Below are 56410 nucleotides of genomic sequence, written 5' to 3'. Positions count from 1 at the left end.
GTCACGGCCAGTGCGACCACCCTCCCGTCCGACGTCATCTCCAAGAACTCCGGCACCCCCGCCGAGCAGGCCATCCAGTTCTGGACGCCGGACCGCATCAAGGCCGCCACCGACTACGACGACGGCGTCGACCTGTCCTCCAAGGGGGTCAAGGGCAGCAACGACACCCCCGACGGACCGGCCGGGTCCGTCCCGCCGATCGGCGCGGAGAAGACGAAGTCCAAGAAGAGCAAGCACGTCAACCTGCCCAACACCGTCGGCCGCGTCTTCTTCACGCTGCCGAGGGCCGACTGGCGCGATCCGGAGAACTGGCGGTACTGCTCGGCCAGTTCGGTGCAGAGCAAGTACCGCAACCTCGTGGCGACCTCCGCCCACTGCGTGTACGACACCAAGAAGAACACCTTCTACGACAACTGGATCTTCATCCCGTCGTATTGGGACGGCGACAAGGTCTGGAACGGCAAGGCCCCCTACGGCATTTACGCCGCCAAGACCTTCAACGCGCACGACGACTTCGTGGTGAAGGAGGACTACGACTTCGACTACGCGTTCGTCAACGTCTTCAACGGCATCAAGGTCGACTGGGCGAAGCAGGACCGCCGCTGGAAGTGGACCGTCAAGAACGTCGGCCGGCTCGGCGACAACGTCGGCGGCCAGGGCTTCACCTGGAACCAGAAGACGAAGCTGAACGTGTTCTCCTTCGGCTACCCGGCCGGCGACCACCCCGACGGCGACACCCCGTACACCGGTCGCACGATGAAGTTCTGCTACGGCAAGACCAAGCCGATGCCCGAGGCCCGCAAGTACAACCTGCAGGAGCACATCGGCTTCAAGTGCTCCTTCACCGACGGCGCGAGCGGTGGGCCCTTCCTGCACAACTACAAGAGCTCATCGCGCACCGGCTACCTCGTCGGCGTCAACAGCGTCGCGTGGGACACCGACGGCAACGACCGTTACGACCACATCTCCTCGCCCTACTTCAACACCGACACCTACAAGGTCTACAAGGCGGCGGCCAACCGCTGGACCGGCAACATGCGGTGATCAAGTTGGCACCCCAGGCCCCGGTTCCGAGAGGATCCGGGGCCACTCCTTGGGGGCGGAATGGAGGGCGGCGACGTGTCCTTCGCCACTGGAGCCGGGCGAATGCGGCCGACGAGTGTGTGCAATTCCGCCCATCCGAAGATCAACCGAACCCGGCCTGGACCTGCGGGAACGACCACATCTAATGATCATTTACGCGTATCGGAAGCGTTCGGCTGACGACATCCTTATAGTTCACGATGCACGCTTGATCTGGTAACGAATCTCTATCCAAGCTGCAATACCGTCTGTACATCTGGAAAAATCCACCCTTACGACCCCAAGAAAGGCATTTCATGATCCCCCGAGCCAGGCACTCCGTGGCCGCTGCCCTCAGCAGCGCGCTACTGATGCTGCCTGTCCTCACGGGGGCCTTCACCGGGGTCGCCCACGCCGCTCCCGCCGCCCGCACCACGACCGCGCCCGCCAGCAAGGTGCTGGACGTCCCGCTGGCCAAGACCGCCGCGGACGTCAAGCGGGTCGCCGAATACTGGCAGCCCGACCGCCTCAAGAAGGCGGACCTCTACACCCCCGCCACACCCGGCTCCTCGACGACCTCCTCGGCCACCGCCGCTGCCGCCGCCCCCGCCGCGTCCGTCGCCGCGATCAAGAAGTCGACCGCCGCGGCTGCCGTGCCGGCCCGGCTGCCGCGCAAGTCCACCGCCGCCAAGACCATGGGCAAGGTCTTCTTCCGGTTCGGGGACAAGGAGTACTGGTGCTCCGCCAGCTCGGTCGCGGCCAGAAACCGCAGCGTCGTGGCCACGGCCGGGCACTGCGCGTACGACTCCTACCAGGCCAGGGCCGCCGACTACTGGATCTTCGTGCCCAACCCCGGCCCCAACGGCGAGACGCCTGACGGCATCTACGTGGGCGCCTCGGTCAGCGTGCACGAGGACTGGTCGGGCAAGGCGGACTACGACTACGACTACGCGTTCGTGACCGTGCACCGCGGCTTCACCTGGGTCCCCAAGGACGGCGCCTACACCATGCGGGACGTCGGCCGGCTCCAGGACAACGTGGGCGGCCAGGGGCTCGAACTGAACAAGAAGCCGGGCACTTACACGGCGACCGCGTTCGGCTACCCCGCGGGGGCGCAGCCTGACGGGTCGCAGCCGTACAACGGCACCAAGAGGTACCAGTGCCAGGGCGGCACCCGCTACACCGTCGCCCCGAGCCGCGACCTGCAGAAGGGTGTCGAGCTGCAGCCCTGCGACTTCAGCGCGGGCGCCAGCGGCGGCCCGTGGATGGTCAACTGGGACGAGTCCCGCAGGCTCGGCAACCTGAACGGCGTCAACAGCCTGACCTGGAACCGGGACGCCAAGGGCCGCTATGACTCGGTGTCGGCGCCGTACTTCGACACCACCACCGGAGAGGTCTACCGCCGCGCCGCGGCGATCCCGACGCTCGTAAAAGTGATGTAAGTCACAGCGTCCGCCCGGCCACTGGGCGCGATCAGCCGGTTTCGCATCTCGGCAAGGTCACGGTCACGCTTTGGAACGTTGACACGATCCTCCGGCGACTCACACAGCCACAGTCAAACCTGTAGGTTCCGGGCTGTCCGTTTGCTGAGTTTGGGATGCGACAGGCACCCGCATATCAGCACGACCTGTCTTCTCCAAGGGCGGCGCCGACCCCGACGGCCGCCCGGCACCACCACGCCGACCGGCGAGACGGAAACCTCCGCGGTCTGCAACGCGGCCACGTGGGCCCGCTCGGCGAGCTGCACAAGTAAGCCCTACCAGGGGAAAGCGAGGGCCTCGGAACATCGGGGCCCTCGCCTTGGTATTTATGGGCCGCCCCCGGATGGTGGGGCCACGACCGACCCTCGCCCTCAGGACCGACGTGCGCGTCTCCGACCGCGTCGGCAGGGCGCCCTTGGCGGGGGCGGCAGAAGGCAGGGGCCTTGTCAGCCGGGCTGACAGGCGTAGCGGGCTTCCAAGGCCCGCGCGGCCTCGCCGTGCGGCCTGGGAGGGCCTGAAGAGCCTCAAGAGCCGTGGCGATTCTGGGGATCCGCTCTGACGACCGCGGCCCGACATGGCCGGCCTCCCGAGCGTCTGAAGCGAGCCCGAAGACCCTTCCCCGCGCCGCCGCGAAGCCCGCAAAACCGGGCGTTTCTGAACGTCCGAGGCACGAATCTCAAGATCACCTGTGAGAAATGAGCATCTTAGACGGGGCTGGCGTAAATCTGGTTCCTGTGATCTGAGTCACGATCAAGCGACCACAGAGCGTGACACTACCCTAACGGCACTTCAGTCCCACGAGTAACAACCCGTCCATACCCTGCAAAAACGTGATCCTCCGATCACAACGCGCGAATGTCTCTGACAGGTCACAGAAAGGTCACAGCGGTAAGGGCGTCTACCGGATATCCCAAAGCGGGTTTCACCTGCAGAGATCACCACGCTATGTTCCTTGCTATCCCTTTACTGACGCATGGGACGCAACATGCGTCCCACGACAGAGCAAGGAGCAGTTCCCTTGAAGCGCATCCTCATCCCCGCCGGTGGCGCCCTCCTGGCCACCGGTCTTCTGGCCGCCGGCCTCGCCGGTACGGCCTCCGCCGACAGCGACATCGCCAAGAAGGACCTGGCGACGAGCGCGGCGAACGCCAACGCCATTGCCGCGTTCTGGGCGGAGAACAACGGTGCGGCCCTGAAGGCTGCCACCCAGTCCGACATCTGGACGAAGGCTGACGTCTCCAAGCTCGAGACCAAGGGCGGCTACAGCTCGGACACCAAGCCGGGCTCGACTGCTCCGATCGGCGAGGAGAAGAAGACCACCTCCAAGACCCAGAACGTCAACCTGCCGAAGACCATCGGCAAGGTGTTCTTCGTCAACGGCAAGGGCGAGAAGAAGTGGTGCTCCGCCACTTCGATCCAGTCGCAGTACCGCAACCTGGTCGCCACGGCCGGTCACTGCGTGTACGACACTGGCGCCAACGCTGACGTCATGGACAAGTGGGTCTTCGTCCCCGGTTACTACCAGGGCAAGGCTCCTTGGGGCGTCTACGTCGGCAAGCAGGCCTTCACCCACTACGACTTCAACGTCTACGAGGACTACGACCGCGACTACGCGTTCGTGACCGTCTACAACGGCGTCAAGGTCGACGGTGGCGAGGGCAGCAAGAACGTCTCCAAGGCTGAGTGGGACAAGTACACCGGTCTCAAGGACGCCAAGGACGTTGAGATCAGCGCGGACGAGTTCCGCAAGGGCGTTCTCGACCCCACCTCCTCCGAGGCTTTCTGGATCCAGGAAGGCACCGCGGACGAGGCGACCGGCCCCGACTTCCCGGGCGCCCAGCTCGGCAAGGTCGAGGTCCGCAAGGGTCGGTACGACCGCGCCGGCGTCGGCAAGGGCAACGGGTTCAAGTTCGGTGAGCCCGTCGTCGAGAACGTGACCGCCGCCGCCGCCGCTAAGTACAAGGCCGATGCGGCCAAGGACCGCGACGAGTACCCGGCGACGGTCGCCAAGGACAGCCGCGGCAACTGGACCATCACGCACTACTTCGTGCAGCAGTGGTACAAGGCCGGTTCCTCCACGAAGTACTTCAAGACCGTCTTCTACATCATCGACCACAAGACCCTGGACGCTGGTCGTCTGGGTGACGCGGTCGGCGGTCAGGGCTTCGCGTGGAACCAGCCGACCGGCAAGGCCGTGCGCGTGTTCGGTTACCCGGCCGCTCCTCACCCCGACGGCAACAAGAACTACACCGGCATCACTCCGAAGTGGTGCTACGGCACCACCACGAAGAAGCTGGTCGGTTCGGCTGCCAAGAAGATCGAGGAGCACGTGGCCCTCAAGTGCGCCTTCACCGAGGGTGCCGACGGTGGCCCGTGGCTGTACAACTACCTGAACAGCAAGCGCCTCGGTTACGTGAACGGTGTCACCAGCACCTTCAACGACCAGGACAAGAACGGCCGCGTTGACTACATCTCGTCGCCGTACTTCGACGGCGAGACGAACACCGTCTACAAGGCCGCCGCTGCCGCCTGGTCCGGCAAGGTTGTCTAAGTAGCGGATAGCGACCGGTCCTAGACCGTTCGTATAACCGTTACGAGCGTGGGGCCCGGCATCCTGCCGGGCCCTTCTGCTTTTCCGACCGAATCTGAAGGCGTTTTGACGTATGGGAGCCCGATACGGTGCCACCAAAGTGATGTGATCTGCGTCACACCGGCTTCTCTGAGCCGGACCAGGAGGACGCCGCCGTCCCGCGAGTCACACTGATCACTCGTTTATGTTGATCAGGGCAAACGGTGACGAGGCCGACCTTCCGTAACTCCTAGGGATCAGCTGTTCAAACATCACAGAACGATCACGCCCCGGCTTGTCGCATCTTTTCATTCCAAAGCGGCTACCGGACTTCAAGATCGAGACTGTATGTTCCTGCCATCCCTTTACTGACGCATGGGACGCAAGAGGCGTTCCACGACAGCGCAAGGAGTTACCGTGAAGCGCATCCTCCTCCCCGCCGGTGGCGCCATTCTGGCCACCGGTCTCCTGGCCGCCGGCCTGGCCGGCACCGCTCAGGCTGACGACACGATCCACAACGCCGAGCTGGCGAAGACCGAAGCTCAGGCGCAGGAGGTCGTGGAGTTCTGGACCAAGTCCAACAACGCCGCCCTCAAGGGCGCCGTGGCTTTCAGCCCCGACGCGCTCGAGGTCGACAAGGTCGTCACCAGCGGCGGTTATTCCTCCGACACCAAGCCGGGCTCGCTTGCCCCCATTGGCGAGGAGAAGAAGTCCACCGCGAAGACGCAGAACGTCAACCTGCCGAAGACCATCGGTAAGGTGTTCTTCGAGGGCCGCGACGGCAAGCTGTACTGGTGCTCCGGTACCTCGATCCAGTCGAAGTACCGCAACCTGGTTGCCACCGCCGGTCACTGCGTCTACGACATCGCGGCCAACAAGGAAGTCGTGTCCCGCTGGGTCTTCGTGCCCGGCTACTACCAGGGCAAGACCCCTTGGGGCCTGTACGTCGGCAAGCAGGCCTTCACCCACTACGACTTCGCCGTGTACGAGGACTACGACCGCGACTACGCGTTCGTGACCGTCTACGACGCCCTCGGTGGCACGCTGAAGGAAGAGAAGAAGGTCACTTTCCCCGAGTGGCGCAAGGCTGACCGCAACTCGAGGTCGGTCAAGGAAGTTGAGGTCTCCCGCAAGGAGTGGTACGAGGGAAGCCGCAACCCCGAGACCGCCGACTACTACAAGAAGCTCAAGCCGGTCGACGCTGAGCCGGTCGGGCCGAACTACCCCGGCGCCGTGGTCGTCAAGGACGAAGTCACTGCGACGGAGTACCGCGCGGCCAAGACCGGTAAGGGCAACGGCCGCAAGTACGGTGCGCCCGAGGTCGAGCAGGTCACCGCGGAGTACGGCAACACCTACCGCGAGAAGCAGAGGGTCAAGAGCACGCCCACCCCTCAGCCTTCGACGCTGCCGGCCGACGACAAGAGGCTGGAGAAGAAGTCTGACACGCCCGCGCCGCTGCCCTCGCCGGTGGACGTGTTCGTGCCGAACGCCGACGCTCCTGGCGACGTTCGCGTGGACAGCCGTGGCAACTGGACCATCACGCACTACTACGTGCAGCAGTGGCAGAAGCCGGGTTCGGCGAAGAAGTACGTTCGTTACGACTTCTACGTCACCGTCAGCGGCCTCAAGAGCGCTGGCCGTCTCGGCGACAACGTCGGTGGCCAGGGCTTCGCGTGGAACCAGCCCACCAAGAAGAAGGTCCGCACCTTCGGTTACCCGCAGGGTGCGCACCCCGACGGCAACAAGCCCTACACGGGCGTGACGCCGAAGTGGTGCTACGGCGCGACCTCCGACAAGACGTACCAGGTTGCTGAGAAGAAGGTCGAAGAGCAGGTCTCCCTGAAGTGCGCCGTCACCGGCGGCTACGACGGTGGCCCGTGGCTCTACAACTACCTGAACAGCAAGCGTCTCGGCTACGTCAACGGTGTCACCAGCCTCATCCTGGACACCAACAAGAACAAGCGCTACGACACGATCACCTCCGCCTACTTCGACGGCGAGACCAAGGCCGTTTACGACGCCGCTCAGACGTGGTCCGGCAAGCTCGTCAAGTAAGTACGACAGAGAGACCGTGAACAGCGACTCGTTCGGCGTTCACTAGCGGTAACCCAGGAGGCCCGGCATCCAGCCGGGCCTTTTGGCTGTTTCTGGTGAAAAATCTGTGAATACCCTTACCCGAGTGACACATGGGTCGATAGGGTTTTTACACCGTTTTTGACAACTGTGGAGCTCCCCTTGAAGCGCCTGCTCTTCCCCCTTGCCGCCGCCGGCCTGACCGCCGCCGTACTCGCCGCCCCCGCCACCGCCGCCCCGAGCTGGGCGAAAGACGACCTGGCGCCGAAGCCGGCCGACGCGTACGGTGTCGCGAACTTCTGGCTGGACGCCAACGGGGCCGCCCTCCGTAAGGCCACCCAGTACACGCTGGACACCAAGCAGGTGCCGAAGCTGGTCGGCAGCGCGAGCAAGGGCGCCCCTGACGGCAAGCCCGGCATGACCGGCCCCACCACCGCCACCAAGGCGGCCCCCAGCACGAACGTCAACATCCCCAAGACCATCGGCAAGGTCTTCTTCCTGGACAAGGAGGGCAAGACCCGCTGGTGCTCGGCGACGTCCATCCAGTCCAGGAACCGCAACCTGGTCGCGACCGCGGGCCACTGCGTCTTCGCGAACAACGGCAAGGAGAACGTCTACGACAAGTGGGTGTTCATCCCCGGCTACTACCAGGGCAAGGCGCCGTGGGGCGTGTACGCGGGCGCTTACGCGTTCGCCCCCTACGACCTCGACACCTACGACGACTACGACGGCGACTACGCCTTCGTCGCGGTGCACAACGGCTTCTCGCTGGGCAGCAAGGAGGTCTCGCTCAAGGAGTGGACCGCCTGGCAGGGCGAGAAGTGGCTCAAGCCCCGCGAGATCACCGCCGCCGAGTTCCGCAAGTGCGTGCTCAACCTGGGCGAATGCTGGTCCGTGGGACCGAAGGACGCCGAGCTCGCCGGCCCCGACCACCCGGAGGCCGTCCTGGAGAGGAACGAGGTCTCCAAGCAGACCTACGCGGCCGCCAAGGTCGGCAAGGGTCAGGGCTTCAAGTTCGGCCCGCCCGTGGAGGAGCCGGTTACCGCGACCGAGTGGCGGGCGTACAACGGCCTGGGCGAGAAGGGCACCGGCCCGGACAAGCTGGGCAACTACACGATCACCCACTACTACACGCAGAAGTGGGTCAAGCCCGGCTCCGCGCGTAAGTACTACGAGGGTGGCTTCATCGTCGGCGCGGCCAAGGACACGGGCCGGCTCGGCGACACCGTCGGCGGTCAGGGCGTGGCCTGGAACCAGCCGCTCGGCCAGCAGGTGACGGTCTTCGGCTACCCGAGCGCCCCCCACCCCGACGGCGACAAGCCGTTCACGGGCACCACGCCCAAGTGGTGCGCGGGCAAGACCAACACCAAGAGCTACCAGGTCAACACCTTCAAGGTGGAGACCCACCAGGTGCTCAAGTGCTCGATGACCGAGGGCGCCGACGGTGGCCCGTGGCTCATCAAGTACAACAACGGCAAGCGCTCCGGTTACGTCAACGGCGTGACCAGCGTGGGCGGCGACAACAACGGTGACGGTCGCATCGACTTCATCAGCTCGGCCATCTTCGACGGCGAGACCGCCGACGTCTACAACAAGGCCAACTACGCGTCGACCAAGTCGATCGTCGGCCCGAACGGCGAGATGCTGAAGTAACCCCTAAGACTGGACGTTCCCGGCCCGGACCACGCTGTCCGGACCGGGAACGGTCACGTCCCGGAAACGATCACACGGCGGTGAGTTCCCGCGTGCGCTCGCGCAGCGCCATCACCGGCCGCTCGTTCTTGTACGGCTCCAGCCGTCGCCGCAGATCGGCCGCGTAGGACCGCGACCGCGCCGACTGCAGCTCACTGGCCAGCGCCAGCGCGCCCGCCGCCGCCGAGCACGCCTCCTCCAGTTCCCCGCACTGCAGCAGCCCGGCGGCCAGCAGCGACAGGTTGAACATCCGCCCGCGCACGTACCGCGAGTCCATGTCGAGCGAGCGCCGCGCCTGGCGTACGACGCGCTCGCCCTCCCCGAGATCGCGGAAGCAGTGGGCGAATTTCGCGGACAGGTAAGCCTCGTCGAAGTAGCTGAGCCACTTGGGCTCCTCGGCGGGCTTGCGGGCATCGAAGGAGCACTCGGCCTGGTGCAGCGACTGGCCGCAGCTGCGCGCGTCGCCGAGTCCGGCGTGCGCGTGGGCCTCCAGGACGTGCGCGGAGGCCAGCAGCGTCTCCACCCCGGCTTTGCGTGCCGCCATCTGGGCGGCCCTGGCCAGGTCGAGCGCGTGGGCCGGCTGGCCCATGTAGATGGCCTGGTGCGCCATGCCGGCCAGGATCTCGCCGCCCAGCGTGTGATCGTCGGCGCCCCTGGCCAGGCGCAGGGCCTGGATCAGGTAACGCTGGGCGAGGCCGTGCTGCTCCATGTCGTAGGCCATCCAGCCCGCCAGGCGGGTCAGCTCCGCGGCGGCCGCGGCCAGCTGCCTGCCGGTTGACTCGCCGTACGAGCCGTCCTTGAGCAGGGGTGAGACGGCGGTGTCGAGGTACTTGACCACGGACGAGCGGACGCGTCCGCTGCCGAAACGGTTGTCGAGCTCACCGAAGGATCGGGTGACCTCGTGAATGGCGGCGATGTCGGCGCGGCCCACCCGCCGCGCTCCCGTGCCGCTCGGGCGTCCCTCAGAGGGGGACGTCAGCCAGCGTACGGCTCCTACGGAGCCTGCTCCTATCGCGAACGTCGAGTCGATCAGGAACCTCCGTCTCTCCACGTCGGCTCGCCACAGCGCGGTCACGGTCGCGACCCCCTCCTGCCACGTGTGCGTGAACTCCTGTCCGAGATCGAGGGGTGTGGTGATGGCCGGCATGCCCAGGTCTTCCGAGGTGATCGGCCGGCCCAGCCGGAGCGCGAAGATCTCGGTGAGCAGGCACGGCACAGGATCGCGCGGCCGTTGGCCGCCGATCCAGCGCAGCACTGAGCTGTGGTCGTACTTCAGGCCCGGTGTGCCACGTGCAGCTCCCAGATCGTTGAGGCGCCTGGCCAATCCCTTGTGGGAAAACCCCGCCTCTGCGATGAGCTGCTGCAGCAGTCGATTCGGCTCGCGTTCCATCGCTCTCCTCGTCACAGGAGTCGGCGCCCACATCATTACAGAGAGCTACTGTTATAGCACCTTGCGTAAAGGATTTATGGCAGTTCCCAAAGGTCACCCCTACTCCATCCCACACTTCTCGCCGCGCCTGCTCATGGTCAGGCAGGCGGCAGCAACTCCTGGACGGGGCCTCCACCTACCCACGGAATACCCAAGTAACCAGAAAGCGCCTGCGAGCTGGGCCGGAATGCAAAAAGGGTGGACGAGGGCCGAAAGACCCCCGCCCACCCCTCCTGGACGTGCTCAGACGCGTGCGACGCCGTCCGCGCGCGCCTGCGCGGCCACGGCGGCCGTCACGGCCGGCGCGACACGATCGTCGAACGGGCTCGGGATGATGTACGTCGCCGACAGGTCGTCACCCACCACCCCGGCCAGCGCGTCGGCCGCGGCCACCTTCATGTTCTCGGTGATCGTGGTGGCCCGCACGTCGAGCGCGCCGCGGAACACCCCGGGGAAGGCCAGCACGTTGTTGATCTGGTTGGGGAAGTCGGAGCGCCCGGTGGCCACGACCTTGACGTGCTTGGCCGCCACGTCGGGGTGCACCTCGGGCGTCGGGTTGGACAGGGCGAAGACGATGGCGTCGGGGGCCATGGACGCGATCGCCCGCTCGGACACCGTCGAGCCGGACAGCCCCAGGAACACGTCCGCGCCCTCCAGGGCCTCCTCGGTGGAGCCGGTGAGCCCGGCGCGGTTGGTGTCGCGGGCCAGCGCCTCCTTGACGGGGTTGAGGCCCTCCCTGCCCGCGTACAACATGCCCTTGGAGTCGGAGACCGCGATGTCGCCGATCCCCGCCTCCAGCAGGATGCGGGTGACGGCCACGCCGGAGGCGCCGGCGCCCGCCACCACGGCCCGCAGGTCGCCGAGCGAGCGGCCGGTCAGGCGGGCCGCGTTCTGCAGGGCGGCCAGCGCCACGATGGCGGTGCCGTGCTGGTCGTCGTGGAAGACGGGGATGTCGAGCAGGCCGCGCAGCCGGTCCTCGACCTCGAAGCAGCGGGGGGCGCTGATGTCCTCCAGGTTGATGCCGCCGAAGGACGGCGCGAGGCGCACGACGGTCTCGACGAGCGCGTCCACGTCGGTGCAGTCGAGGCAGATCGGTACGGCGTTGACGCCCGCGAACTCCTTGAACAGCAGCGCCTTGCCCTCCATGACGGGCATGGCGGCCGCGGGGCCGATGTCGCCCAGGCCGAGCACGGCGGTGCCGTCGGAGACGACGGCGACGACGTTGGAGACCCAGGTGTAGTCGTCGGCCAGCGCGGGCTGGTCGGCGATGGCGGTGCAGACCCGGGCGACGCCGGGCGTGTAGGCCAGCGACAGGTCGGCGGCGTCGCGGACGGGAACGGTGGAACGGATCTCGATCTTGCCTCCGCGGTGCAGTGCGAAGGCCGGATCCAGGTCCGGTGTTTCGATGGATTCAGACGCGGGCGTGGCAGCCACAGCGACCCCTGTAGTCATCGGGAGCGGAAGAAACCTTCGGCGGACGAGCGCGAGCGGGCTGGCTTCGGTAGCTGCCAGTGCCCCCTCGCCGGTCATCACGTGAGGGGGTTCGGGGGTCACCCGTCTCCCCATAGTGCCACATGGTGAGATGGTGTTCGGTGTCGCGGCCGACGCCGTTCTGTTGACGCATCGTTAAATCTCTGATGACAGGTCTCCACAAAAGCCCATCTAAACTGCACAAAACGCAAGTTTCATGGCATTTCACTACGAGGAGGCCGCACATGGCCCTCAGACCCCAGGGCCGCCGAGGCTACGCGGCCGGCGCCATCGCCTTGGCCGCTGCCCTCACGCTGACCGCGTGCGGCAGTGAAAGCGGCACGGACTCCGGCACGACCTCCGCCACCGCCGCCGGCGGCGCACAACTGGTGCAGCCGGGCAAGCTCACGGTCTGCACGAACATTCCCTACGAGCCGTTCCAGTTCAAGGACGAGACCGGCAAGATCGTGGGCTTCGACGTCGACATCGTCGACCTGGCCGCGAAGAAGCTGGGCGTGACCCAGAACATCGTGGACATCGACTTCGCCGTGATCAAGAGCGGCGCCGCCATGGCGGCCAAGAAGTGCGACGTCGCCGCGGCCGGCATGACGATCACCGACGAGCGCAAGAAGAACATCGACTTCTCCGAGCCCTACTTCGACGCCACGCAGGCCCTGCTGGCCAAGAAGGGCACCGGCGCCAAGTCGCTGGCGGACGTCAAGTCCAAGGGGCTCAAGCTGGGCGGCCAGGCCAGCACGACCGGCCTCGAATACGTCAAGAAGAACGGCTTCCCCGACGTCACCGAGTACGCCGACTCCGCCAAGGAGCTGCTGGCCCTGCAGGCCGGCCAGGCAGACGTGATCGTCCAGGACCTGCCCGTCGTGCTCACGTGGCTGAAGAAGCCCGAGGTCGCCGAGAAGTTCGAGCTGATCACCAGCCTCGACACCGGCGAGCAGTACGGCATCGGCCTGAAGAAGGGCGCCGACCCGGTCCTGCTGAAGACGATCAACGAGGAGATCGCCAAGGCCAAGCAGGACGGCACCTACGAGAAGATCTACGTGAAGTGGTTCGGCAAGAAGCCCGGCGAGCTGGGCTGATCCATGGCCGACCAGCCGAAGACGGCTGAGCCTGGGCGCGCCAGGCTCAGCCCTCGGAAGAAGCAGCAGGTCAGCCGGGGCGTCCAGTACGTCGTACTGGCAGCCGCGCTCGTCGCCGTCGTGCTGTACGCCGACTGGCCCAGCCTGGCACAGAACTTCGCCAAAGCCGACGTGGCGGCCGAGGCGCTGCCCGACCTGTTCACCATCGCGCTGCGCAACACGATCATTTACGCGGTCGGGGGATTCGTTCTCGCCTTCGTGGCGGGCCTGCTGCTGGCGCTCATGCGGCTCTCGCAGGTCCGGCCCTACCGGTGGATCGCGATCGTCTACATCGAGATCTTCCGCGGGCTGCCCGCGCTGCTGATCTTCCTGCTGATCACGTTCCTGCCGCTGGCGCTCCCGGGCTTCCAGGTGCCGGGCGGCACGTACGGACAGGGCATCCTCGGCCTCGGCCTGGTCGGCGCGGCCTACCAGGCGGAGATCTTCCGCGCGGGCCTGCAGGCCGTGCCCAAGGGGCAGACGGAAGCCGCCAGGTCGCTGGGCATGTCCGCCACCCGCGCCCAGGTCACGGTGGTGATCCCGCAGGCCATCAGGATGGTCATCCCGCCCACCACCAACCAGTTCGTGGCCCTGCTCAAGGACTCCTCGCTGGTGCTGTTCCTCGGCGTGTCCGGTGAATACGTCGAACTGGCCAAGTTCGGCAACGACCTGGCCTCCCAGCACGCCAACGCCACGCCCATCATGGTCGCCGGCCTGACGTACCTGATCGTCACGATCCCTCTGGGTTACCTCGCGTCCCGGCTGGAAGGACGCAAGGGGAGGACCCCATGACCACCCACGCCATCGAACTGCGCGACCTGCACAAGCACTTCGGCAAGAACGAGGTGCTCAAGGGCATCGACATGACCGTGGACCCTGGCCAGGTGGTCTGCGTCATCGGGCCTTCGGGGTCGGGCAAGTCCACGCTGCTGCGCTGCGTGAACCTGCTGGAGACACCCACGAAGGGCAAGGTGTTCGTGGAGGGCGTCGAGGTCACCGACCTCGACGTGGACATCGACGCGGTACGCCGCCGCATCGGCATGGTCTTCCAGCAGTTCAACCTGTTCCCGCACATGACCGCGCTACAGAACGTCATGATCGCCCAGCAGCGCGTGCTCAAGAGGAGCAAAGGTGAGGCCGAGGTCATCGCCAGGGACAACCTGGAGAAGGTCGGCGTCGGCGACAAATGCGACTCGTTGCCCGGTCAGCTCTCCGGCGGCCAGCAGCAGCGGGTCGCGATCGCCAGGGCGCTGGCCATGAGCCCGAGCCTGATGCTCTTCGACGAACCCACCTCGGCGCTCGACCCCGAGCTGGTCGGCGACGTGCTCACCGTCATGCGCAAGCTGGCCGAGGAGGGGATGACCATGCTCGTGGTCACCCATGAGATGGGCTTCGCGCGCGAGGTGGCCGACCGGGTCGTGTTCATGGACGGCGGCGTGGTCGTCGAGGACGGCGCGCCCGCGCAGGTGATCGGCGCACCCCAGCAGGAACGCACCCGCTCGTTCCTGCGCCGCGTCCTGCACCCCGAGGAGTAGCAGCGGCGAAGGGCGGGCGGCTCTGCGCGGGCAACTCCCGCACAGAGCCGCCCGCACAGAGCACAGAGCCGCCCGCACAGAGCACAGGACCACCCGCACAGAGCAGAGGACCACCCGCACAACAGGACCGCCCGGCGGGGCGGATCCGCTCATGGGGCGCCGCCTTCTGGTGTAATACACTGGGATGGATCTGACCTCTTACGCCGAGTGGGCGGTCCGGCTGGTCAACGACCCGGACCCGCCACCCGAGCTCGTACCGCTGCGCGACGAGCTGGCCGCAGTCTTCGACGCGGCGGCCGACGAGCAGGCCATGGCCCTGCGGCTCAACGCCCTGCTGGCGCGCTATCCCGTACACCCCCAGCTCTCCGACCACGACGGTCACGGCTGGCACCTGCACCTGGCCGAGGATCCGGCCGCGACCGCCGTCATGGGCCTGGCCGCGGTCGTCGCCGAGCTGGGCGCGGACCGGCTGGGTCGGTGCCGCGACCCGCGCTGCGGCTTGGCCTTCCTGGACACCTCCTCCAACCGCTCGCGCCGCTACTGCTCGGCCCGCTGCGCCAGCCGCGCCAACGTGGCCGCCTTCCGCGCGCGCCGCAGGAACGGCACCTGATCCAGGGGAACTCCTCAGGAACGGCGTTTGAAGGCCCCTGAGAGCCCTCAGCGCGGGCGTCGCCTTCCCAGGGGCCTCAGAGGCCAGTAACGCAGCACCACGCGCCCCACGATGTCCTGGACCGGCCCGAAGTCCCAGCTGTCCCGCCGCCCGCCGGCCCGCTGGTTGTCGCTCTCCAGCCACCACCCGTCCGCCCCGTGCCACTGCGCCCGTTTCACTATGAGCTGATCGGGATCATCGGGAAGCTTGGCCACCACGAGGTCGCCCGGATGCACCGTGGCCCCCCGGCGTACCAGCAGCCAGTCACCGGGAACCAGCGACGGCCGCATCGAATCCCCTTCGACACGCACTCTCATAGGCGTTGACCCCCAACTCCGCAGTCCTTGCGACACGAGTAAGGTCGGTTGTGGACCAAGCTGATTCAGCATCCAGGAAGGACTTTCTGATGCTCGCACGACTGCTACGACCCAAGCATGTCGCTTCCGCACACTGCGACCTGCCCTGTGGCGTCTACGACCCCGCTCAGGCTCGTATCGAGGCCGAGTCGGTCAAGGCGATCATGGAGAAGTACGCGGCGAACGAGGACCCGGTCTTCCGCGCCCGCGCGATCACCATCAAGGAAGAGCGCGCCGAGCTCGTCAAGCACCACCTCTGGGTGCTGTGGACCGACTACTTCAAGCCGCCGCACCTTGAGCAGTACCCTCAGCTGCACCAGCTGTTCTGGGACGCCACGAAGCTCGCGGGCGCCGCGGGCGGCAAGGGCACCGTGGACGTCGCCAAGGCCGAGGATCTGCTGGGCAAGATCGACGAAATCTCCAAGATCTTCTGGGAGACCAAGGCCGCCTAAAACGGCACATAAGGCTCTGCGCGGTGGCAGACCGCGCAGAGCCTTTTCCGTTGATGGCGAGTCTGAATCGTCCAAGCACCTCTCAGGGGCGGTAAGTTGCAGTCAGCGTCGGAATCGCGAGGAGGAACGTGACCGAGGAAACCGAGACGCGCGCGGAGGGCGTGGCCGGCATCCGTGACGTGGTGAGCATCAGGCTCCCCGCGGCGAGTGCCTACCTGTCTGTGCTGCGTACGGCTACCGCCGGCCTTGCGGCGCGGCTTGACTTCACCCTGGACGAGATCGAGGATCTGCGTATCGCGGTCGATGAGGCCTGCGCGATGCTGCTGACCGAGGCGGTACCGGGCACCGACCTGACCGCGGAGTTCGAGCTCACCGGACAGGAGATGCAGGTCAGAGTCGAGGTGGCGACCGTCGGCAGCTCCGCTCCCAAGCGGGACGACTTCGCCTGGATGGTGCTGACCGCCCTGGCCGACGACGTCGACGCGGTGACCGACTCCCCGGACCGCATGGCGATCGTCCTGCGTAAGCGCCGAGGCGCGGCGAGGCCGGCGTGACGGAAAGGACTGGAGCCATGGCCACCAGCGAACACGCCGTGCCCGACAGGGTCCGCGCCCGCATGCTCTTCGCCGAGCTGGCCGAGCTGGGCCCTGAGGAGCCGCGCCGCCAGCGCATCAGGGATGAGCTGGTCGAGCTTCACCTTCCCCTGGTCGAATATCTGGCCCGCCGCTTCCGTAACAGGGGCGAATGGCTTGACGACCTCACGCAGGTCGCCACGATCGGGCTGATCAAGTCCATCGACAGGTTCGACCTCGCCCGCGGCGTGGAGTTCTCCACCTATGCCACGCCCACCATCGTCGGTGAGATCAAGCGGCACTTCCGCGACAAGGGCTGGGCGGTCCGCGTGCCGCGCCGCCTGCAGGAGCTGAAGCTCTCGCTGACCAAGGCAATAAGCGATCTGTCGCAGCGCGAGGGGCGTGCCCCGACCGTGGCCGAGCTGGCCACCTACCTCAAGATGACCGAGGAGGAGGTGCTGGAAGGGCTGGAGTCGGCCAACGCGTACTCGACGGTGTCGCTGGACGCGCCCGACTCGGGAGACGACGACGCTCCGGCGGTCTCCGACTCGCTCGGCATCGTGGATGAGTCGCTGGAGGGCGTCGAGTACCGCGAGTCGCTCAAGCCGCTGCTCGAACGGCTGCCGCCGCGCGAGAAGCGCATCCTGCTGCTGCGCTTCTTCGGCAACATGACGCAGTCCCAGATCGCCACCGAGCTGGGCATCTCACAGATGCACGTCTCCCGCCTGCTTGCCCGCACGCTGGCACAGCTGCGTGAGGGCCTTACGGCAGACGACTGATCTTTTGCACTGCGACATGGTCGGCACCCGCCGCACGGCAGACGACTGATCTTTTACGCTGCGACATGGTCGGCCACCCGTCGCACTCCGGCTGATGGCCCTCCAGGAAACGGCCTCTGACCCTTCACCGGTGGCCCGCCGTCACGCGAGCCCGAGTTGCCCGGTTACGTGGTTCCAAGCCGACCTCGCGGCGGGTGGCCCGGCCACCCGTCGCAAAACCTTCGGGCGTTGCCCGAAGAGGCAAAACCTTCGGGCGTTGCCCGAAGCCCGCAAGGCCCTCAGGCGTTGCCCGAAGCCTCGTCGCCGTAGAGCGCCTCCGTGGTCGGAGGCATCAACAGGGTCACCAGACCCGCCAGGGCCACGACGATCAGTGGGATCCCGAGCTGTGGCTGGTTCGAGGTGATCAGCGTGCCGGCGACCGGCAGCATGAAGATCTGCGTCAGCACGGCGGGCGACCTCCCCCACCGCTCCAGCCGCAGCAGCCCTCCCCCGGCCACCCAGAGCAGGCCCGCGCCGATCAGCAGGCCGAACACCGCCTCGGCCACCGCGGTGGTCATGTCGGCCGGTGTCCCGGTGACGGTCTCCACCGCGACGAAGACGCCGAGCCCGAGCGCGATCAGCCCTTCGAGGGCGACGACCGCGGCGGCGATGAGGAGGGTAAGCGGGCGACCGTTCACACTGCGTACCCTACCTCTCGGGACGGGCGGGCCGGGAAATGGGACGTTCGGCCGATAAGGCGGACAATGATCACCGGCTAGGCTGGCGCTATGCGCGCAATGCTGCTGGTCAATCCCAAGGCCACGACCACGAACGCTCGCACGCGTGACGTGCTGATACGCGCGCTCGGCGCGGCCGTGGACCTGTCCGTCGAAGAGACCCGCTATCGCGGTCACGCAGCGTCACTGGCCGCCACCGCTCGTTCCAAGGGCTACGACGTGGTGGCGGTGCTCGGCGGCGACGGGACGATCAACGAGACCGTCAACGGGCTGCTCAACCCGGTCAACGGCGAGGAGATCCCGCCCGGCGGCGACCCCAGCGCGGGCCGCCCGGGGCTCATCGTCATCCCCGGCGGCAGCGCGAACGTCTTCGCCCGCGCGCTGGGGCTGCCGAACGACCCGACGGAGTCCACCGGTCAGGTGCTTGAAGCGCTGCGGGAGGGCCGGCGCAGGACCGTCGGCCTGGGGCAGGCCCTTTGGGAGGGGCAGAGCCGATACTTCACCTTCTGTTCGGGAATGGGATACGACGCAGAGGTTGTACGGGCCGTGGAGGGCCTGCGGGGCACCGGGCGTAAAGCTACCCCTACGCGGTATGTGAACACGGCTCTGCGGCACTATCTGGCCACGGACAAGCGGCATGCGCCGATGACCGTGACCGGCCCGGGGATCCCTGACGGCGGGGGCGTGTTCATGGCGATCATCTCCAACACCTCGCCGTGGACGTACGTCGGGACCAAGCCGGTGCGGCCCACCCCGTGGGCCGGTTTCGAGACGGGGCTGGACCTGCTGGGGATGCGGCGGATGGGGCCCATGACGCTCGCGAAAGTGATCAGGCACATACTCACGGAGAGTGACATCCTCCCGTCCGGCCGGCACCTCGTACAGCTCCACGACGAGCCCGAGTTCACCCTCACGGCGGACCGCCCCGTGGCCTTTCAGCTGGACGGGGACTACCTGGGCGAACGCGAATCGGTGACATTCCGCTCTACACCGAACGCGTTACAAGTTCTGGTCTAGCTGGTTACATTCGGTCATTGTGTGACGCATCCGACATCCATAACCGCCAAAACTTCCCACCAACCCTCTTGCGTGCACTCTGCGTGGCTGACAGGCTCGACCGTGACGTCCGAACGTAGGACCTTTAACCCCAGGGTCCTCCGGATGTCGGCGGGCGACCCCGGTCCTCACAGGATCCGGGTAATTGTTCGCGCGAGTTAGTGAAACTCTTCACAAAGTAGTAGCCGCACGGAGCCGACCAAAGGCTCCATCTACTAAGGAGTGAACGCATGGACTGGCGCCACCGAGCTGCCTGCCGTGACGTGGACCCCGAGCTGTTCTTCCCGATCGGGAACTCCGGTCCGGCAGTCATGCAGATCGAGGAGGCCAAGCAGGTCTGCCGTTCCTGCCCGGCCGTCGATGCCTGCCTGAAGTGGGCCCTGGAGTCCGGCCAGGACGCCGGCGTCTGGGGCGGTCTGAGCGAGGACGAGCGCCGCGCACTCAAGCGCCGCACCGCTCGCGCCCGCGCCCGCCTCACCGCCTGACACCTGCTATCTAAGACCCATTGTCTAAGACCCACTGTCGGACACCCATTGTCGGACACCGCCGTCCGACACCCACTGCCTGACGTCTCCGACCGGCACGCCCCCGGCTTCCACGCGCCCTTCCACGCGACACCGTCAGCTCTCAGCTGCCAGCTCTGAACTGTCAGCCGGCAGGGAGCGGGATCGACAGCGCGACCTCCGTGCCGCCTTCCAGGCGCGGCTCGACGGCGAGCCGCCCGGACAACTCCCCCTCCACCAGCGTTCGCACGATCTGCAGCCCCAGACTGGTGGATGTGTCGAGGTCGAAGCCATCGGGAAGGCCCTGCCCGTCGTCCATGACGGTCACGTTCAGCCGTTCCTGCGCGGGCTCGACCAGTACCTCCAGCCGCTTGGGCCGGCCATGCTGCAACGCGTTCTGCAACAGCTCGGTCAGCGCCATGGCCAGCGGTGTGGCGATCAGCGAGGGCAGCACGCCGAACTCCCCCACCCTGCGGGGCAGGACGGCCACCTCAGGGGAGGACACCTCCCCCGCCATCGCGATCACCCGGTCCGCGATCTCGTCGAAGTCCACGAACTCCTCCGGCGCGTGAGAGAGCGTCTCGTGCACGATCGCGATCGACCCGACCCGGCGTACCGCCTCCTCCAGAGCTTCCCGGCCCTCGGGCACCTGAAGACGTCTGGCCTGCAGCCTGAGCAGGGCGGCGACGGTCTGCAAGTTGTTCTTGACCCGGTGGTGGATCTCGCGGATCGTGGCGTCCTTGGTCATCAGCTCGCGCTCGCGCCGCCGCAGCTCGGTGACGTCCCTGATGAGCACCAGCGCGCCGATCCGGCCGCCGCCGACGATCAGCGGGATGGCCCGCAGCTGCACGATCGTGCCGCCGGACTCGACCTCCGTCTCCTTGGCCGCGCGCCCGCTGGCCACGATCATGAGGTCCTCGTTGATCGGCTCGTCCGAATAGCACAGCGTGGCGGTGACCCGGCCCAGCTCGGCGCCGACCAGATCGGCGTGCAGGCCGAGCCTGCGGTAGGCGGACAGGGCGTTCGGGGAGGCGTAGGTGACGCGCCCGGCCCGGTCGAGGCGCAGCAGGCCGTCGCCGACGCGCGGCGAGCGCACCAGGATCGGCTCCTCGCCGGAGAACGGGAAGCGCCCCTCCGCCACCATCTGCGCCAGGTCGGAGGCGCTCTGCAGGTAGGTCAGCTCCAGGCGGGACGGCGTACGGGCCGAGGACAGGTTCGTGGAGCGCTGGATGACCGCGAGGAAGCGGCCCTCGCCGCCCTCGACCGCGCGGCGCACCGGGATGGTCTCCTCGCGCACGGGCACGCCGGTGGACCAGTCGGGATCGCCCTCGCGGCAGATGCGGCGCTCGTTCCATGCGGTGTCGATGAGGTGCCGCTCGCCCCTGGCCGCGACGGTGCCGACGATGTCGTCGTGGTAGACGGTCGGGCCGGTCGTGGGGCGCATCTGGGCGATGGCGATCCAGCCGTTCTCCCCCAGCAGCGGCGCCCACAGGATCAGGTCGGCGAAGGACAGGTCGGCCAGCAACTGCCAGTCGGAGACCAGCGAGTGCAGCCAGTCGAGATCCACCTCGTCAAGCGCGGTGTGGCGGGCTACGAGGTCGCTGAGAGTCGGCACGAGTGCATCATGCGTGCTTTTCCCCGCGACAACCAAACCGACCCTCGGTGCGACGGCCGCGATCGGCCCGCGCGACGGACGTGGTTCGCCCACCCGGCATGGCCCCTGCGGACGGGGCCCGCCCGAGCGCCAGGGCGCATAGTGCGACATTGTCCGGCCAACTGGACTTTTCCCGAAATCTCATATTGTGAGAACCATCACACAGCGCAAGCCGCCCGCTTCAGGAGCGGGGCGGCGAGGGCGAGCCGGAGGTGATCCGCACGGGCAGGTGGTGCTCCCGCGACACGGCGCGTGAACTGGCCTCGGTTGCGATCGCGCACGCCGCTGGGGATATCCTTCACCATCAACCTGAGCTGCCCGGATCCGCATGCGCCCACACCCGCGCACGCCCGGCGCCGGTCGGCCGCCTCAGCCCGCGGTTGACCGCTCGGGCCAAAGTGAGTTCCGATGATCTCGCGGTGATCAGACACGCCCTCACCGCCGTGGCAGAAGTGAAGGTGAGAGCGTGACAGACGACAGCCCCCGCGTGCCGAAGTACTACGACGTGAAACGGGCCCTGCTCGAGCTCACCAAGAGCCTGTCACCCGGCACGGCTCTGCCGCCCGAGCGCACGCTGGCCGTACGGTACGAGACCTCGCGCACCACGGTCAGACAGGCGCTGACCGAGCTGGTGGTCGAGGGGCGGCTGCTGCGCATCCAGGGCAAGGGCACGTTCGTGGCGCAGCCCAAGGTGGCGCAGGTGCTGCAGCTCACCTCGTACATCGGGGACCTGCGCACGGCCGGTCTGGAGCCGGACACCAAGATACTGGAGATCGGCTACATCACCGCCGACGAGGCACTGGCGCGGCGGCTGGCCATCAACCCCGGCGGGCGCGTGCTGCGCATCCACCGCCTGCGGCTCGCCAACGGCGAGCCGGTCTCGATCGACACCACCCACCTGTCGGCACGCCGCTTCCCCCGGCTGCGGCGCGAGCTGGAGGTGCACGCCTCGTTGTACGAGACGCTGCACAACGCCTACAACGTACGGCTGACCGACGCCGAGGAGATCATCGAGACCGTCCTGGCCACCCCCTACGACGCCAAGGCGCTCGGCGTGGACGTCGGCCTGCCGATGTTGCTGCTGACCCGCCACGCCTTCGACGCCGACGGCAACCCCGTGGAGTGGGCGCAGTCCCTCTACCGCGGCGACCGGTACAAGTTCGTCACCCGCCTGCGCCGCCCATGACCGTTCCCTCTGGCACAGGAAGCCGCCCATGACCGTTCCCACTGGCACAGGAAGCCGCCCATGAACGTTCTCGTTGCAGCACAGGGCCGCCCATGAGTGTCATCGTCGTCACGGGAACCGGCTCCGGCGTGGGCAAGACGGTCGTGACGGCGGCGCTGACCGCGCTGGCTCTGCGCCGCGGGTCCGCGGCGGCCGTGATCAAGCTCGCCCAGACCGGGCTCACCCCCGACCGCCCCGGCGACGTGGACGAGGTCATCCGGCTGTCCGGCCTCACCACCACCTTCGAGCTCGGCCGCTTCCCCGGCCGGCTGCCGCCCGCCGCCGCCGCCAGAGCCGCCGGTACCCCGCCCGTGTCGCTGGCCCGGGCCGCCAACCTGGCACGCGAGCTGGCCGAGAGCAACCGCCTGGTGGTCGTGGAGGGCAACGGCGGCCTGCTCGACCGCTACGACGAGGACGGCGCCACCGCCGCCGACCTCGCACGCACCCTGCGGGCCCAGGTCCTCGTCGTGGTACGGCCGGGCGGCGACACCGTCAACCACACGGCACTCACCCTGGAATCGCTGGCACACCGCGGGCTCGACCTCGCCGGCATCGTCATCGGCCGCTGGCCCGCCACCCCGGACATCGGCGACCTGAGCAGCGTGGCCGACCTGGAGATGCTGGGCGCCAGACCGCTGGCCGGAGCGCTGCCGGAAGGGGCGGGCCGGCTCGACCGCAGGGCGTTCACCGAAACGGCGCGCGAGAGCCTGGGCACGACGCTGGGAGGCGTCTTCGACCCCGCCGCCTTCAGGCAGCGCCACAGCGCCTGATGGTGGGGTTAGCCCCACCATTCACCAGCACACCAGACCCATTCCACGCACGCGCGCAGGTCAATACCGTTGAGTCCATGAAAGTCCCCCGGCCGTGGTCGGCACGGGCCTGGCTCGACACGGCACACGTGATCATCGGTCTACCCGTCGCGGTGTTGCTCGGCGGGCTGACGGTCCTGCTGGCCGTGGCGCCGCCGCTGCTGCTGCGGGCCGTACCGCTGTTCACCAGGGTGCAGCGCTCCAGGTTCCACGCCTTCCTCGGCTTCCGCATCCCGCCCATGCCGGCCCCGACCCGCTGGCGGCGGCGCGCCACGTGGCGGCAGATCGGCTACCACCTGCTGTCGCCGCTGGTGGGTCTGGTCGGGGCGGTCCTGGTGGCCTTCGCGTGGGGCGGGGCGGTGGTGGGGCTGCTGTCGTTCCTGGCGCCGAAGATGCAGGAGCCGCCGCTGGAGTTCCCGCTGGATCTCAGGGACAACAGGGTGATGGCGGCGTACATGCTGGTGGGTCTCGCGTTGCTGCTGCTCGCGCCGTTGCTGGCGCGCGGCATGGCGGTGCTGGACCTGTCGGTGGCGCGTACGTTGCTCGGGCCCAGCCGTACCGAACTGGGGCAGCGCATCGAGACGCTGACCGAGAGCCGGGCCGGCATGATCGACGCGGCCGACGCCGAGCGCCGCAGGATCGAGCGGGACCTGCACGACGGCGCCCAGCAGCGGCTGGTCTCGCTGGCCATCAACCTCGGCCTGGCCAGGGCCACGCTGACCGACCTGCCCGAGCCGGCCCGCGAGGCCATCGTGCAGGCGCACGAGGAGGCCAAGCTGGCGCTCAAGGAGCTGCGTGACTTCGTCCGCGGCCTGCATCCGGCCGTGCTCAACGACCAGGGACTGGACGCGGCGCTGTCGGGCGTGGCCGCCCGCGCCCCCTTCCCGGTGAAGCTGAGCGTCGACATCGAGCGGCGTACCACTCCGACCATCGAGGCGGTGGCCTTCTTCATCGTGTCGGAGGCGCTGACCAACATCGCCAAGCACGCGGCGGCCACCAAGGCGCAGGTGAGCGTGCGGCGCGAGCGCGACCGCCTGCACGTGCTCGTCTACGACGACGGGTGCGGCGGTGCCAGGATGGACGGCGGCACCGGCCTGCGCGGGCTGGCCCAGCGGATCGACTCCGTGGACGGGACGCTGCGGCTGTCCAGCCCGCTGGGCGGCCCTACGACGATCGAGGTGGAGCTGCCGTGCGAGTAGTGCTCGCCGAGGACTCCGTGCTGCTGCGCGAGGGACTCATCCGGATCCTGGCCGCCGCCGGCATGGAGGTGGTCGCGGCCGTGGAGGAGGCGGAGGGGCTGCTGCGTGCCGCCGAGGAGCACCGGCCCGAGCTGGTCGTCACCGACGTCCGGATGCCGCCCACGCACACCGACGAGGGCCTGCGGGCCGCACTCGTGCTGCGCCGCCAGCAACCACAGCTGGCCGTGCTCGTGCTCTCCCAGTACGTCGAGGAGCGCTACGCCGCCCAGCTTCTCGCCTCCGCGGCGACCGGCGGCGTCGGCTACCTGCTCAAGGACCGCGTGGCGGACGTGACCGAGTTCATCGGCGCGCTGCGGAGAGTGGCCTCCGGCGGCACCGCCCTCGACCCGGAGGTCGTCGCCCAGCTCCTGGTGCGCGGCAACAGCGACCCGCTGGAACGGCTGACGCCCAGGGAGCAGGAGGTGCTCCAGCTGATGGCGGAGGGCCGCTCCAACGCCGGCATCGGGCAGGCCCTGGTGCTCAGCGAGGGGGCCGTGGGCAAGCACATCGGCAACATCTTCGCCAAGCTCGGCCTGTCGCCCGACGAGGGCGACCACCGGCGGGTGCTGGCCGTGCTGCAGTTCCTCAAGATTCGGAGCCTCCCATGAGGGCCCTGTGGCTGACGGCGGGCGCCGTGGCGACCGCGATCGCGCTGCTGATCTCCACCGCGTCGCTCTGGTCCATGTTCGCCTCGGCCCGCGAGCCGAGGGAGCACACCTCGCGGTCCATCCCGCTCGACCACAAGGCCGTGCAGATCAGGACGGGCAAGGGCCAGGTGGACCTCTTCATCACCTCCGGGCAGGCCGGCGAGCTGCGCATCGACCGGTATCTGCAGTGGTCGAAGGACCGGCCGACGGTGACCGAGGACTGGGACGAACGCACCGGCACGCTCCTGCTCGACGCGGTCTGCCGCGACCACGACCAGCCGCAGGGCCCCACCTGCCGGGCGAGCTACACGCTGTTCGTGCCACCGGAGGTCGATGTCGAGGCCGGTACGGTCGGCGGCGCCGTCGCGGCCGACGATCTCTTCGGCAGTGTGCGCCTGACGTCCGTGGCCGGCGACATCCGCGTGACCACCCTCTCCGGCGACCTCTGGGCCAGGACCGGCACGGGCGACGTCGTCGCCGAGTCCCTCCGCGGCGAGCGGGCCGACGTGGAGGCCGGCTCCGGCGACCTGCGGGTGACCTTCCAGAGCGCGCCGTCGCAGGTCAGGGCCGTCGTGCGCACCTCGGGGGACGTCGACGTGTGGGTGCCGAGAAACGTGTACGCCGTGACCGCCGAGGGCGTCAACACCACGCTCAGCGTCAGGCACGACCCCGACGCCTCAAGGAAGATCGTCGCGACCACCAAGGACGGCTATGTGAGCGTCTGCTGCCGCTGAAGGTCGTTCCAATGGTCAAAGCCTGTTTACCCGTGTGACTGATTGGTAAGTTCCCGGCATGGAGTCTGCGAAGCACGCCGGTGACGCCGCCGTCGCCGTGTCCAAGGCCTATGGCGTCGAGACCATGTTCACCCTGTCGGGAGGGCACGTCTTCCCCCTCTACGACGGCGCGGTCCACGAGGGCATGCGCATCCTCGACGTACGTCACGAGCAGAGCGCGGTCTTCGCCGCCGAGGCGACCGCCAGGCTGACCAGGAGTCCGGGCCTGGCCGTGCTGACCGCCGGTCCCGGCATCACCAACGGCGTCAGCGGCGTCGCGACCGCCCATTTCAACGGCTCCCCGGTGGTCGTCCTGGGCGGCAGGGCGCCCCAGTCCCGCTGGGGCAGCGGCGCGCTGCAGGAGATGGACCACCCGCCGCTGCTCGACCCGATCACCAAGCTGTCGTTCACCGCGAGCGCCGCCGACTCCGTCGGCCAGGACGTCGAGATGGCCTTCCGCACCGCGGTCGCGCCCCACCGCGGCCCGGTCTTCCTCGACATGTACATGGACCACCTGTTCGCCCCGTCGCCGCTGCACGAGGTGCGCACGCAGTCCCCGTCCCCGCTGGAGCCCGACCCCGAGGGCCTGGCGGGCATCGCGCGGCTGCTGGCCGAGGCCGAGCGCCCGGTGCTGGTCTACGGCTCCGACGTGTGGATGGACCGCGCCGAGGAGGCCGCCCGCGACTTCGCCGAGACGTGGCGGCTGCCGGTCATCCCCAACGGCCAGGGCCGCGGCATCCTGCCCTCCGGCCACGAACTGCTCGTCACCCGGGCCCGCGGCCTCGCCTTCGCCCAGGCCGACCTGGTGATCGTGGTCGGCACGCCGCTCGACTTCCGCCTGGGCTACGGCTGGTTCGGCGGCAAGGACGGCGCGCCGCTGGCCAAGGTGGTGCACATCGCCGACGCGCCCTCGCAGCTCGCCACACACATGCAGCCGGCCGCCGGCGCCGCGGGTGACCTGTCGGTGGTGTTCTGGGGCCTCGGCACGGCCTGCGGCGAGGCCGGGATCAAGCCCGACAGGTACTCCTCGTGGGTGTCGAAGCTGTCCGAGGCCGCCGCCGCGGCCATCGCGGGGGACGCCGAACTGCTGGCCGCCGACTCCGACCCGATCCACCCCATGCGCGTGTACGGCGAGCTGGGCAAGGTCCTGGCCGACGACGCGGTGGTGATCGGCGACGGCGGCGACTTCGTCTCCTACGCCGGCAAGTACGTCGAGCCGAAGCAGCCGGGCAACTGGCTGGACCCCGGCCCGTACGGCTGCCTCGGCACCGGCCTGGGCTACTCCATCGCCGCCCGCCTGGCCAGGCCCTCCTCGCAGGTGGTGCTGCTGCTCGGCGACGGCGCCGCCGGGTTCTCGCTGATGGACGTCGACACCCTCGTCCGCCACAAGCTCCCCGTCGTGATGGTCTGCGGCAACAACGGCATGTGGGGCCTGGAGAAGCACCCCATGCAGATGTTGTACGGCTACGACGTGGCCGCCGAGCTGCAGCCCCAGTGCCGCTACGACCAGGTGGTGACCGCGCTCGGCGGAGGTGGCGAGCTGGTCACCAAGCCGTCGGAGATCGGGCCCGCGCTGCGCAGGGCGTTCGACTCCGGCATCCCGTACATGGTCAACATCGCCACCGACCCGGAGATCGCCTACCCCCGCAACACGACGGGGGTGTGAGCGGCTACTGCTGCGGCTTGGGCGAGGTGGTCGGCGTGGGCGACGGCGAGGTGTCGTCCGGGCAGGCGCTGTCGATGACGATCAGCTCGACCACCGAGCCCTTCTTCACCGACGTGCCGGGAGCCGGCACGGTCTGCTTGATCCTGCCGCAGCTCAGGCCGTCGGTGGTGGAGGTCTGGTCGATGAGCTTCGACTCGAGATCCGCCGCGATGATCATGGGCTCGCCGTCCAGGAACCGCTTGCCGACCACGTCGGGCACCAGCACCTTGTCCGCCGACGGCGTGGGAGAGGGCGACTTCGACGGCGTCGGGCTCTTGCTGGGGGTGCTGGTGGGCGTCCTGGTCGGCTTGGTCTCCTCCGGCGTCGGATCAGGCCTCGTCGGCTTGGTGATGACCGGCCGGGGCGTCGTCCTCGCGGTCGTGGGCTCGGGTTCCTCGGTCTTGGGCGGCGGCGTGGTCTGCACGACCTTGTCCTCGCCGCCCTCGTTGGGGGCACTGACCGTCGGAGGCGTCTCGATGGAGGTGGTGGTCATCCCGGTCAGAGCGACGGCGGTGGCGCCCGCGCCGAGCACGACCGCCGCGGCGATGGCCGCGATCAGCCCGGTCCTGCGCGGCGCCTTGGCCGCGCGCCGGCTCCCGCGCCGGTCGGTCACCGACGTGTCCTCGTGCGCCATCCTGGCGCCCGTCTTGTAGGGATCGGTGTCGGACTGCCCCGCCTGGTGGTGCTGGCCCGTCTGCTGGTGGTGCTGGGGCGGCTGCTGGTACGCCTCCTGAGGAGGCGCCATCGTGACACCGGTGGTCAGCTCGGGCACGGCGGGCGTCTGCCCGTTGGCGATCGCCCGCGCGGCCTCGCTCATCGCCCTGGCGCTGGGGTAACGCCTGGCCGGATCCTTCGACAGCGCGATCTCCACCAGCGTTCGCACCGACTGCGGGATGTCCTGGGGCAGGGGTGGCGGGGCCTCGCGGATGTGCTTGAGCGCGATCGTCACCGCGCTGTCACCGTCGAACGGCCGCTGGCCGACCAGGCACTCGTACGCCACCACGCCGAGCGCGTAAATGTCCACCGCGGGCGTCACGGGAGCGCCCTCGGCCTGCTCGGGCGCGCAGTAGGCGGCGGTGCCGAGCACCATGCCGGCGTCGGTGAGCCGGCTGGCGATGTCGGAGCGCGCGATGCCGAAGTCGGTCAGCACGAGTGTGCCGTCGCGCTGCACGAGCAGGTTGCCCGGCTTGACGTCGCGGTGCACGATTCCCTGGTCGTGCACGGCCTGCAGGGCCGAAGCGGCCTGCGCGATCAGCTCCATGGCCGCCTGCGGCGGGATCCGCCCCAGCCTGGCCAGCAGCCGGTCGAGCGGTTCGCCGTCGACGAACTTCATCACCAGGTAGACGGTGTCTCCGCTGACGCCGTAGTCGTAGACGTCCACGACGCCGGAGTGGTTGACCGTGGCCATCGCACGCGCTTCCCCCTGAAAGCGAGCGACGAACCCGGGGTCCTCCATACGGCCGGGGAGCAGCACCTTGACGGCGACGGTGCGCGCGAGCACGACGTCCTCGCCACGCCACACCTCGCCCATGCCACCGGCGCCGATGCGGGTATCCAACCTATAACGCCCCGCCAGCGTCGTCCCTTGGGCCACCATGATTCCCCCGTTACCCCCCTACGTCCGAAACCGTCCCCCGCCCCGCGGATCTCCAACAAAGCGAAGTTTTGTCGCGGACAGGTAACACAGTGGTCACGGAACTCAGAGAGTGTACGACTCACGTGTCCCAGATGCCACTCAAATGCCTCAAGCCGTACAAAGCCTATCTTGGAGCCTTCCGCCCGCACTTGTCCGCGTTTCTAGGAAGTCAGCGGCAGTGCGCGAATGCCGTCCCCCTTAGGCTGAGCCCATGACGCTCGCTCCTGGTCTGCGCTCCCAACTGCTCGTCGTGGTCGAGATGAACGACACAGCGAAGGCGATCGGCAGCGGAGACGTGCCCGTGCTCGCCACTCCCCGGCTGCTCGCGCTGGCCGAGGCGGCGACCGTGCGCGCCGTCGAGCGGCATCTCGCGCCCGGCCAGACATCCGTCGGCACCCGGGTGGAGCTCGACCATCTGGCCGCCAGCCCGCTCGGGGCCCGTGTCCGGGTCGGCGTGGAGCTGACCCGGGTGGACGGCCGGCGCCTGGTCTTCGCCTTCGAGGCCCACGAGGAGCACGGGGAGCCCGAGACGTACGAGGAGCGCGGCGGGCGGACCGTTGTCGGCAAGGGCACGATCGAACGCGTGGTGGTCGATCGTGCCAAGTTCATCGCCCGCGCCACTCGATGACGGCGACCAGGCCGCCTTCCCCGGGCTACTCGATGACGGCGATCAGGTCGCCTTCCTGGATCACGTCGCCCTCGGCGACCTTCAGCTGCGCGACGACCCCGTCGTCCTCGGCGATCACGGGGATCTCCATTTTCATGGACTCGAGGATGACCAGCGTGTCGCCATCGGAGACCGTGTCACCCTCGCTGACAACGACCTTCCACACATTCGCGACCATCTCGGCACGTACCTCAGCCACCGGGACTCCAATCTTTAAGTGATCCAACAATCTCAGCCTAGGCTCGCATGCGCGCGACCAGGCCCGTGTCGTAGTCGCCGGTGACGAACTCCGCGTTCTCCAGCAGCTCCGCACAGAATGGCAGGTTGTTCTTCGGTCCCTCAACGGTGAATTCGGCCACCGCCTTGCGGCCCTTCTGCAGCGCCTCGGCCCGGTCGGAGCCGAAAACGCAGAGCTTGGCCATCAGCGGGTCGTAGAACGGGGTGACGGTGTTGCCCGACTCGTAGCCGGAGTCCACCCGCACGCCATCGCCGACCGGCTCCTCCCATGCCGTGATCTTGCCCGGGCCGGGGAAGAACCGCTTGGGGTCCTCAGCGTAGACCCGGAACTCGATCGCGTGCCCACGGGGCTCGGCCGGCACCTCGGGGCTCTCCCCAGCCGCGACGCGCAGCTGCAGCTCGACCAGGTCGGCGCCGGTGACCAGCTCGGTGACCGGGTGCTCCACCTGCAGCCGGGTGTTCATCTCCAGGAAGACGAAGTCCTGCTTGTCGGCGTCGACCAAGCACTCGACCGTGCCCGCGCCCAGGTAGCCCACGGCCTCGCCGGCCCGCACGGCCGCGGCCAGCATGCGCTCGCGCAGCTCGGGGGTGATGCCGGGCGAGGGAGACTCCTCGACGACCTTCTGGTGGCGGCGCTGCACCGAGCAGTCGCGCTCACCCAGCGCCACGACCTTGCCGCCGGGCAGGCCCAGGATCTGCACCTCGACGTGGCGGGCCCGCTCGATGTAGCGCTCCAGCAGCACGGCGGGGCCGTCAAGCGCGTCGCCGCCGGAGAACCTGGCGGCCGCCCTGGCCGCCTGCTCGTACGCCTTGGCCAAGCCCTCTTCGTTGTGGGCCACGCTCATCCCGATGCCACCGCCGCCGCCCGCGGTCTTGACCATGACCGGATAACCGATGGTCTCGGCCGCCCTCAGCGCCAGCGACAGGTCGGTGACCGGTTCGCGGGTGCCCGCCGCGACCGGCACGCCCGCGGCCTCCATGAGGTTCCTGGCGTTGATCTTGTCGCCCATCTTGTCGATGGCCTCGGGCGACGGGCCGATCCAGGTCATCCCGGCCTCGATGACGGCGCGGGCGAACGCGACGTTCTCGGCGAGGAACCCGTAGCCGGGGTGGATCGCCTTCGCGCCGGTCGCGCGGGCCGCCTCCAGCACCTTCGCCGCGTCGAGGTAGCTCTGCGCGGGGTTGGCGGGCCCGATCTGCACGGCCTCGTCGGCCTCGCGGACGAACGGCAGGTCGGCATCGGCCTCGGAGTGGACCGCGATGGCGCGCAGGCCCATCCGCTTGACCGTGCGGATGATCCGCCGCGCGATCTCCCCTCGGTTGGCGATCAGAACGGGTCCGAGCGTCTCAGTAAGCACGCCGACCACCCTATGGCCGCCACCGCTCTGACCTATTCCCCCTAAACCACCGATCCGGACTGCCCAATCTGTAGGAACCCTACAATTGTGAGTCCCCGGAAACACGATAGGCGGCCCGCTGACTGTAGAGGTCGGACGCGGACACCGGTAATTCGGTTTTAGGGGTCATCGGTGCCGAAGATCAGGGGCGGCCGCGACAGTGGCCCGCGAACCGTGGCAAACAGGTGGGAAACAGGGGGTCAAACCCGGCCGCGGTCGATCACGAGGGCGAGCGCCTCGACCGCATGGGCATCGTACGCGCTGCCCGACGACAGCCGGATGCGCTCCAGCGCCGCGCCGCCCCGATCACGGTCGGTGGAGGGCCCCACCAGATCGTCGTAGGCGTTGGCGACCTTGATGATGCGGCTCGACAGCGGCGGGTCGTCGGAGATCGGGTCGCACTGCCGGCTGACCACCTCGGCCACCCGGTCCAGCACCCCCGTCTGCCTGATCACCTCGGCGCCCAGCTCGGCGATCCGGCGGGCCTGCTCGGGCTCGGTCAGCACGGTGGCGCCGCCCGGGATCGGGTCGCGCAGCGAGAGCTGGCCGATGTCGTGCATCAGCGCCGCGTACTCCAGCTCCAGCAGTTCGGGCTCGGCCATGCCGAGTTCCCTGCCGATGGCCACGGACAGGCGGCTGACCCTGCGCGAATGGCCCGGCTCCACGTAGCCGCCGACCTCCGTGACCCGCGACAGGGCGCGTACGGTCTGCAGGTAGGTGGCCCTGATGCCCGCGTACTTGCGGAAGGCCACCTGCGTGACCAGCAGCGGCGCGGCGAAGACCAGCAGCGCGACCAGGTCCATGCTGTGCGTGGCCAGCGCGAGCAGCACGCCGGACGAGCCGACCGCGGCGCCCAGCGCGAAGGCCATGTTGACCTCGTCGCGCACGGCCACCCTGAACGAGGTGCGCACCTGCTCGGCGCGCAGCAGCGCGGCGATCAGCACGTCGATCAGCAGGGTGATCGCGATGAGCGCCACCATCACCATGAGCGCCGGCCACCACGTCCTGGTCGGCGGCTTGGTCAGCTCGTAGAGCGGCTCGGCCAGCGGCCGGAACGCGAAGGCCAGCAGCGCGCTGGTGAGCAGCCGCCTGGCCATCGCGTCCAGGCGCGGTGGTCGGCCGACCGCCAGATGCGGGAGCGCTCCCGCGATCATGCCGACCGCGATCACCGCCACCACCTGCAGCGCGGAGTGGGTCAGCGGGTTCTGGCTGAGGTCGAGCAGCAGCGTGTAGCCCAGCGCGGCGGCGGCGCCGATCGGCGCGACCTCCCTGTTGCCCGGCATGGTGAGCCTGGCCAGCTCACCGACCGCGATCAGCGCGCCGAACCCGACCGCGATCTCGGGCCGGTCGAGCCCGACCGCCGCCGTGTGCGCCACGCCCGCGATCGCGACCAGCCCCGCCACGCAGATGAGCAGAAGCTGACCGGAGTCGAGCCGGCGCAGGACAGTGTGCAGGGACCGCTCGGTGGTACGCCTGACGCGCTCCGTGGTGATCATGAGCCCGTCACGACCTGGATGGGCATGGTCGGGTCGTCGTGGTCCTTGATCGGCGTGCCGGCGGCCTCCGGGGGCGGCGGCTCCACCCGGCGCTGCGGCTGCCACGGCTCGTGTTCGAGCGCGCGGATGAAGGCCGCCACCATCACCGGGTCGAAGTGGGTGCCCGCGCTCTTGCGCAGCTCGTCCACCGCCTCGGGAACGGGCCTGGCGCCACGGTAGGAACGGTCGGAGGTCATCGAGTCGAACGCGTCGGCCACCGCGATCACCTTGGCGAACTCGGGGATCTCATCGCCCGCCAGCCCCATCGGGTAGCCGGTGCCGTCGTGCTTCTCGTGGTGGTGCATGATCCCGGCGTAGGCCTCGTCGAGGAAGCCGATCCCGCGCACGATCTCCAGGCCGCGCATCGGATGGAGCTGGATCGCGGCGAACTCCTCCTCGGTGAGCGGCCCCTCCTTCTGCAGCACCTTGGTGGGCACGCCGAGCTTGCCGACGTCGTGCAGCATGCCCGCGTAACGGATGGCGCGCACCCGTTCGAGCCCCATGCCGATCTCCTGAGCGATCATGGAGGAGGCGTGCGAGACGCGCGTGCAGTGGCCCCTGGTGTAGTAGTCCTTGGTCTCCACGGCCTGGCACAGCGCGGCGATGGTGGCGTCGTAGGAGCGCTGCTGGGCGTGGTACTGGCCGAACGCCCACCGCGCCACGAACAGCGGCAGCAGCACCAGCACCGCCGAGATCGACGCCACGGTGGCCCACAACCCCGCCACGAGCAGCCCGAACGTGCCGTATCCCAGGTAGGACAGCAGGAACTGCGCCATGCCCCGCATCGGCACCTCGGTGGCCCGCACCCGGGTGGCCAGGCCGACCATGGTGAGCGTCAGCGCGATGTTGAGCGGCACGAAGACCGCGGTGGCGGCGGCGTAGGGGCCGATGAGGTCGTCGAAGGCGTTGACCTCCGGCACGCCCACCTCGCCATCCAGCGCCATGTACACGCGCCCGGCCACGAAGCCGCAGATGGCGAACTGGGCGCCGTTGAAGAGCCGTTTGACCAGCGGCAGCCCCGGCCGCACGCTCAGCGTCGCGGTCAGCCCCACCAGCGCCGCGCCCTCGGGGCCGATCAGCACCACGGCCGCGAGCGAGGCGGAGAAGCTGACCGACACCGCGAACTGCTCCACGTTGAGCAGCGTCGGCATCGACTCGCACACCAGGAACAGCAGGGCCAGCACCAGGAGGATGTCGAAGTGCCTGGTGACCACGGGAGCGCCGGAGACGATCATCCCGCGTACGACGAGAGCGGCCGCCGCGCCGATCACGGCGACCAGATAGGCCCTTGCGGGCCACGGCAGATCACGCATTGCGGCCCCCCACGGCGTTCAGGTCCAGGACACCCCAGGAGGCACCGCCCCGCCGATCAGCATGACCACCGCGGTGGCGAGCATGATGGCCGTGAGCAGCCGGACGACCGTAACCTTCGACATCCAGATGCCTCCACGTCGACTTCGTGGGGTTCACGCTACAGAAGTCGACGTGGTCGTATGGGCCGAGTCGCAAATCGCAAGCAAAGCGTAATCAACCAACTACTTCACGCGACGGCTCGCCGCCCACTCGACGGTCTTCTTCACACCCGTCGACAGGTCGGTACGGGGCTGCCAGCGGAGCCCTTCGTGCGCCGGCACCGGATCGACCGCCATCGCCGGCAGGTCACCCACGCGCGGCGGCGCGAAGCCGGGCTTGTCCTGCGCGCCCGCCGCGTCCGCGATCAGCGAGTGCAGCCTGCGGTCGGTGGTCTGGATGCCGGTGCCGAGGTTGAACCGGCGTCCGTTACCTTCCCCGCCGCACGCCCTGACGAAACCGTCCACCACGTCCTCGACGAAGATGTAGTCGCGGGTCTGGGTGCCGTCGCCGTACAGGACCGTGGGCGTGCCGCTGAGCAGGGCGTCGGTGAAGATCGCGACCACGCCGGCCTCGCCCTCCGGCGACTGGCGCGGGCCGTAGACGTTGGACAACACCAGCGTGGTGTACTCCATGCCGTAGAGCGCGCGGAAGGTGGCGAGGTAGATCTCGCCGCTCAGCTTCGAGGCCGCGTACGGCGAGCGCGGGTCCGTGGCCGCGTCGCCCGGCACCGGGATGGCCGCGGGACGGCCGTAGACGGCCACGGAGGAGGCGAAGACCACCTTACGCGTGCGCCCCTCGTGCGCCGCGGCCAGGACGGCCGCCGTGCCCTCGACGTTGAGCCTGGCGTCGTGCGCCGGGTCGGCCACGCTCTTGCGCACGCTGATCTGCGCCGCCAGGTGGCAGACGACCTCCGGCTGCCGCTCGGCCATCAGCCTGGCCAGCGCGGGGTCGCGGATGTCCATCTCGTGCAGCCGGAACCGCTCGCCGGCCGCCGCTCCCGCCAGGTTGTCCCTGCTGCCCGTGGACAGGTCATCGACCACGTCCACCTCGTGACCGTCCGCCAGCAGCCGATCGACGAGATTGGACCCGATGAACCCGGCACCCCCGGTGACCAAAACGCGCATGGGCGAAATCCTAGTCCGCCGGGCCCCTGTCAGTCGGCCAGCTCGGACCGTACCTGCGCGATCCGGTCCAGGACTTTGGCGCGCAGGTCCGCGGGGACCGGGTCGCAGCCGCAGTGCTTGTGCACGAGCGCCTTGATCGCCTTGTCCAGGTCGTATTCCTTGAGGCAGGGGCTGCACTCGTCGAGATGCACGCGGACCTCGGCGATGTCCCCCTTGGTCAGCTCGCCGTCGAGGTAGGCGTACACCTTGTCGAGGACCTCGCGACAGTCGGTGTCATGTGGGTTGCCACAGCTCATTTCGATCCCTCCGCCGGGACCAGGCCACGCTCGCGAGCATAATCCTCAAGGAGGCCCCGGAGCTGCCTGCGTCCTCTGTGCAGCCTCGACATCACGGTGCCGATCGGAGTGCCCATGATGTCGGCGATCTCCTTGTAGGGGAAGCCTTCGACGTCGGCCAGGTAGACGGCGATCCTGAACTCCTCGGGCAGAGCCGCGAGCGCCTGCTTGATGTCCCCGTCGGGCAGGTGCTCCAACGCCTCCACCTCGGCGGACTTCAGACCGCTTGAGGTGTGGGACTCGGCCCGCGCAAGCTGCCAGTCCTCGATCTCCTCGGCGCCCGACTGCTTCGGCTCGCGCTGCTTCTTGCGATAAGAGTTGATGAAGGTGTTGGTCAGGATCCGGTAGAGCCACGCCTTGAGGTTGGTGCCCTGCTGGAACTGATGGAACGACGCGAACGCCTTTGCGAAGGTCTCCTGGAGCAGGTCCTCCGCGTCCGCGGGATTTCGGGTCATCCGGAGCGCGGCGGAGTAGAGCTGCTCGAGATACGGCATGACGTCGCGCTCGAATCGCTCGCTTCGCTGCTCCAGCGTCTCCGCGCCTGTCGCGGGCACCGGACCCACCCCCCTAAGATCACCGGTGGCCGGCTGTGGCGGAACACCGTACTCAGGGGAGGATACCCGCTGGCCCGTGACCAGTCGGTCAGCGGGCTGGGGTTCTACCAATGTGAGCATGCTCGTCGCAACACGCCCGCGCCCTTGTCTGTTCCCGCAAGATAGAAGGTACGAAGGACCCGGTGCGGGGAACGTCATACGTACCGGCTGGTAGCCCTTTTTCCGGAACTCAGGAGTCGCGTGTGCTGCCCATTCCGGCCGAGGAACTGAACGGCTCAGGGACGCTCGGGCCGTACTGGACCTTCTACCGCGCCGTCGCCGCCGAACAACTGACCCGATGGCTTCCCGGCGAACCCTCCGTCGTCCTCGACCTGTCCGGCGGCCGCGGCAGATGGTCGGGCCAGGCCGCCAGGGCGGGGCATCGGGTGATCGAGGTGGTCGATTTCCGCCGTACCGTCGATGGCCAGTCCCGATTGCGCGACCTGCGCGACGCCGACCGCGTCCGGCACGTGCGCGCCGACGACCTGGCCTTCCTGCCCGACGCGAGCGTGGACGCCGTGCTCGCCGAGGAGCGGGCCATGTCCGTCGAGCTGATGGCCGAGTCGGCGATGAGCGACGTGGCCAGGGTGCTGCGGCCCGGCGGGCGGGCGCTGGTATGCGTCGACTCGCTCGTGCTGGGCATGGCGATCCTGGCCGAGCAGGAGCAGTGGCAACACCTGCGGCAGACCGGCGAGGTCATGCTCGTGCCGTGGCCCGACGGCAGCATCACGCGCTGCTTCAGCAGCACGCAGCTGCGCGAACTGCTGGCCGGGGCCGGGCTGGAGGTGGAGTGGATGCGGCCGCGCACGGTGCTGTCGCCGTCCACGGTCGACCACGTGCTCAGCTCCGACGCGCGGGCGCTCAACTACCTGGTGCGCACGGAGCTGGAGGCCCAGCCGAACGACGACGACACCGTCGGCATCCACCTGGTGGCCAGCGCCCGCCGCCTCTGACGGCGGCTCCCTTTGACGGGTGACCCGTCGCTGTCGCGGCCGCGCCGCCGTTCTTCGTGTCCGGCGGCGTACGCGCTCAGCGGCGGCGTTCCTGCTTGCCCTGGCACTGCACGCAGCGCGAAGCCTCGGGACGGGCCTCCATCCGGCCCTCGGGCACCGGCCTGCCGCAGTCGACGCACCTGCCGTACACGCCTTCGTCGATGCGCTTGATCGCCTCCATGATGGCCTGGCGCTGCGTGGTGGCCGCGGTCAGCATGGCCTGGGCGCGGTCGGCGTCGGTGAGGTCCGAGCCGGCGTCGGCCGCCGAGTGCTCACGTACGGCGACGGGGTCTCCCTGGAGGACCCCGATCGAACGATCCAGTTCCGCGAGCATGTCTTCCAGCCGCTCACGAGCGGTCGTGACGTCCACGAATCCGCACCTCCGGGTAAATGAGGGCAACCCGCGGCGAGGACTTCCCCGGTCGTCCCGCCCGGTGCAATTAGGGGGCTTTTAGGCGGTGACACCGAGTAAACGGATGCATCGCTTTCCTCACCGGATGCCCAATAACAGTGCTTCTTACACCTTTAGAAAAGGGCGGTTTCCTCTTCTTCAGGGAGAGGTTTGATGAGGTCTGGGCCATTGTTTCGCACGTTGTTGACCTCCGTGGAGACCGCGTACGCGGTCAGCCGCCCCGGCTCGGCGGGCACCAGCAGCCGCCCCGCCTGCTCGGTGTCGGTCAGCTTGGGGTCCAGCCACTCGGCCCAGCGGTCCTGCTCGATCATCATGGGCATCCTGTCGTGGATGCGGCCGAGTTTGTCCTCGGCGTTGGTGGTGATGACGGTGCAGGTGACCAGCCACTTCAGCGGGTCGTCGTCCTCGCGCGAGGGGTCCTTCCAGAACTCGTACAGGCCCGCCATGGCCAGCACCCCGCCGTCGGCGGGATGGATGAAATACGGCTGCTTCTTCTTCTTTTCGCCCTCGACCGGCATCCACTCGAAGTAACCGTCGGCCGGCAGCAGGCATCTGCGCTTGGCGAACGCCTGGCGGAATGACGGCTTCTCGGCCAGCGTCTCGGCCCTGGCGTTGATCATCCGCGAGCCGATCGACGGGTCCTTGGCCCATACCGGGACCAGGCCCCACTTCACGATCCTGAGCTGCCGCACCGCCCGCTCGGCCTCCTTGGGCACGCGGCTCAGCACGGCGTAGACGTTCTTGGTCGGCGCGACGTTGTAGTCGGCCCCGAGCTCCTTGTCGGGCTCGCCGTCCTGCTCGACCTGGAACTCCTCGAGCAGCTCGTGCTTCTTGCGCGCCGAGGCGTATCTACCGCACATGACCCCACACTGCCACGTCGCGCCCGCGCCCGCATGCCCCGGCCACGCACCCCGCCGCTACCTGGCTCACCTCGGCCGCGCGCCCTGTCCCGGCCGCCCGGCCACGCACTGTCGGAACCCGTCCATCAGCCATGCGACCTGCCCCGCCGCGACCGATACGCTTTGACCATGTCCGCTCCGCACTGGCCCGCACCGGCGGCGACCGGCCCGGTCACCGCCACCGTCCCGCTGCCCGGCTCCAAGTCGGTGACCAACCGCGCGCTCCTGCTCGCCGCGCTCGCCGACGGCCCGGGGGTCGTGCGCCAGGCGCTGCGCAGCCGCGACGCGGACCTGATGGTCTCGGCGCTGCGTGCCCTGGGCACGACGCTGACGGCCACACGGGAGAGCGCCGCGGGGGTCGACTGGCAGGTGACGCCGGGCCCGATCCGCGGCGGCGGCCGCATCGACGTCGGGCTGGCGGGCACGGTCATGCGGTTCGTGCCGCCGATGGCCGCGCTGGCGGACGGCCCGGTCTTCTTCGACGGCGACCCGCACGCGCGCAAACGCCCAATGGGCCCCATTCTCGACGCGCTGCGCTCGCTCGGGGCGCGCATCGACAACGACGCGCTGCCGTTCACGATCAGCGGACCGCCGACCGGCGGCGAGGTCACGCTGGACGCGTCGGGATCGTCCCAGTTCGTCTCGGGCCTGCTGCTGACCGCGGCCCGGTTCGAGAAGGGCGTCACGATCCGCCACGTGGGCCCGCCGGTGCCCTCGCAGCCGCACATCGAGATGACCGTGGAGATGCTCAGGGCGGTCGGCGTGACGGTGGACGTCGGTGAGCGCGACGTGTGGCGCGTGCTGCCCGGCCCGATCGCGGCCAGGGACATGACGGTGGAGCCCGACCTGTCCAACGCGGCCCCGTTCCTGGCGGCGGCGCTGGTTTCGGGCGGCACGGTGACGATCCCCGGCTGGCCGGCACGGACCACGCAGGCGGGCGACGCACTGCGCGGCCTGCTCACCTCCATGGGCGCCACAGTCACCCGCGCCACCAACCGACCCGGCACCGCCAACCGGACCAGCACCACCAACCGGACCAGCACCGCCGACCAAACCGGCACCACCAACCGGCCCGGCACCACCGACCAGACCAGCACCACCGACCAGACCGGCACCACCGACGGGACAGGTGCGGCGGATCGGGCCGACGTCGCTGAGCTGGTGGTCAGCGGGACCGGTGCGATCACCGGTATCGACGTTGACCTGCGTGAGGTGGGCGAGCTGACCCCGACGATCGCCGCCCTGGCGGCGCTGGCCTCGACGCCCAGCCGGATCCGGGGTGTCAGCCATCTGCGCGGCCACGAGACCGACCGCCTCGCCGCGCTCGCCACCGAGATCAACCGCCTGGGCGGCGACGCCGAGGAGACCGATGACGGCCTGATCATCCGCCCCCGCCCGCTGCGCGGCGGCCTCTTCCACAGCTACGACGACCACCGCATGGCCACGGCCGGCGCGGTGCTCGGCCTGGCCGTGCCGGGTGTCGAGGTGGAGAACATCGCGACCACCGCCAAGACCCTGCCGGAGTTCGTACGGATGTGGACGGCGATGCTGGAATCCCCATGACCCACCGGCCACCGATACCCACCCTTGAGGGCTGGTTTCACCGCAGGAGCGCCGGGCACTTCGGAGAGGGGCGGCTCGTTGGCTCGTTGTGGCGTGCTGCCCGCACGGCGACGAGATCCAGACGGCAGGACGCTCGGCGTCCGCGGCTCCGACACCGGCTACCCGGAGACCTACCAGGCACCGCCCGCGCGTGCCGACAGTCCACCAGCACAACAGAGGGGTAACGAGCGTATGGGAGCGGACCGCTGAGCAAGCGGCAGTACGACGAGGACGACGTACGGGTCAGGCCAGGCAAGGGCTCCAGGCCCAGGACCCGGATCCGTCCCGCGCACGAGGACGCCGTCGAGGGGTTCGTGGTGGCCGTGGACCGGGGCCGCTACACGACGCTGGTCGAGCCGGAGCGCCCGAAGGGCTCGGCCCAGAAGCGCAAGCCGCCCCAGCGCCGGCTCGTGATGGCCATGAAGGCCCGCGAGCTGGGCCGCAAGGGCATCGTGGTGGGCGACAGGGTGGCGCTGGTCGGAGACGTCTCCGGCCGCCCCGACACGCTGGCCAGGGTCGTACGCGTGGAGCCGCGCACCTCGATGTTGCGCCGCTCGGCCGACGACACCGAGGACACCGACGGCATAGAGCGCCCGGTCGTGGCCAACGCCGACCAGCTCGTCATCGTGACCGCGCTGGCCGACCCGCCACCCCGTCCGCGCATGATCGACAGGATCCTGGTGGCGGCCTTCGACGCCGAGATCGACACCCTGCTCTGCCTCACCAAGTCCGACCTCGCCCCGCCCGACGAGCTGGTGTCCCTCTACGAACCGCTGGGCGTGCCGCACGTCGTGGTGCACAAGGGCGCCGCCCTCGACGAGCTGCGCGACCACCTGACCGGGCGCATCAGCGTACTGGTGGGGCATTCAGGCGTGGGCAAGTCCACGCTGGTCAACGCCCTGGTCCCGGACGCCAACCGGGCCGTCTCGCAGGTCAACGCGGTCACCGGCCGGGGCCGCCACACCTCCACCTCGGCCGTGGCACTGGAGTTGCCCGAGGGCGGCTGGATCATCGACACACCGGGCGTGCGCAGCTTCGGGCTGGCCCACGTGTCGGTGGAGACGGTGCTGGCGGCCTTCCCCGACCTGATCGAGCGTACGGTGGACTGCCCGAAGGGCTGCACGCACCTGGGTGACGGCTGCGCGCTGGACGCGTGGGTGGCGGCGGGCAAGGCCGACCCCGCCCGCCTGGAGTCCCTGCGCCGCCTGCTCTCCAGCCGCGAGGGCACCCTGGACAGCCGCGAAAGCGCCCCTGACAACCGCGAGAGCGCCCCCGACAGCCGCGAGAGCGTCCCAGACAGCCGTGAGGACCCCCCTGACAACCGCGAGAGCGTCCCGGACAGCCGTGAGGACGCCCCTGACGACCCGGCGGCCGCGTCCCGGCGCGAGCCCGTCGGGGATGAGGCGGCGCCCTGAGACAGCCCGGCGAGGCAGCCCGGCGGTCAGCCCGGCGAGACAGCCCGGCGAGACAGCCCGGCGAGACAGCCCGGCGGTCAGGACCAGGCCAGTTCCCACCACTGGACCGGGCGAACGGCCCGCAGCACGGCGAGCACGTCCTCCTGCGTCGCCACTTCGTTGTAGGCCTCGATGAACGCGTCCCCGCGCACGGCGAACAGCAACATGCCAGGGTCGCTCTCGTCTCTCCAGACCCCGTCCGCCACCTCGCGGCAGTCGTTCGCTCCCGACTCGGCGACGTCCGCGCAAGCCGACCGGGGCGTCTTCTCGCTCCTCCGCTCGACCTGGAGCATCAGCTCCTGACCGTCGCGTGACCGTTCGTAGGAGAGGATGAGGTGCCTGCCGTCATCGACGGTGACGTCGGTGAGGCGATAGTCCGGCAGCTTGGCGGCAACAAGGGGCAATCCATCGCGAACCGCCGTCTGGGCGGCGACCAGCACCGTGATGGAGTCCCGTCCCAGCAGGGCGGTGACGCTGAAGACCGCGAACGCCCCGACCGCGGTCAGTCGCGCCGCCCGTCCCGCCGGCACCACCCAGAACGTGGCCAGCGCGAAGCCGAGCGCGCACAACCCCATGAAGGCCGGATAACCGACCCACCCGGTCATTCCCGCCAGTTCCGCAGGTGTGACCGGCAGCATGCCGAAACACGCGATGGCGCCGACCGGTCCCAGGAGCGCCACCAGCCACCATCGGGGGAGCCTGCCCCAGTAGGACAGCGCCAGGCTCAGCGGAACGGGCACCAGCAGCATCATGAGAAGCGTGAACACACTCAGGTGGGCGGCCAGCGCGGCTTCCGTGAGGCCGACCACGGCTCCCACCAGAGCCGCCCGGATCAAGGCGTTCATGCCCGATCATCAGCCATGACCGGGCCCGCCTGTCAACCACAACTACCCAAAGGGGCCATATCGGCCCCTCCGGAATCAGAGTTACCAGAAAAGGGGCGCTCGCGACTGATGTTCTGGATAGCCGACACGGTAGCGTGGGCGATCGTGCAGGGTTATTCCGATGATCTTCGTCTCGCGCATGTCATGGCGGATGCCGCCGATGACCTGACCATGCGGCGGTTCAAGGCGGTCGATCTCAAGATCGAGACCAAGCCGGATCTGACGCCGGTGAGCGACGCCGACCGTGCCGTGGAGGAGGCCATCCGGGGCACGCTGCGCCGCGCCAGGCCACGCGACGCCGTGGTGGGCGAGGAGTTCGGCAAGACCGGGTGGGGCGCCAGGTCGTGGATCATCGACCCCATCGACGGCACCAAGAACTACGTGCGCGGCGTCCCGGTGTGGGCCACGCTGATCGCGCTCATGGAGTACGGCAGGGTCGTCGTCGGCCTGGTGTCGGCCCCCGCGCTCGGCCGGCGCTGGTGGGCGGCGGCCGAGGGCGGGGCGTGGACGGGCAAGAGCCTGACCAAGGCTTCCCGCATGCGGGTCTCGTCCGTCTCGACGCTGGATGACGCCTCGTTCTCCTACTCCAGCCTGCACGGCTGGGAGAAGGCCGGCAAGCTCGACAACTTCGTCGGCCTGACCCGCGCCTGCTGGCGTACGCGGGCCTACGGCGACTTCTGGTCGCACATGATGGTCGCCGAGGGTTCGGTGGACCTGTCGGCCGAGCCGGAGCTGTCCCCGTGGGACATGGCCGCGCTCACCGTGATCGTCGAGGAGGCCGGCGGCGTCTGGACGGACGTGGCGGGGGTCAAGGGCCTGGAGGGCGGCAGCCTCGTCTGCACGAACGGCGTCCTGCACAACGAGGTGATCGACCGGCTCAACGGCACCTCGATCAGGAGCTAGCCGCGCAGGAGACCGGCCCGGGACCGGATCGCCTCGGTGGCGGCGTTCAGGTCGTGTTCATCTTTGAGCGTCACATTCCCCTCGTACGTCACCCCGCTCGGCGGATTGTCGTGCCCCAGCGGATCGGCGTCCCAGAAGTTGCCACGGAAGACGACGTCCGACAGCGGCGGCCCCACGTGCAGCACGCTCGTGTTGTCGGCGTGCATGACCACGTTCTCCTCGACCGTCACCCAGCTGGCCCCGTAGTCGAGGTAGAGCCCGAAGTTGTACGGCGTGCGCGTGTCCTTGATCACGTTGCCCCGCACCTCGGCCCCGTTCTCCGGCCCGTCGCCCTGGGGTCCCGACATGTAGACCCCGCCCCCGTCGGCCAGCACCTGCAAGGTGTCCACGGTCAGGTTGCGCAGGATCCTGGTGCCTTCGCCCACCCCGGCCACGATGCCGCAGTGGGGCACCTGCGTGACCTCGTTGTGCGCGACGACGCATCCGTTCGTGCCGGTCACCGAGATCCCCGGCGACCCGCTGTACTCCAGCCCCGTCCGCCGCACCCGGTTGTCCTCGATCGTGGGCCCCCGGCCGCCGGACACCATGATCGCCCCGGCGGACAGCGTGTCGAAGTCACAACCGCGCACCGCGAACCCGTCGCCTCCGGAGATGCCCAGCCCGGTGGCTCCGAGCCGGGTGAACCGGCACCCCTCGACGGTCCCTGACGTGTCCTCGAACGTCACGCAGGCCGGAATCGTGACGGAAGCGGCAGGATACGTCACGGAGGAGCCTTCCCCCAGCTCGGCCGTCTCGACGCCGCCGCCCTCGTAGTAGCCGCTGCCGTGGTAGTGCACGAAACCCCCGGGCCGGCCGGGCCGCAGCCACGTCGCCTCGGCGAACACCAGGCCCCTGAACGCCACGTCGCGCGTGCCCTCGACGCTCACCAGCCGCTCCAGGACCGGCGCGACCACCCGCGTACGCGCCGGGTCCTCGCCCGGCAGGGGCAGGTACATCAGCACGTGCTCCCCCGGCCGGGACCGGTCGAGCACGAAGGTGCCAGGCTCGCGCAGGAAGCCGGGGTGGTTCTCGACGCTGGTGGGCAGGCCGGGACCGTGGGAGGTGTTGCCTTCCCAGGTGGAGTTGTACAGCTCGGTGGCCCACCCGAAGCCCGGTTCCGCCATGGTGATCGCCGTCCCGTCCCCGTCGGCCGCGACCCCGGCCACGGAAAGGCGGGCCTCCGTCCAGGGGTAGACGCCCCGGTAGACGAACTCGACGCCCCGCCACTCGCGCGGCTCGGCGCTGTCGGTGACGTAGCCGGTCGCGGTGACGGTAGCCGTGCCGGGCAGGCCGGGGACGGCGGCGCGGGCGGCCCGGCGGCCGTCCACGTAGAGCTGGCGGATCTCCAGGTCGCCGACGTCGGCCAGCCAGACGCCGTCCTGCTCCCGCAATCCGGAGATGGGCCGGCCGCCGCTCACGACGGCCTCCTCCTTTTCTGGCGTGCCGTAACCGTAGGCCTGGTACGTGGTCCCCGAGTCGGCCTCCGTGAGCTCGAACGTCCCGGCCGGAACGTGGGTCCCGCCCCTGAGGGACACCACGGCCTCGCCGGAAACCTCGCGGGCCGCCGACCTGGCCCGCTCCAGGGTGCGGAACGGCCTGTCCACGGACCCTGGCCCGGAGTCGTCCCCTGTGGGAGCGACGTGGAAGTGGAACATCTCATACCGCCTTCCTGTTTATGCTGTACACATAGTCGTACACCATAAACTAGGATGATGCCAATGACGCCGGATCCCGACCGCGGAGTCGAGCTGCTGTGGCGGCAGGAGGAGGGGCGCGAGCCGCGACCCGGCCTGTCTGTGGCCAGGATCGTGCGCGCGGCCATCGAGCTGGCCGACGCCGAGGGCCTGGAGGGCCTGTCCATGCGCAAGGTCGCCGACCGGCTGGGCTTCACCACCATGTCCCTCTACCGCCACGTGCCCGGCCGCGACCAGCTCGTCGAGCTCATGCGCGACGAGGTCATGGGCGAGCGCCCGCCGGACGCCGATCGGCCTTCCGGCTGGCGCGCCGGGCTGGCGGCGGTCGCCAGGCAGGCGCTGGAGCTGCGCATGCGGCACCCGTGGCTGGCCGAGGTACGCGGCACCCGGCACATCCCCGGCCCCAACGCCGTCGCGCAGTATGACCGCATGCTCGCGACCCTGACCGGCACCGCGCTCAGGCCCTCTGAGGTGATCGCGGTCGTCGGCCTGATCGGCCGCCTCGTGGACGCCGAGGCCCTGCTCATTGTCGAGACGCGGCGCGAGGAGCAGCGCAGCGGCGTGTCGGAACAGGAGTGGTGGGGCTCCCGCGACGCCCTGTACGAGCAGCTCAACCACTACCCCACGATCACCCGCCTGTGGGAGACGGGCGGCTGGGACCACCCGGAGGACTCCTTCGAGTTCGGCCTGCGCCGCCTCCTGGACGGCATCGAGGTCCTCATCCGCGAACGTGATGAAAACCGTGACGAAACATGTCCCGAGTGCGGCAACCCCCTGGACCCCGCGACCTCGGGCCGCCCCCGCGTCTACTGCTCCCGCGCCTGCCAGCAACGCGCCTACCGCAAGCGCCAGAAAAGCTAGAGCGCCGAAGCCCACCGCACCACACTCAAGCTAGAGGGCTAGAGCGTCAGCACCCGCCGCACCGCGCCCATCAACCCGTCGCGATAGCTCCCCCCGTACAGCACCACGTGCACGAGCAGCGGATGCAGCTGATGCAGCGGCACCCGCCCCTTCCACCCCTCCGCCATCGGCCACTCCTCCCGGTAGGCCCCCAGCACCCGATCGAGGTACGGCAACCCGAACAACTCCAGCATCGCCAGATCCGTCTCCCGATGCCCCCCATGGGCCGCCGGATCGATCAGCACCCCGCCCCCACCGGACCACAACACGTTCCCGCTCCACAGATCCCCATGGATCCGCGCGGGCGGCTCCGCGGGCCCCGCGACCTCCGCGAAGCGCCCCACGGCCCGCTCCACCAGCGCCACGTCAGAGGCGGGCAGCCGCGCCATCCGCAGGAACGGCAACACCCGCCGCTCGGCGTAGAAGGACGGCCAGTCGTCGGCTGGCGCGTTGTCCATGGGCAGGTCGGCGATGAACCCGGCCCATGGCGCACCGAAGCCCGGCGCGCCCGCCCGATGCAGCCGGGCCAGCGACCGCCCGAACCGCTCGGCCGACGCCGTGGTGGGCGGCTCCTGACGTACCCAGGACATCACGAGGCGGTCGGGCGCCACCTCGATCACCTCGGGCACGGCGATGGCCTCGCCCAGCCAGCGCAGCCCGGCGGCCTCGGAGGCGAAGGCGTCCGGGGCGGGCCCGCTCTTCTCCAGCACCTCGCGCCCGTCCTCCAGCACACCCCGCCGCAGCCGGCAGCCGTGCGAGGAGCCCAGGTCCTCAGTCGATCTCATCGGCGATGTGCTTGGCCGCGCCCTCGGCGGCCGACTCGACCAGCCGGAGCACCTCTTCAAATCCCTCCCGGCCCCCGTAGTACGGGTCCGGCACCTCGGCGCCCTCCGGCGCGGCCGGGTCGAACGAGCGGAACAACCGCACCTCGGCCCCGGAGGGCGCCAACCGGCGCAGGGTGGACAGATTGTCCCGGTCCATGGCGATCACGAGATCATAGCGGTCGAACCAATCTTTGGTGAACTGCCGGGCTCGATGCGCCGAGCCGTCGTACCCGTACTGGGACAGGATCTCCAGCGCCCGCTCGTCCATGGGATCCCCGGCGTGCCACCCGCCGGTTCCGGCGCTCTCGACGGTGACGCGGTCCTCCAGGCCGCGGTCGGCCAGAGTCCGGCGGAGCACCACCTCCGCCATAGGTGAACGGCAGATGTTCCCCATGCACACCAGGCATACGCGATAAGACATACACCCATTGTGACCACCGCCGGCGGCACGCTCCAAGGTGATCAGCAAGTGAAGAGCAGGAGTAGGGCTCATTAATCGCGAATAGCCCCCTCAGTTTCGCGAAAAACCCCATATGGGACGTAATGTGCACTCGCCGCCGCAGCCGGAACCCGGACCCCATGCTCGCTCTGAGCAAAGAGTGGGTAACACTCTGCTATGGCCGCAGTTCAAACCACCCCATCGCGAATGCAGCGCGCCGACCGGCAGCGTTCACCGCCTGTTCATCTGCTCTCGGGTGGCGAGTCACTTTCGCGGCATAGCTTTCCTGGCGACTAAGGACCAAGTGGGAGGAACCCAACCGTGAAGTATGCAAGCCGGCTCGCCGCCGTCGCCGTCGTCGGCGCGCTCTCGCTCGCTGCGTGCGGCACTGATAACAACAACCCCGGGAGCAGTGGCACCTCCTCTGCCAGCGCATCCGCTGCCGCCGGGAGTGCCAGCAGCCTGAGTGGCTCGATCAACGCCGCGGGCTCCTCTGCCCAGGCCAACGCGATCACCGAGTGGACGAAGAACTTCACGGCCACGAACCCTGGTGTGACCCTCAACTACCAGCCCAGCGGCTCCGGCGCGGGTGTGCAGGCCTTCATTCAGGGCCAGGTCGCCTTCGCCGGCTCCGACTCGGCGCTGAAGGACGACGAGCCCGCCCAGGCCGACGCCCGCTGCAAGACCGGCAAGGCGATCAACATCCCGATGGTGACCGGCCCGGTCGCGGTCGTCTACAACCTGCCTGGTGTCGAGGGCCTGCAGCTCACCCCCAAGACGCTCGCCGGGATCTTCAACAGCAAGATCACCAAGTGGGACGACGCGGCCATCAAGGCCGACAACCCCAACGCCACGCTGCCCTCCACCCCGATCGACGCGGTCCACCGCTCCGACGAGTCGGGCACCAGCGACAACTTCACCAAGTTCCTCAAGGCCACGGCCGAGGCCGACTGGCCGTACGAGCCGGCCAAGGCCTGGCCCGCCGAGGCCAAGGGCACCGGCGCCAAGGGCTCCGACCAGATCGCCGCCAGCGTCAAGGACTCCGAAGGCGCGATCAGCTACGTCGAGATGTCCTACGCCGAGAACTCCTCGCTGCAGACGGCCAAGGTCGCCAACGGCGCCGGCGAGTTCGTCGAGCTCACCGGTGAGAGCGCGGCCAAGACGGTCGAGACCGCCGAGATCAAGGGCACCGGCAACGACCTCGCCCTGTCGATCGACTACGCCACCAAGACCCCGGGCGCCTACCCGATCGTCCTGGTGACGTACGAGATCACCTGTGAGAAGGGCCTGGCCGCCGACCAGCTGCCCGTGGTCAAGGGCTTCCTCGAGTACACCTCCAGCGACGAGGGCCAGGCCGCGCTCAAGGAGCTCGGTTACGCCCCGCTGTCGGGCACCCTGCTCGAGAAGGTCCGGACCGCGGTCAAGGCGATCTCCTAAGTCCCCATGACGACAAACGTACGTACCCGTGACGGCGGATCGGCCACTGACCGGTCCGCCTCGCGGCGATCCCATGGTGAAGCACCCTTCAGGATCGTCTCCACCGGGGCCGGCGTCCTCCTGCTGGGGATCATGGCGGCCATCGCCGTGTTCCTCATCGCCGAGGCCCTCCCCGCCCTGCAGGCGAACAAGGGCAACTTCCTCACCGAGCTGGTCTGGGAGCCGAACAGCAGTGGCGTGTTCGGCATCGCGGCACTGGCGTTCGGCACCGTGCTCAGCTCGGCGCTCGCACTCGTCATCGCCACCCCGGTCGCGGTCGGCGTCGCGCTGTTCATCTCCCACTACGCGCCCCGCCGCCTGGCGGCTCCCCTGGGCTACCTGGTCGACCTGCTCGCCGCCGTGCCCAGCGTGGTCTACGGCCTGTGGGGCGTGGCGTTCCTGGTGCCCCTGCTCAGGACCCCGTCGCAGTGGCTCAACGAGAACCTCGGCTGGTTCCCGCTGTTCGCCGGCGAAGGCGTCATCGGCGGCAAGACCATGCTCGCCGGTGGCATCGTCCTGGCCATCATGATCCTTCCCATCATCGCGGCCATCTCGCGCGAGGTCTTCCTCCAGGCGCCGAAGATGAACGAGGAGGCGGCGCTCGCCCTCGGCGCGACCCGCTGGGAGATGATCAGGATGGCCGTGCTGCCGTTCGGCCGCCCCGGCGTCATCAGCGCCGCCATGCTCGGCCTGGGCCGCGCCATGGGTGAGACCATCGCGGTCGCGCTGATCTTCCCGGCCACCTTCGACATCACCTTCCAGATCCTGACCCCCAACGCCAACAGCATCGCGGCGAACATCGCCAACGGATACGGCGAGGCGACCGACATCGGCCGGGGCGCGCTGATCGCCTCCGGTCTGGTGCTGTTCGTCATCACGTTGCTGGTCAACATTGCCGCGCGGGCGGTCATCAACCGCCGCAAGGAGTACGCGAGGGCCGGCGCATGACAACGATCCAGCACATCTCGACCGGCCGCCGGATCAAGGACAAGTTCGTCCAGGGCCTGGTCTATCTCGCGTTCGCACTCGCCGTGGTCCCGCTGGTCTCCGTGCTCTGGCTGGTCATCTCCAACGGCATGGCCCGCTTCGACCTGGAGTTCCTCACCCACTCGATGAACGGCATCGGGGCCAGGGACGCCGGCGGCGGCGCGTACCACGCCATCCTGGGCACACTCGAACAGGTCCTGCTGGCCTCCCTCATCTCGGTGCCCATCGGCCTGTTCACCGCCATCTACCTGGTCGAATACGGCAACGGCGGCCGGCTCAGCCGGGCCATCAGCTTCTTCGTGGACGTCATGACCGGCGTCCCTTCCGTCGTTGCGGGCCTGTTCGTCTTCGCGTTCTGGATCCTCTTCCTCGGCTTCCAGTACTCGGGCTGGGCGGGCGCGCTCGCGCTGTCGATCCTGATGATGCCGACCGTCGTCAGGTCCGCGGAGGAGATGTTGCGCCTGGTGCCCAACGACCTGCGCGAGGCCTCGTACGCGCTGGGCGTGCCCAAGTGGCGCACCATCGTCAAGGTCGTGCTGCCGACCGCGTTCACCGGCATCGTCACCGGCGTCATGCTGGCCGTGGCCCGGGTGGCAGGTGAGACGGCCCCGCTGCTGATGACGGTGTTCTTCACGAACAGCATCAACAACGACCCGTTCAGCGGGCCGCAGCTGGGTCTGCCCCTGTTCGTCTTCGACCAGGCGGCCCGTCCCAACGACACCGCCATCGACCGGGCGTGGACCGGCGCCCTAACGCTCATCCTGATCGTCATGCTGCTCAACCTGGTGGCGCGCCTGATCGCGTGGTGGCGCGCGCCCGCCAGGGGCCGATAGGGGGTTTCACCGAAATGTCCAAGCAGATCCAGGTCTCGGGTCTGGACGCGTTCTACGGGTCGCACAAGGCGATCGAGGACGTGTCGATGACCATCGAGCCCCGTTCGATCACCGCCTTCATCGGCCCGTCGGGATGCGGCAAGTCGACGTTCCTGCGCACGCTCAACCGCATGCACGAGGTCATCCCCGGCGCACGCGTGACGGGCAAGGTGCTGCTCGACGGCGACGACCTGTACGCCCCGACCGTCGAGCCCGTCTCGGTCCGCCGGATGATCGGCATGGTCTTCCAGCGCCCCAACCCGTTCCCGACGATGTCGATCTACGAGAACGTGGCCGCCGGGCTCCGGCTCAACGGCCGCGTCAACAAGTCCCAGATGGACGGCATCGTCGAGGAGTCGCTGAAGGGCGCCAACCTCTGGAACGAGGTCAAGGACCGGCTCACCAAGCCCGGCGCCGGCCTGTCCGGCGGTCAGCAGCAGCGCCTCTGCATCGCCCGCGCCATCGCGGTCAAGCCGGAGGTCCTGCTGATGGACGAGCCGTGCTCGGCGCTCGACCCGATCTCCACGCTGGCCATCGAGGACCTGATGGCCAAGCTGAAGGATCAGTACACGATCGTCATCGTCACGCACAACATGCAGCAGGCCGCCCGGGTCAGCGACAGGACCGCGTTCTTCAACCTGGCCGAGCAGGGCAAGCCCGGCAAGGTCGTCGAGATGGACGAGACGTCCCGCATGTTCACCAACCCTTCGCAGAAGGCTACCGAGGACTACATCACGGGACGCTTCGGCTGATGACCCAACCGCAGGCGGCATCCACGGTGAACGGGGACACGAGGACCAAGCCCGTACTGCTCATCGCCGACCCCGACAGCGCCGTCGTGGAGGATCTGGCCACCGCCCTCGAACGTGAGGGCGTGGCCGTCACCGGCGCCCCCGACGGCGCCCAAGGGCTGCTGCAGGCGGGCGCCCTCCAGCCGGACGTGGTGCTCGTCTCGGCCACGCTGCCGGTCATCGACCCAGTGGAGTTCGTCCGTGCGGTACGGCTCGCGCGTGCCGTACCCGTGCTGCTCGGCGTCGGCGAAGGCCACGCCGAGCAGGCCGTACGCGCCCTCGCGGCGGGCGCCGCCGCCTGCGTGGCCAGGCCCTACCGGGTGCCGGAGCTGCTGCCGTTCATCCAGGCGGCCTCGCCCGAGTCCCGCAAGGTGCTGGCCGTGGGCGGGGTCGAGCTGGACGTGCAGGCCTACCAGGTACGCGTGGGCGGCCGGGCGGTGCATCTGCCTCTGCGGGAGTTCGAACTGCTGCAGTACCTGATGCGCAACGCCGACCGCACGGTCACCCGCGAGCAGATCATGCGCCACGTCTGGCACGCCGCCGCGAACACCTCGACGAACACCATAGCGGTGCACGTCAAACGGCTGCGGGCGCGCCTGGGCGACGAGGACGACCAGCTCATCCAGACCGTACGCGGGGTGGGCTACCGGCTGGTCACACCACGCCTGTCCGGCAGTCCCGCATGACCTCCCCCGGTCACGTTTCGCGGCATGTCCGGAAATCTCGCATGATCCGCTCGGCGACGCCTTCGACGGTCGCGATGCCGTACCCCACCTCGGGGCTCCCCTCGGTGAGTACGGCGACGGCGTAATCGCGCCCGTCACCCCTGATCAGCCCCACGCTGATCGTGGCCCAGCGCTTGGTCGAGACACGTTTGAGCCAGCCGTTCTTCAGCGCCACCCGTTCCCCCCGGCACGCGGCGGCGCTGATGCCCCAGTCCTGGCCGTCCACGACCGCGCCCATCAGCCTCAGCACCTGCTCGCGATCCTCGGCCTTGAGCGGGCTCTTCCGCGACACCAGGCCCTGCATGAGCCGTACCTGATCATCCACCGACGTCCGGGTGATCCCCCAGCAGTACAGGTCCTCACAGGCTCCCGGCACCCCGCGCGTGTGCCTCAGCCCGAACGCCTCCCCCGCCTTCGTGAACCCCGCCGCACCCCCGATGCGCGACCACAGGCGGTCGGCCGCGTGGTTGTCGCTGTAGCGGATCATCATCTCGGCGTCCCGCCTGACCTCCGCGGACAACCTCTTCCACGTTGTACGCAGCAGCAGCGCGACGAGGATCTGAACCTTGGCCGTGCTGGCGGTGATCAGCCGCTCGCCCGCGTTGTACCGATAGGTCCGCCCGGTGGCCAGATCCTTCACCATGGCGGTCACCGGCCCTCGCCGCCCCGCCAGGTATGTGTCGAGGCGCCGCGCGATCCGCTTCCCCGGCACCGCCCGCACCGCTTCCCGCCCCACACTCATCTCAACCACCCTGGCCCGCCCTGCCTCCACCCCACGGACGGCGGCGGACACGGGAGCGGACAACTCGGAGCCGGAAGGCATAGCGGCCATCTCAGCGGGCAACCGCCGATCCGCTATCACCAGCGGCAAAGCCAGAGCAACCAGGACGACCAGCCGAGGCACCGCCCTCCGCATGACCTGTCGTGGCGTCGCCTTCGGAATGCCCCGTATGCCCTGATCTGGTGTCGTGCCCTGATGTGGTGTCGCCTTCGCCCCGGCCGCGATCACCCGAGCATTATCACGAAGTTTCCCAACAACCCGCTAGACACCAACGGCGATCAATTTCGCGATCGAATCATCGTCACACGTGTCCCAGAACCCTCCCACGACGTCCTCCAGATGCTGAAGCGACTCGGCCCGGAACAGCACATCCTGATATTTCGTGATGTCGTACTCCATGCTCCCCATAGCCGCAAGATCCAGCTCCCGGATGTCCATCCCCCGGAACTCCTCGATCTCCCCATACGACGACAGAATCCCCGCTCCGTACGCCTTGAGCTCGCCGCCCTCCCGCATCACCCCGAACTCCAGCGTGAACCAGAACACCTTCGAAACGAACTCCAGCGCCTCCTCCGTCTCCACCCGCCGAGCGGCCTGCCCGGCCAGCCGATAGAGCGCCGCGTACCGGGAGTTCGCCAGTGCGTTGGCATGCCCGATCACCTCGTGAACGACGTCCGGCTCCGGCGTGTAGAACGGCACGGAATGATGCCGGATGTACTGCGTGGAGTGAAAGAACCCCTCCGCCAGCACCCCGTAGAACTCCCGCAGAGGCACCAGCCCCGCAGCCGGCAGATACCGGAACCCGGTCAACGGCTCCAGCAACTCCGACACCTCTTCGAGCTGCGGAATCCGTGTCGCGGGCAGCCCCAGCCTCGCGGCCCCCTCCAGATACTCGGCCGTGGCGTACGCGGCGTGCTTGACCTTCAACTCACGCGTGACCGCCGCCCAGACCTCATGCTCCGCCCCGGTGTACTCGGCAGCGGGAATGGGCGTCCCCCGCCGATAGTTGACCGCCAGTTCCGCGATCGCGTTCCGCCGCGCCCGATAAACCGGATCCGCAAACCCCGGATGCGACTCCGCCAACTCGACCACCACCGACCCATCGTCCTGAGCCGTCAGCGGTGCGAAGTACTGAGCTTCCTCGAACATGCCCCATATGACAGCAACCCCGCCACAAACTGGCAAGAGCGCCCAATCCAACTGCGCGATACGCTCATTTCCGTACGGAAACCACCGACTTCACTGACCGAATCGCACAGTCCCACAAGGACCACCCATGGACGATCTAGACACCAAACTCCTGGTGACCATGCGCGCCAACCCCCGAATCGGCCTCACCGAACTCTCCCGCCTCCTCGGCGTCGCCAGAGGCACAGTGCAGGCCCGCGTCGAGAAGCTGACCAACGCCGGCGTGATCGAAGACTTCGGCCCCACCGTCTCTCCACCCAAGGCCGGCTACCCAATCCTGGCGTTCGTCTGGCTACAGATCGCCCAGGGCCGCCTGGACGAGGCCGTCACCGCACTGAGGGCGGTCCCACAAATCCTCGAGGCCCACGGCACCAGCGGCCAACACGACCTTCTCTGCCGCGTAGTGGCCCGCACAACGGACCACCTACAAGAGATCATCGCCCACATCCTGACCTCACCAGCAATCCAACGCACCGACACCACCATCGCCCTCTCCACCCAGATCCCCCACCGAATAGAACCCTTCCTGAAAACCACCACTACAAACGCGCAACCCAGCCCCCGCCACCTCCGCAATCCAGCCTGAACCCCTCCACACATCCAAATCCCGCACCCCAGTCCAAGCCCCGCACCCAACAGGAACCGAACCTCAGCACTACCCCCTGCATCGCCACCACCGCCAACGAGCCTCAGGACCCTCGGGTGCCTGTATTGCTGCACAACCCGAGACTCATAAGCCAGCCCAACAAGCGCCACCCCGCGCAGCACGAAAGCCCGACCGACGCCAAAAGGCCCCCGGCGCACGCCCGCCGCTACTACCTCCGCAAACGTGCCAGGGCCCAGCGCGGATCCAGCATCGAACCCATGCCCCTGCAGGAGCCTCAGCCCAGAGCGGGTGCTGCCACCTCCGCATACGAGCTCGGAACCGTAACCTGCATCCGGCACCAAAAGCCCTGACCCCACAGAACCCTCAGCCACAGGCCAGTGTCGCTATCACCGCACACGACCCGGGCCCGAGCACGCATCCAGACCGTGCAACCAGCAGGCCCCTCAGCCCCCGGGCGAGCGGGTGCCGCTCCCACCGCACACGGCCCCGAGCCCGAGCACGCATCCCAAGCCGTGCACAACCAACAGGGACTTCAGCCCAGGGCGGGCGGGTGCCGCTCCCACCGCAGCCCAGCCTGCACTCCCGGCACACGTCAGGGGCCCTGGCGCTGGCACCTACGGCACGCCCTCAGACGTTGGCACCCCAGCTCCAGGCCCCACTAGAGGCCCCCGCCAACCGGCCGGGAACCCTCAACCACCCGCTACCCGCCAGACCCTGAGCCCACAGCCAGCCGACCAGAGCCTCCGCCCACCGCCAGGCAGGCAGGCAGGCAGGCAGGCAGGCAGGCAGGCAGGCAGGCAGGCAGGCAGGCAGGCAGCCGGATCCTAAGCCCACCGCTGGCCGGCTGGATCCTAAGCCTGGGCCAGGCCGCCCACGATCACCGCCAGGCCCAGGGTGACGCCGCTGACCGTGCCCACCCAGGCCCACCGCCAACTTGCCGGGCTCTCCACCCACCACCAGCCGACCGAACTGTTCAGCCACCGCCAGCCGACCAGGCTCCCGCCCACAGCTCAGCTGGCCGGGCTCTCCGCCCACCGCCAACCTGGCCGGTCCCCGAGCCCACCGCCAGCCGACCCAAACTGTCCGCCCAGCGCCATCCGGCCGGACTCTCGAGCCACCGCCAACCTGGCCGAACCCCGAGCCCACCGCCAGCCGTCTGGACTCTCCGGCCACCATCGGCCAACCGGACCCTCAACCCGCCTCCGATGCCACCGTGCCGATCGGCACCTCCGATGCCACCGTGCCGATCAGTACCGGCAGTGCCGGAACCGGGGCTGGGGCTGGGGCTGGGGCTGGGGCTGGGGCTGGGGCTGGGGCTGGGGCTGGGGCCGGCGGCCCGGGGCTGGCGGCTGAGGGCCGGGGGCCGGGGAATGTCCCGGGAAACGAGAAAAGGGCCCCGACGCGTCAGCGTCGAGGCCCTTCCCCTCATACAAAGATTGTCCGGCGGTGACCTACTCTCCCACACCCTCCCGAGTGCAGTACC

Annotated in this window: 53 protein-coding genes and 1 pseudogene (1 of these 54 cut by a window edge); 32 read left to right on the top strand and 22 right to left on the bottom strand. The window is 68.9% G+C overall.

Translation table 11 applies throughout. The features are described 5' to 3' along the window. The 5 genes from AB0I81_RS48285 to AB0I81_RS48265 all read left to right on the top strand — a co-directional run. Positions 1–1044, top strand: the 3' portion of a protein-coding gene (locus AB0I81_RS48285) for a serine protease (RefSeq protein ID WP_360673105.1). The gene continues 81 nt to the left of window position 1, outside the view; only the last 1044 of its 1125 coding nucleotides appear in the window; its start codon lies beyond the left edge, outside the window; its stop codon occupies positions 1042–1044. A 389-nt stretch (positions 1045–1433) separates the two neighbouring features. Continuing rightward, complete coding sequence (locus AB0I81_RS48280) at positions 1434–2504, top strand: trypsin-like serine protease (RefSeq protein ID WP_360673102.1); 1071 nt, start codon at positions 1434–1436, stop codon at positions 2502–2504. Between the two features lie 1057 nt (positions 2505–3561). After that, positions 3562–5094 carry a hypothetical protein gene (locus AB0I81_RS48275; RefSeq protein WP_360673099.1) on the top strand — a complete coding sequence of 511 codons (1533 nt, stop codon included), beginning with the start codon at positions 3562–3564 and terminating at the stop codon, positions 5092–5094. 435 nt (positions 5095–5529) lie between these two features. Then, entirely contained in the window at positions 5530–7167 is a 1638-nt protein-coding gene (locus AB0I81_RS48270) for a hypothetical protein (protein ID WP_360673097.1), read from the top strand. A gap of 180 nt (positions 7168–7347) precedes the next feature. Continuing rightward, complete coding sequence (locus AB0I81_RS48265) at positions 7348–8838, top strand: hypothetical protein (RefSeq protein WP_360673094.1); 1491 nt, start codon at positions 7348–7350, stop codon at positions 8836–8838. Positions 8839–8908: 70 nt separating this feature from the next. On the opposite strand, the gene AB0I81_RS48260 is transcribed toward AB0I81_RS48265, so the two are convergent. Then, positions 8909–10267, bottom strand: coding sequence for a hypothetical protein (locus AB0I81_RS48260; RefSeq protein WP_360673091.1), 1359 nt, complete (start codon positions 10265–10267; stop codon positions 8909–8911). A gap of 282 nt (positions 10268–10549) precedes the next feature. Then, positions 10550–11758: an NADP-dependent malic enzyme gene (locus tag AB0I81_RS48255; RefSeq protein WP_360673088.1), complete on the bottom strand. Its 1209-nt coding sequence runs from the start codon at positions 11756–11758 to the stop codon at positions 10550–10552. 263 nt (positions 11759–12021) lie between these two features. Here AB0I81_RS48255 and AB0I81_RS48250 point away from each other — a divergent pair, with 263 nt between their 5' ends. The 4 genes from AB0I81_RS48250 (at position 12022) to AB0I81_RS48235 (ending at position 15057) form a co-directional block, all read left to right on the top strand. After that, positions 12022–12873, top strand: coding sequence for an ABC transporter substrate-binding protein (locus AB0I81_RS48250; protein ID WP_360673086.1), 852 nt, complete (start codon positions 12022–12024; stop codon positions 12871–12873). A 3-nt stretch (positions 12874–12876) separates the two neighbouring features. Beyond that, positions 12877–13704, top strand: coding sequence for an amino acid ABC transporter permease (locus tag AB0I81_RS48245; protein WP_360673083.1), 828 nt, complete (start codon positions 12877–12879; stop codon positions 13702–13704). Then, positions 13701–14447, top strand: coding sequence for an amino acid ABC transporter ATP-binding protein (locus AB0I81_RS48240; RefSeq protein ID WP_360673080.1), 747 nt, complete (start codon positions 13701–13703; stop codon positions 14445–14447). Before AB0I81_RS48245 ends, AB0I81_RS48240 begins: the two co-directional genes overlap by 4 nt. A gap of 184 nt (positions 14448–14631) precedes the next feature. Next, positions 14632–15057, top strand: coding sequence for a CGNR zinc finger domain-containing protein (locus tag AB0I81_RS48235; protein ID WP_360673077.1), 426 nt, complete (start codon positions 14632–14634; stop codon positions 15055–15057). Positions 15058–15104: 47 nt separating this feature from the next. Here the strand turns inward: AB0I81_RS48235 and AB0I81_RS48230 are convergent, their stop codons facing one another. Then, positions 15105–15413: a S24 family peptidase gene (locus tag AB0I81_RS48230; RefSeq protein WP_360673075.1), complete on the bottom strand. Its 309-nt coding sequence runs from the start codon at positions 15411–15413 to the stop codon at positions 15105–15107. 89 nt (positions 15414–15502) lie between these two features. Here AB0I81_RS48230 and sodN point away from each other — a divergent pair, with 89 nt between their 5' ends. The 3 genes from sodN to AB0I81_RS48215 all read left to right on the top strand — a co-directional run bounded on the left by sodN (position 15503) and on the right by AB0I81_RS48215 (position 17255). Beyond that, positions 15503–15904 (top strand): superoxide dismutase, Ni, encoded by a 402-nt coding sequence (gene sodN / locus AB0I81_RS48225; RefSeq protein WP_360673072.1) that lies wholly within the window; start codon positions 15503–15505, stop codon positions 15902–15904. Positions 15905–16032: 128 nt separating this feature from the next. Further along, on the top strand, positions 16033–16458 hold the full coding sequence (locus AB0I81_RS48220) for an anti-sigma factor (protein ID WP_103964689.1): 426 nt from the start codon (positions 16033–16035) through the stop codon (positions 16456–16458). Between the two features lie 17 nt (positions 16459–16475). Continuing rightward, positions 16476–17255: an RNA polymerase sigma factor SigF gene (locus tag AB0I81_RS48215; RefSeq protein ID WP_360673069.1), complete on the top strand. Its 780-nt coding sequence runs from the start codon at positions 16476–16478 to the stop codon at positions 17253–17255. Between the two features lie 278 nt (positions 17256–17533). On the opposite strand, the gene AB0I81_RS48210 is transcribed toward AB0I81_RS48215, so the two are convergent. Then, positions 17534–17932, bottom strand: a complete 399-nt coding sequence (locus tag AB0I81_RS48210) for a hypothetical protein (RefSeq protein ID WP_360673066.1) — start codon at positions 17930–17932, stop codon at positions 17534–17536. 90 nt (positions 17933–18022) lie between these two features. Here AB0I81_RS48210 and AB0I81_RS48205 point away from each other — a divergent pair, with 90 nt between their 5' ends. After that, a complete protein-coding gene (locus AB0I81_RS48205; RefSeq protein WP_360673063.1) occupies positions 18023–18988 on the top strand; it encodes a diacylglycerol kinase family protein in 966 nt (321 codons plus the stop codon). Positions 18989–19257: 269 nt separating this feature from the next. Next, positions 19258–19512, top strand: a complete 255-nt coding sequence (locus AB0I81_RS48200) for a WhiB family transcriptional regulator (protein ID WP_360673060.1) — start codon at positions 19258–19260, stop codon at positions 19510–19512. A gap of 163 nt (positions 19513–19675) precedes the next feature. On the opposite strand, the gene AB0I81_RS48195 is transcribed toward AB0I81_RS48200, so the two are convergent. Further along, positions 19676–21145, bottom strand: a complete 1470-nt coding sequence (locus AB0I81_RS48195; RefSeq protein WP_360673057.1) for a histidine kinase N-terminal domain-containing protein — start codon at positions 21143–21145, stop codon at positions 19676–19678. A 505-nt stretch (positions 21146–21650) separates the two neighbouring features. Between AB0I81_RS48195 and AB0I81_RS48190 the strand changes: the two genes are divergently transcribed. The 6 genes from AB0I81_RS48190 to AB0I81_RS48165 all read left to right on the top strand — a co-directional run bounded on the left by AB0I81_RS48190 (position 21651) and on the right by AB0I81_RS48165 (position 27542). Then, a complete protein-coding gene (locus AB0I81_RS48190; protein WP_360673054.1) occupies positions 21651–22370 on the top strand; it encodes a GntR family transcriptional regulator in 720 nt (239 codons plus the stop codon). Positions 22371–22462: 92 nt separating this feature from the next. Continuing rightward, positions 22463–23179 (top strand): dethiobiotin synthase, encoded by a 717-nt coding sequence (bioD, locus tag AB0I81_RS48185; RefSeq protein WP_360673051.1) that lies wholly within the window; start codon positions 22463–22465, stop codon positions 23177–23179. Between the two features lie 77 nt (positions 23180–23256). Further along, entirely contained in the window at positions 23257–24417 is a 1161-nt protein-coding gene (locus AB0I81_RS48180) for a sensor histidine kinase (RefSeq protein ID WP_360673048.1), read from the top strand. After that, entirely contained in the window at positions 24408–25064 is a 657-nt protein-coding gene (locus tag AB0I81_RS48175) for a response regulator transcription factor (protein WP_360673045.1), read from the top strand. Before AB0I81_RS48180 ends, AB0I81_RS48175 begins: the two co-directional genes overlap by 10 nt. Continuing rightward, positions 25061–25837, top strand: coding sequence for a DUF4097 family beta strand repeat-containing protein (locus AB0I81_RS48170; RefSeq protein ID WP_360673042.1), 777 nt, complete (start codon positions 25061–25063; stop codon positions 25835–25837). Before AB0I81_RS48175 ends, AB0I81_RS48170 begins: the two co-directional genes overlap by 4 nt. Positions 25838–25895: 58 nt before the next feature. Further along, positions 25896–27542, top strand: a complete 1647-nt coding sequence (locus AB0I81_RS48165) for an acetolactate synthase (protein WP_360673039.1) — start codon at positions 25896–25898, stop codon at positions 27540–27542. A gap of 4 nt (positions 27543–27546) precedes the next feature. Here AB0I81_RS48165 and AB0I81_RS48160 read toward each other — a convergent pair whose 3' ends face one another. Further along, positions 27547–29139 carry a serine/threonine protein kinase gene (locus AB0I81_RS48160; RefSeq protein ID WP_360673036.1) on the bottom strand — a complete coding sequence of 531 codons (1593 nt, stop codon included), beginning with the start codon at positions 29137–29139 and terminating at the stop codon, positions 27547–27549. A gap of 289 nt (positions 29140–29428) precedes the next feature. Between AB0I81_RS48160 and AB0I81_RS48155 the strand changes: the two genes are divergently transcribed. Next, a complete protein-coding gene (locus AB0I81_RS48155) occupies positions 29429–29845 on the top strand; it encodes a hotdog domain-containing protein (protein ID WP_360673034.1) in 417 nt (138 codons plus the stop codon). Between the two features lie 25 nt (positions 29846–29870). Here AB0I81_RS48155 and AB0I81_RS48150 read toward each other — a convergent pair whose 3' ends face one another. The 7 genes from AB0I81_RS48150 to AB0I81_RS48120 form a co-directional block, all read right to left on the bottom strand. Further along, entirely contained in the window at positions 29871–30083 is a 213-nt protein-coding gene (locus AB0I81_RS48150; protein ID WP_360673031.1) for a biotin/lipoyl-binding carrier protein, read from the bottom strand. A 37-nt stretch (positions 30084–30120) separates the two neighbouring features. Then, positions 30121–31479: a biotin carboxylase N-terminal domain-containing protein gene (locus AB0I81_RS48145; protein ID WP_360673028.1), complete on the bottom strand. Its 1359-nt coding sequence runs from the start codon at positions 31477–31479 to the stop codon at positions 30121–30123. 239 nt (positions 31480–31718) lie between these two features. Beyond that, positions 31719–33014 (bottom strand): HD domain-containing phosphohydrolase, encoded by a 1296-nt coding sequence (locus tag AB0I81_RS48140; protein ID WP_360673025.1) that lies wholly within the window; start codon positions 33012–33014, stop codon positions 31719–31721. Continuing rightward, on the bottom strand, positions 33011–34366 hold the full coding sequence (locus AB0I81_RS48135) for an HD-GYP domain-containing protein (RefSeq protein WP_360673022.1): 1356 nt from the start codon (positions 34364–34366) through the stop codon (positions 33011–33013). Before AB0I81_RS48135 ends, AB0I81_RS48140 begins: the two co-directional genes overlap by 4 nt. Positions 34367–34588: 222 nt before the next feature. After that, positions 34589–35530: an NAD-dependent epimerase/dehydratase family protein gene (locus AB0I81_RS48130; RefSeq protein ID WP_360673019.1), complete on the bottom strand. Its 942-nt coding sequence runs from the start codon at positions 35528–35530 to the stop codon at positions 34589–34591. Positions 35531–35559: 29 nt separating this feature from the next. Then, positions 35560–35826, bottom strand: coding sequence for a mycothiol system anti-sigma-R factor (rsrA, locus tag AB0I81_RS48125; protein ID WP_360673016.1), 267 nt, complete (start codon positions 35824–35826; stop codon positions 35560–35562). Next, positions 35823–36428 carry a sigma-70 family RNA polymerase sigma factor gene (locus AB0I81_RS48120; RefSeq protein ID WP_132510087.1) on the bottom strand — a complete coding sequence of 202 codons (606 nt, stop codon included), beginning with the start codon at positions 36426–36428 and terminating at the stop codon, positions 35823–35825. Before AB0I81_RS48120 ends, rsrA begins: the two co-directional genes overlap by 4 nt. Before the next feature lie 233 nt (positions 36429–36661). Between AB0I81_RS48120 and AB0I81_RS48115 the strand changes: the two genes are divergently transcribed. Next, entirely contained in the window at positions 36662–37411 is a 750-nt protein-coding gene (locus AB0I81_RS48115; protein ID WP_360673013.1) for a methyltransferase domain-containing protein, read from the top strand. 76 nt (positions 37412–37487) lie between these two features. On the opposite strand, the gene AB0I81_RS48110 is transcribed toward AB0I81_RS48115, so the two are convergent. Together AB0I81_RS48110 and AB0I81_RS48105 are read right to left on the bottom strand one after the other, a co-directional pair. Continuing rightward, on the bottom strand, positions 37488–37820 hold the full coding sequence (locus AB0I81_RS48110; protein ID WP_360673010.1) for a TraR/DksA family transcriptional regulator: 333 nt from the start codon (positions 37818–37820) through the stop codon (positions 37488–37490). Between the two features lie 155 nt (positions 37821–37975). After that, the gene (locus AB0I81_RS48105; RefSeq protein ID WP_360673007.1) at positions 37976–38722 is read right to left on the bottom strand and encodes an SOS response-associated peptidase; all 747 of its coding nucleotides are present in this window, start codon (positions 38720–38722) and stop codon (positions 37976–37978) included. 168 nt (positions 38723–38890) lie between these two features. Here AB0I81_RS48105 and aroA point away from each other — a divergent pair, with 168 nt between their 5' ends. Both aroA and rsgA read left to right on the top strand, forming a co-directional pair. Next, complete coding sequence (gene aroA / locus AB0I81_RS48100) at positions 38891–40324, top strand: 3-phosphoshikimate 1-carboxyvinyltransferase (RefSeq protein ID WP_360673004.1); 1434 nt, start codon at positions 38891–38893, stop codon at positions 40322–40324. Between the two features lie 245 nt (positions 40325–40569). Beyond that, positions 40570–41598 (top strand): annotated as a pseudogene (gene rsgA, locus AB0I81_RS48095) (ribosome small subunit-dependent GTPase A); the annotation flags it as partial. Between the two features lie 257 nt (positions 41599–41855). Here the strand turns inward: rsgA and AB0I81_RS48090 are convergent. After that, entirely contained in the window at positions 41856–42662 is an 807-nt protein-coding gene (locus AB0I81_RS48090) for a hypothetical protein (RefSeq protein ID WP_360673001.1), read from the bottom strand. Between the two features lie 144 nt (positions 42663–42806). Here AB0I81_RS48090 and hisN point away from each other — a divergent pair, with 144 nt between their 5' ends. Beyond that, positions 42807–43604 (top strand): histidinol-phosphatase, encoded by a 798-nt coding sequence (gene hisN / locus AB0I81_RS48085; protein ID WP_360673444.1) that lies wholly within the window; start codon positions 42807–42809, stop codon positions 43602–43604. On the opposite strand, the gene AB0I81_RS48080 is transcribed toward hisN, so the two are convergent. Beyond that, entirely contained in the window at positions 43601–45298 is a 1698-nt protein-coding gene (locus AB0I81_RS48080) for a right-handed parallel beta-helix repeat-containing protein (RefSeq protein WP_360672998.1), read from the bottom strand. The two genes, hisN and AB0I81_RS48080, sit on opposite strands and share 4 nt — an antisense overlap. 63 nt (positions 45299–45361) lie before the next feature. On the opposite strand from AB0I81_RS48080, the gene AB0I81_RS48075 reads away from it, so the two are divergent. Next, positions 45362–46198 (top strand): TetR/AcrR family transcriptional regulator, encoded by an 837-nt coding sequence (locus tag AB0I81_RS48075; protein ID WP_360672995.1) that lies wholly within the window; start codon positions 45362–45364, stop codon positions 46196–46198. Positions 46199–46236: 38 nt separating this feature from the next. Here the strand turns inward: AB0I81_RS48075 and AB0I81_RS48070 are convergent, their stop codons facing one another. Beyond that, positions 46237–47022: a fructosamine kinase family protein gene (locus AB0I81_RS48070; protein WP_360672992.1), complete on the bottom strand. Its 786-nt coding sequence runs from the start codon at positions 47020–47022 to the stop codon at positions 46237–46239. After that, the gene (locus tag AB0I81_RS48065) at positions 47009–47482 is read right to left on the bottom strand and encodes a low molecular weight protein-tyrosine-phosphatase (protein WP_360672989.1); all 474 of its coding nucleotides are present in this window, start codon (positions 47480–47482) and stop codon (positions 47009–47011) included. The genes AB0I81_RS48070 and AB0I81_RS48065 overlap by 14 nt, the downstream gene beginning before the upstream one ends. A 339-nt stretch (positions 47483–47821) precedes the next feature. On the opposite strand from AB0I81_RS48065, the gene pstS reads away from it, so the two are divergent. From pstS to AB0I81_RS48040, 5 genes are read left to right on the top strand one after another with little or no spacing between them, the layout of a single operon-like run. After that, positions 47822–48937 (top strand): phosphate ABC transporter substrate-binding protein PstS, encoded by a 1116-nt coding sequence (pstS, locus tag AB0I81_RS48060; RefSeq protein WP_360672986.1) that lies wholly within the window; start codon positions 47822–47824, stop codon positions 48935–48937. Positions 48938–48943: 6 nt separating this feature from the next. Then, positions 48944–49924, top strand: a complete 981-nt coding sequence (pstC, locus tag AB0I81_RS48055; protein ID WP_360672983.1) for a phosphate ABC transporter permease subunit PstC — start codon at positions 48944–48946, stop codon at positions 49922–49924. Continuing rightward, complete coding sequence (gene pstA, locus AB0I81_RS48050) at positions 49921–50796, top strand: phosphate ABC transporter permease PstA (protein ID WP_360672980.1); 876 nt, start codon at positions 49921–49923, stop codon at positions 50794–50796. Before pstC ends, pstA begins: the two co-directional genes overlap by 4 nt. Positions 50797–50810: 14 nt before the next feature. Further along, on the top strand, positions 50811–51587 hold the full coding sequence (pstB, locus tag AB0I81_RS48045; protein WP_360672977.1) for a phosphate ABC transporter ATP-binding protein PstB: 777 nt from the start codon (positions 50811–50813) through the stop codon (positions 51585–51587). Next, entirely contained in the window at positions 51587–52312 is a 726-nt protein-coding gene (locus AB0I81_RS48040; protein ID WP_360672974.1) for a response regulator transcription factor, read from the top strand. The genes pstB and AB0I81_RS48040 overlap by 1 nt, the downstream gene beginning before the upstream one ends. A 10-nt stretch (positions 52313–52322) precedes the next feature. Here the strand turns inward: AB0I81_RS48040 and AB0I81_RS48035 are convergent, their stop codons facing one another. Together AB0I81_RS48035 and AB0I81_RS48030 are read right to left on the bottom strand one after the other, a co-directional pair. Continuing rightward, complete coding sequence (locus AB0I81_RS48035) at positions 52323–53093, bottom strand: serine hydrolase (protein ID WP_360672971.1); 771 nt, start codon at positions 53091–53093, stop codon at positions 52323–52325. A gap of 300 nt (positions 53094–53393) precedes the next feature. Further along, on the bottom strand, positions 53394–54227 hold the full coding sequence (locus AB0I81_RS48030; RefSeq protein ID WP_360672968.1) for a phenylalanine 4-monooxygenase: 834 nt from the start codon (positions 54225–54227) through the stop codon (positions 53394–53396). A 181-nt stretch (positions 54228–54408) separates the two neighbouring features. On the opposite strand from AB0I81_RS48030, the gene AB0I81_RS48025 reads away from it, so the two are divergent. Beyond that, positions 54409–54906 (top strand): Lrp/AsnC family transcriptional regulator, encoded by a 498-nt coding sequence (locus AB0I81_RS48025; protein ID WP_360672965.1) that lies wholly within the window; start codon positions 54409–54411, stop codon positions 54904–54906. Positions 54907–55778: 872 nt separating this feature from the next. On the opposite strand, the gene AB0I81_RS48020 is transcribed toward AB0I81_RS48025, so the two are convergent. Further along, positions 55779–55934, bottom strand: a complete 156-nt coding sequence (locus AB0I81_RS48020) for a hypothetical protein (RefSeq protein WP_360672962.1) — start codon at positions 55932–55934, stop codon at positions 55779–55781. Positions 55935–56410 lie beyond the last annotated feature (476 nt).

This window comes from Nonomuraea sp. NPDC050404, from assembly GCF_040655495.1.
Lineage (GTDB): Bacteria > Actinomycetota > Actinomycetes > Streptosporangiales > Streptosporangiaceae > Nonomuraea.
This window is presented reverse-complemented; position numbering and strand designations above follow the sequence as displayed.

Excerpts from the sequence above, each read along its gene's own strand:
- AB0I81_RS48280 (WP_360673102.1), top strand. The coding sequence starts at position 1,434 with ATGCTGCCTGTCCTCACGGGGGCCTTCACCGGGGTCGCCCACGCCGCT.
- AB0I81_RS48260 (WP_360673091.1), bottom strand. The coding sequence starts at position 10,267 with ATGGAACGCGAGCCGAATCGACTGCTGCAGCAGCTCATCGCAGAGGCG.
- AB0I81_RS48255 (WP_360673088.1), bottom strand. The coding sequence starts at position 11,758 with ATGACTACAGGGGTCGCTGTGGCTGCCACGCCCGCGTCTGAATCCATC.
- AB0I81_RS48250 (WP_360673086.1), top strand. The coding sequence starts at position 12,022 with ATGGCCCTCAGACCCCAGGGCCGCCGAGGCTACGCGGCCGGCGCCATC.
- AB0I81_RS48245 (WP_360673083.1), top strand. The coding sequence starts at position 12,877 with ATGGCCGACCAGCCGAAGACGGCTGAGCCTGGGCGCGCCAGGCTCAGC.
- AB0I81_RS48240 (WP_360673080.1), top strand. The coding sequence starts at position 13,701 with ATGACCACCCACGCCATCGAACTGCGCGACCTGCACAAGCACTTCGGC.
- AB0I81_RS48235 (WP_360673077.1), top strand. The coding sequence starts at position 14,632 with ATGGATCTGACCTCTTACGCCGAGTGGGCGGTCCGGCTGGTCAACGAC.
- AB0I81_RS48230 (WP_360673075.1), bottom strand. The coding sequence starts at position 15,413 with ATGAGAGTGCGTGTCGAAGGGGATTCGATGCGGCCGTCGCTGGTTCCC.
- sodN (WP_360673072.1), top strand. The coding sequence starts at position 15,503 with ATGCTCGCACGACTGCTACGACCCAAGCATGTCGCTTCCGCACACTGC.
- AB0I81_RS48215 (WP_360673069.1), top strand. The coding sequence starts at position 16,476 with ATGGCCACCAGCGAACACGCCGTGCCCGACAGGGTCCGCGCCCGCATG.
- AB0I81_RS48205 (WP_360673063.1), top strand. The coding sequence starts at position 18,023 with ATGCGCGCAATGCTGCTGGTCAATCCCAAGGCCACGACCACGAACGCT.
- AB0I81_RS48200 (WP_360673060.1), top strand. The coding sequence starts at position 19,258 with ATGGACTGGCGCCACCGAGCTGCCTGCCGTGACGTGGACCCCGAGCTG.
- bioD (WP_360673051.1), top strand. The coding sequence starts at position 22,463 with ATGAGTGTCATCGTCGTCACGGGAACCGGCTCCGGCGTGGGCAAGACG.
- AB0I81_RS48180 (WP_360673048.1), top strand. The coding sequence starts at position 23,257 with ATGAAAGTCCCCCGGCCGTGGTCGGCACGGGCCTGGCTCGACACGGCA.
- AB0I81_RS48170 (WP_360673042.1), top strand. The coding sequence starts at position 25,061 with ATGAGGGCCCTGTGGCTGACGGCGGGCGCCGTGGCGACCGCGATCGCG.
- AB0I81_RS48165 (WP_360673039.1), top strand. The coding sequence starts at position 25,896 with ATGGAGTCTGCGAAGCACGCCGGTGACGCCGCCGTCGCCGTGTCCAAG.
- AB0I81_RS48155 (WP_360673034.1), top strand. The coding sequence starts at position 29,429 with ATGACGCTCGCTCCTGGTCTGCGCTCCCAACTGCTCGTCGTGGTCGAG.
- AB0I81_RS48140 (WP_360673025.1), bottom strand. The coding sequence starts at position 33,014 with ATGATCACCACGGAGCGCGTCAGGCGTACCACCGAGCGGTCCCTGCAC.
- AB0I81_RS48135 (WP_360673022.1), bottom strand. The coding sequence starts at position 34,366 with ATGCGTGATCTGCCGTGGCCCGCAAGGGCCTATCTGGTCGCCGTGATC.
- AB0I81_RS48130 (WP_360673019.1), bottom strand. The coding sequence starts at position 35,530 with ATGCGCGTTTTGGTCACCGGGGGTGCCGGGTTCATCGGGTCCAATCTC.
- rsrA (WP_360673016.1), bottom strand. The coding sequence starts at position 35,826 with ATGAGCTGTGGCAACCCACATGACACCGACTGTCGCGAGGTCCTCGAC.
- AB0I81_RS48105 (WP_360673007.1), bottom strand. The coding sequence starts at position 38,722 with ATGTGCGGTAGATACGCCTCGGCGCGCAAGAAGCACGAGCTGCTCGAG.
- aroA (WP_360673004.1), top strand. The coding sequence starts at position 38,891 with ATGTCCGCTCCGCACTGGCCCGCACCGGCGGCGACCGGCCCGGTCACC.
- AB0I81_RS48090 (WP_360673001.1), bottom strand. The coding sequence starts at position 42,662 with ATGAACGCCTTGATCCGGGCGGCTCTGGTGGGAGCCGTGGTCGGCCTC.
- AB0I81_RS48080 (WP_360672998.1), bottom strand. The coding sequence starts at position 45,298 with ATGTTCCACTTCCACGTCGCTCCCACAGGGGACGACTCCGGGCCAGGG.
- AB0I81_RS48075 (WP_360672995.1), top strand. The coding sequence starts at position 45,362 with ATGACGCCGGATCCCGACCGCGGAGTCGAGCTGCTGTGGCGGCAGGAG.
- AB0I81_RS48070 (WP_360672992.1), bottom strand. The coding sequence starts at position 47,022 with ATGAGATCGACTGAGGACCTGGGCTCCTCGCACGGCTGCCGGCTGCGG.
- AB0I81_RS48065 (WP_360672989.1), bottom strand. The coding sequence starts at position 47,482 with ATGTCTTATCGCGTATGCCTGGTGTGCATGGGGAACATCTGCCGTTCA.
- pstC (WP_360672983.1), top strand. The coding sequence starts at position 48,944 with ATGACGACAAACGTACGTACCCGTGACGGCGGATCGGCCACTGACCGG.
- pstA (WP_360672980.1), top strand. The coding sequence starts at position 49,921 with ATGACAACGATCCAGCACATCTCGACCGGCCGCCGGATCAAGGACAAG.
- pstB (WP_360672977.1), top strand. The coding sequence starts at position 50,811 with ATGTCCAAGCAGATCCAGGTCTCGGGTCTGGACGCGTTCTACGGGTCG.
- AB0I81_RS48040 (WP_360672974.1), top strand. The coding sequence starts at position 51,587 with ATGACCCAACCGCAGGCGGCATCCACGGTGAACGGGGACACGAGGACC.
- AB0I81_RS48035 (WP_360672971.1), bottom strand. The coding sequence starts at position 53,093 with ATGAGTGTGGGGCGGGAAGCGGTGCGGGCGGTGCCGGGGAAGCGGATC.
- AB0I81_RS48025 (WP_360672965.1), top strand. The coding sequence starts at position 54,409 with ATGGACGATCTAGACACCAAACTCCTGGTGACCATGCGCGCCAACCCC.